This is a genomic window from Autumnicola psychrophila (assembly GCF_031846645.1).
GTDB classification, from domain to species: domain Bacteria; phylum Bacteroidota; class Bacteroidia; order Flavobacteriales; family Flavobacteriaceae; genus Autumnicola; species Autumnicola psychrophila.
In genome coordinates, this window is record NZ_JAVRHN010000007.1 from 1 (window position 1) to 57,671 (window position 57,671).

The window sequence follows — 57,671 nt, forward strand, 5'->3', positions numbered from 1 at the left end:
ATGGCTCCTATAAGTAATTGCTTGTTCTCGCCTACTTCTGAAAATCCTCTCGAATTTTCAGTTCGGTGTGTACTTGCAAAATTAAGTGCTAACCCACGCAACTACTCATAGCCGAACCTTTGGCAACAATATTTTAATGAAACGAAAAATTCATATAGACACAATCAAAGCATTACTTTCAAAGACAGGGAATAAATGTGCCTTTGATGGCTGCGATCACCCCATTTTCGATCAAAACAACCTCTATATTGCTAATTTGTGTCACCTTGAGGGAGTTTCTGAGAACGGTCCTAGGCATAACAGAAATCATGCAATTATTCAAAACAACTCCTTTGATAATTTGATGTTCCTCTGTTACAGGCACCATAAAGAAATTGATAGTAATCCACAAAAATTTTCTGTTGAAATACTGAAACAATTTAAGTCAAATCATGAAGCTAAATTTGACGAGACTTAATTACGAATAGACAAAAATCAAATTGACCAAATCCTATCTGAAAACGAAATTTACTGGTCTTATTTTCAAAAAGACTATAAAACCGATCATGAAATTCCAGAACTAAGATTTGATGTCGAAGCGAATGCTAAGTTTGAGGATTTATATAATGCGGTTCATGAGACGTTGGATTCACTTGAAAGTATATTAGGAATTATTGATTTTAAAAAGCTAGAACATTTTGAGCTCTGCATTGGATTACCAAATCATATGATGCAAATTCATTTTCTAATAGACCAAATGAGGATAAAAAACATAGAATTAGAACTATCACTCAGCCCTCATGATATTGAGTTAAAATATAAATTAGCTGAGGTAAGAAAAGACTTTAAAGAGCTATCAAAAATTGCATGTAGAATAGATTGAAAAGCTGTCCTAACAAATGGGGGTACTTCAAAATTACCCCCCAAAAGCGAAACTGATTTTACTTGTTGCACCCGATGCTATTTCTTATTATCCAAAAATTGGAATGACACGACATGAATTTTGCTATTTCCTGGAAGAAATAAAAGTGCTACGCGACAGTGTGTAAACCAGTTCTCAAACTATAAGAGCTTATTTAGATCCTGACTTCCTATAATTGCCATTATTTCAACAATATCGTCCATTATCCTGTAGTAAACAAGTGCAAATTCCTATAATTCCAATGGAATTGGAATCGGGTTTTAAATAATATTGTTTTATTCGAAAAATAGCGAGGGTCGAAAATTGTCAATTTTCGACCCTCGCTATTTTTACTTTGGTTCAATCCTATGTTTCTACTTCGCTTCTCTGTTACTCCATCGTATCCAGGATCTTATCGATATCTTCTTCTGTCGTATCAGGATTAATAAAACAGAAGCGGGCAACGCTCTCTTTCTTCCATTTTGTGGGTGTTACCAGCGCAAAACCATTACGATGATTCCTATACGTCCACTCCTTATATTCTTCCGGAGACCAATTTTTTCTTCGGAATAAAACTACAGAAAGACTTGTTGGTCTTACCATTTCCAGGTTTTCCCGTGCTTCTATTTTTCTGGCGGCTATTTGCGCGAGTTCTATTCCGCGTTCAATTGCCCAACGATATTTTTCTGTTCCGTGCATGGCAAGCGAAAACCACAAAGGCATTCCCCTAACCCTTCGGGTAAGCTGAATTTGATAATCTGCCGGGTTAAAGCCCTGTGCCCCTTCATCCTGAAATATTTCCAGGTAAGAGCCTTCCTGTTGGTGCGCATTTTTTGCCAGCTCGAGGTTTTTGTAAATCACCGCGCCACAGTCATAGGGCGAAAACAGCCATTTATGAGGATCTATCGTAATACTGTCTGCTCTTTCAATACCGTTGAACAGATGCCGGACAGAGTTTGCCGCAAGGGCTCCTCCCCCATAAGCGCAATCCACATGAAACCACACATCTTCCTTTTCACAAACATCAGCAATTGTATTTAGCTCATCTATAATCCCGGCGTTTGTGGTACCGCCTGTTGCCACTACGGCAAAAAGTCGTTTCCTGTCCTTCTCTTCAAGTTCATCAATGGCATTCTGCAGCTCCCTGCCTGTAAGCTTTTCCTCTTCAATATCGATCATCACCACATCGGCATCTATCACCTTTGCCATTGCCTGGATAGAGCTATGGGCACCGTGGGAAGTAAGCATCAAAGCTTTTACTCCTATATTTTTTGAATTGCGGGCGCGCCATTCTTCTCTTGCAGCCACCATAGCCGAAAGGTTAGCGGCAGTTCCCCCGCTCGTAAAAACTCCAAAAGCGCCATCGGGCAATCCGGTAAGGGAAACCAACCATTTCATCGCCTGGTTTTCACAAAAAATTCCGCCGGCACCTTCCATCCAATAAGCTCCATGAATACTGGAAGCCGAAGTCACCAAATCGAACATAATTGCTGCCCTTGTAGGTGCTGCCGGCACAAAAGCCAGGTGGCGTGGATGGTCAATAGGCACAGTGGCTTTTACCAGTACATCTCTAAAAAGCTTAAAGGCATTTTCGCCTCCAATTCCTTCAGGAGTAATAGTTTTACCCACCAGCCTGAACAATTCTTCTTCTTTTTTAGGCGCTCCCATAGTGGGAGTAATATTTGAGATACGGTCTATAGTGTACTTCATAACGTCCAGCGTCATTTCCACCAGGTCCATATCTATGGTATGCATTTTATTTGTATTCTCAGCTTTATTCAAAAGTCAAAATTTTAAAATTTTCGTCTAGAGGATTAAGATGCTCGATAAGCGCAGGAATAAGCGCTTGGCCATATTCAGCATAAAATTCAGAGAAATTCGCCTGGCGTTCCTGTAAGGCGCCATTGGGAAAAAGTGCATTCTGAAGATTGGCAATCCTGGCTACCTCATCCTTTAATTTACGTTTCTGCGCTTTCAGAAGTCGCTTTTCCAGGTGATCCAGCCCTTTTAACTGCTTTACTTCCTGAGCTTTTACGGCTCCAAGGAAGGTTTTATCAGTCTTTTCAGCTAAATCATACATCTGCTGAAACTGTTGTACAAGCTGCTCTTTTTGTGATGAAAAATCGATGTCGATATTTGAGATTTTTCGCACCTTTCTATTAATAAGTTCGTGCTGCTTCAGAAAAAGCTCTTTATTGGAAATATCCAACTTCTCCCGCTTCTTCTGCTGTTTTTCAGTCTGGATTAAAGCTGAATTCCTCAAAAGCAACATCGGAAAAGGCACATTTTCGGCCTTGAAATATTCTTTTAATTCCAGCCAGTATGCAAGTTCACCACCACCGCCAATATAGCAGAGGTTTGGCAAAATCACCTCCTCATACAAAGGCCGCATCACAACATTCGGACTAAAACGCTCCGGATTTTCTTCCAGTTCCCGAATCATTTCCTCCCGGCTCCACTTAATATCCTCTCTTTCGTGCACAAAATAATTCCCTTCCCGTTCTATAATTCTTTCCCGGTAATCTTCCGTCAAATAAAAAAGGTTGATTTCCCGCGGATTAACCTGAACAGTATATCCTGATTTATTTAGCTCATCAAGAGTTTTAGAAGTGTTCTTATGGGAAAGCTGGTCCAGAAGTTCATTTTTTGCGTAAGGAATAAATTCCTTTTTCAATTCCTTCTCCTGTGCATCCAGGATTACGAGTCCATAGTCTTTAAAAAGCTCATTTGCTAAATAACGTGTTGCGTCGGTTAAATTATTATGCTGCAGATAAGCTTTTTCAAATAATTCCTTCAGAAAAGCTGCATCTTTCCCGACTCCTATTTCTGCAGAAAAAAGATTAAAAACTTCCTGAAGACCTTCGGTACTTAAAAATCCAACGGCTGTTTTTCCGGCTTTCTTATCAGCATAATTCCATTTGAACTTTTTACCCTTCAGATTAAAAAAGTTGATTTCCTCAAAATCGTGATCTTCTGTAGCCATCCAGTAAACCGGCACAAAATTATATTCCGGATGCTTTTCTTTCAGAATTTTTGTAAGATTAATAGCGGAAACGATCTTGTAAAGAAAATATAAAGGTCCGGTAAATAAATTCAACTGGTGACCGGTTGTGACGGTAAAGGTATTGTCTTCTCCCAGCGACTTTATATTTTCTGCGGTGGCATCTGAAATTTCCACATTATCGTACTGCTTTTGCAACGCCTTCACTAGAACCTGTCTTTTTTCCGAAGAAAAAGAAGCCTTCTTCTCCTCTATCTGATCCCGAAAATTGCCAATTTCAGGGTACCGGTTATAATATTTGTGCACATCTGTTTTCTGAGACAGATAATCCAAAATTAAGCTGGTAAAATAATTTGTTTCGGAATAGGAAATACAATCTGATGGCATGCGCTGAGATCAATTTTTTGTAAAGATAAGGTGTTTTGCACACTAATGTAAATTCTTCCTTTTTTAGGATTTTATTAACACCAGAAAGCTCTTCAACTTCCAATTTTTCATTTTTAATACTGAACAGATTCCGTCATTTTCATCGCCTGCAGTATCTTTACCCAAATTTTAACCAGATCTTCTTTTAAATGAAGCAGCTATTTTTACTATTCGTTTTTCTACTAATAAACTTTCAGTTTTCCAATGCGCAGCAATCGCCTGCAGAATTTCTCGGCTATGAGTTGGGCGAAGAATTTTCCCGACATAACGATGTGGTAAATTACTTTGAACACGTTGCTGAAAATTCCCCGCTGGTGCAATACCATACTTATGGTAAAACTTACGAGCGCCGCGCATTGACCTATGCGATAATTTCTTCCGAAGAAAATCTTCAGAACCTGGAAAATATCAGAAAAAGTCACTTGGAAAACGCCGGACTTTTAAATGCAGAAAATAATCCAGGTCAAAAAATGGCAATTATCTGGCTAAGTTATAATGTGCATGGCAACGAAGCTTCCAGTACAGAAGCGGCCATGGCTACGCTTTATTCTTTAATTACAGAAAAACAGGAATTGCTGGAAAATACTGTGGTTATTATTGATCCCGCTGTTAATCCTGATGGACGGGACCGTTATGTAAACTGGTACAACCAGGTAAAAGCTGAACCTTTTAACACCGCCCAGGCTGCTACAGAACATCACGAACCATGGCCGGGAGGACGACCTAATCATTATTTATTTGACCTTAACCGCGATTGGGCATGGGCAACACAGATAGAAACCAAACAGCGACTTAAAATTTATAATCAGTGGATGCCGCATATTCATGTAGATTTTCATGAACAGGGAATAAATGATCCATACTACTTTGCGCCTGCTGCAGAGCCTTTTCACGAAGTAATCACTCCTTTTCAGCGGGAATTTCAGACGAAAATTGGCAAAAATAACGCTGCATATTTTGATGAAGAAGGCTGGCTATTTTTTACCAAAGAACGTTTCGATCTTCTCTACCCTAGCTACGGCGACACTTATCCCACTTATCTCGGCGCCATCGGGATGACCTTTGAGCAGGCGGGACATAGCCGCGCCGGACTGGGAATAGAAACAGATGAAGGAGAAATCCTGACTTTAAAGGACAGAATTGCCCACCACTTCACCACCGGACTTTCTACTATTGAAGTGGCTTCACAAAACGCTCAGGAACTAAATGCGGAATTCAATAAGTTCTTCAGCAATCAAGAAGAATTTGAATATAACAGCTATGCCCTTAGCGGAAATCCGGATAAAATCGCAGCTGTTAAGCAGCTCCTGGACAGGCATGAGATAAAATATCAAAATGCGGAAAATCAGAAAATCAGAGGATTTAATTTCAGTAGTGGCCAAAGCAGCACTACTAATGCAACAGAAGAAACGCTTGTGGTAAGCAGCGACCAGCCAAAAGGCAAAATGGTAAAAGTGCTTTTTGAACCGGCCACCAAACTGGTCGATTCGCTTACTTATGATATCACTGCCTGGAGCATTCCTTATGCCTATGGACTGGAAGCAATTGCAAGCCCGCGCAGTATTTCTACTGCCATTACTACTCCGGAAAAGAACATTGAAAACACTGCAAATCCTTCGGGAGCAGGGTATATTTCCAAATGGAACAGTATGCAGGATGCACGTTTTCTGGCTGCACTTTTAAAAGAGGATATCAGGGTGAGATTTTCAGAAGTTCCTTTTGAAAGTCAGGGTCAGCAGTTTGACCACGGAAGCCTTATCATCACAAAAAGCGATAACCGCTCCACTGAAAATTTTGATCAAAAAGTAGTGGAAATTGCCAACCAATATAACCGACAACTTCTTACCGCTAAAAGCAGCTTTGCCACCGGCGGCCCCGATTTTGGATCACCGGACGTGAAACTGGTAAACCCACAACGAATTGCGGTTCTTAAAGGAGAAAATACCTCTTCCCTTAATTACGGTGAGATCTGGTATTTCTTTGAGCAGGACCTGAATTATCCAATTACGCGAATTGATACAGATTACTTTGATGAAATTAATCTTGCCCAATTTGATGTATTGGTACTACCTGAAGGCTATTATGAAGAAGTCTTTACAGAAACCGTTTTGGAAGATATTACAGAGTGGATCCGTAATGGTGGAAAACTAATCGCGATTGGCGAAGCTGTAGGTTATTTTAGCGGAAAGGAAAATTTTCAGTTGAAGGAAAATGAAGCCCAAAAGCCGAAAGATTCTACAGCATCAGGAAATCTTATTCCTTATAATCAGCGGGAAAGGGAAAGCATCAAAAATTTGATCACCGGAAGCATTGTAAAAACAAAAGTGGACAATACCCATCCTATGGCCTTTGGATATAGTGACAGCTATTTCAGCTTAAAACTGAGTAGTGACAGTTACAGTTTATTGAATGACGGGTATAACGTTGCTTACATTCAGGATCCGGAAATAGTTTCGGGATTTGCCGGAATTGAAGCTCAGCAAAACCTGAAAGATTCTGTTGTTTTTGGAGAAGAGAGCCTGGGCAACGGAAGCATAATTTACCTGGTAGATAATCCGCTTTTCAGATCCTTCTGGGAAAACGGAAAACTTTTCTTTGTGAACTCCCTCTTTTTTGTAAATAATTAGTCAGCATAAATGATTCTTCTTCCGCTGAAACCATGCTTAAAATAAAAGACTAAAATTCATTTCTGAATGATATATTTACACCAGAAATTCATATAATGTTTATAGACATCATCCTTTTGGTTTGTGGCTTTGCAGCCCTCATTTTTGGTGCAACAAAGCTTGTAGATGCAGCCTCCAGTGTAGCCGTAAAAATGGGTATTCCCAATATTGTTATCGGGTTAACCATTGTTGCCTTCGGGACTTCTGCTCCGGAACTGGTGGTGAACCTTTTTGCTGCGGTTAGCGGTAGTACCGAAATGGTTTTGGGTAACGTGCTGGGTAGTAATATTTTTAATATCCTGGGAATCCTGGGAATTGCTTCTATTATTTATCCATTGACGGTTAAAACCAACACCACCTGGTTAGAAATACCCTTAAGCCTCCTTGCAGCTGTGTGTGTCCTTGTAATATCAGCCGATGTTTTACTCGATGGCACTCCAGATAATATTATTTCCAGGTCTGAAGGGATTGTTTTACTTCTGTTCTTTGCAATTTTTCTTGTGTACAATTTAACCATGGCAAAAGCAGGTGGAGAAGAGGAAGAAATGGAGACCAAAGATTATACTACCGGAAAGGCTGTTGTCTTTATGATCCTTGGCCTGGCCGGTCTTATACTTGGCGGCAGGTTAATAGTTGACAGTGCAGTAGGCATTGCAGAGGTTATAGGACTTTCAGAAAGAGTGATTGGTCTTACCGTGGTTTCTATTGGAACTTCGCTGCCGGAACTTGCCACATCTATTATTGCTGTAAGAAAGAAGAACGTGGATATTGCAATAGGAAATGTAGTAGGATCTAATATTTTTAATATTTTCCTGATTCTGGGCATTTCTACCACCGTTGCTCCGCTCTATCTGAATGATGGTGCGTTTTTTGATATTTTCGTCAATATCGCAGCAGGTTTGCTCCTTTTCATTTTTATTTTCACCGGAAAAGGAAGAAAACTGGAACGCTGGGAAGGAATTTTATTATTGGGATTATATATTGCTTACGTTAGCTACCTCGTGGTAGCATAAAATCTGCTAAAACAAAAGATTAAAACCACATGAATATCAGAAATTTATTCTTTACTCTTTTTATAGCCTTGATCTTCGGAAATGTTTCCGCTCAGGATCAGCAAAATGTATCAACCAGATTTAATGTCGATTTTGAAACATTTACTTTAAGAAACGGATTGAATGTTATTTTGCACGTAGATGAATCTGATCCTGTAGTTGCCGTCGCATTAACTGCTCATGTAGGTTCTGCAAGGGAAAAAGAAGGCCGCACAGGATTTGCACATCTCTTTGAACATTTGCTCTTCCTTGAATCTGAAAATCTTGGAAAAGGCGGACTCGATAAAATGAGTGCGCGTATTGGAGGAAGCGGGGCAAATGGTTCTACCAGCAGGGACAGGACGAACTATTTCCAGACCATACCCAATGATGCCCTGGAAAAAATGATCTGGGCAGAAGCAGATAAACTCGGTTTTTTTATCAATACGGTAACTGAACCCGTACTCGCGAAGGAAAAAGAGGTTGTGAAAAATGAAAAAAGACAACGTGTAGACAATGCTCCTTACGGCCACACGATGTATGTAATCGATAAAAATCTATATCCAGAAAGCCATCCTTATAACTGGCAGGTAATTGGTTCTCTGGAAGACCTTCAGAACGCTACTCTGCAGGATGTAAAAGATTTCTACAACAAATGGTATGTTCCCAATAATGTAACGCTGACTATTGCCGGCGATTTTGACAAAGCACAAGCTAAAGAATGGGTTCATAAATATTTTGATGAAATTCCACGTGGTGACGAGATGCAAAGGCAGGAAAAACAACCTGGGACTCTGGCTGAAACAAAGAAGTTATATTACGAAGATAATTTCGCTAATTTGCCGGAACTAACACTTGCATGGCCGTCGGTCTATTCTTACCACGAAGATTCTTATGCCCTGGAATTGCTCGCCAGTTATCTTTCTGACGGAAAAAATGCGCCGCTTTATCAGAATCTTGTAGCAGACAAACAGCTAACGGGAAGAGTGAATATGTTCAATTACACTTCAGAACTGACCGGGCAGCTGATGCTTCAGGTAAGAGCTTATGATGGTAAAGATTTGGATGCTGTAAAGGCAGCCATTGAAGAAACCTTCAGAAAATTTGAAGAAGAAGGTATTCCGCAGAAGGATTTAAAAAGAATAAAAGCAGGGCAGGAAAGCAATTTCTACAATAGTATTTCCAGCGTTTTAGGGAAAGGCTTTCAGCTCGCTCAGTATGAAATCTTCGCCAACGACCCCAATTACATCAACAAGGAAGTCGAAAAAATACTTTCGGTAACTGCGGAAGATGTGATGCGGGTTTATGAGAAATACATTAAGAACAAACCTTATGTCGCGACTAGTTTTGTTCCGAAGGGACAGGTCCAACTTGCTTTAGAAGGCTCTGAAGAAGCTGAAATTGTGGAAGAGCAAATCGTGGAAGGAGCTGAAGGCGATATCGATTTAAATGAAGATGTCGCTTACGAAAAGACGCCGACAACTTTCGACAGAAGTACTGAACCTCCCTACAGCTCAAAACCAGAGCTAATTGAGCCGGAAGTCTGGGAAGCTAATTTACCTTCCGGATTAAGCCTTTCCGGGATTAAAAATACAGAAGTTCCTCTTGTGAAATTCGCTTTGCAAATGAAGGGCGGCCTGATGCTGGAAGATCCTGATAAAGTGGGAGTCTCTAACCTTTTAGCAGAATTAATGACAAAAGGAACAAAGGATAAAACTCCGCAGGAGCTGGAAGAAGCCATAGAACTTTTGGGATCTGATATTGACGTTAACACCAGTGACGAAAGAATTACCTTAAGCGGAAGTACCCTGGCCAAGAATTATGAGGAAACGATGGAACTCGTAAAAGAAATCCTCCTAGAGCCGCGTTGGGATGAAGAAGAGTTTCAGCTGGCAAAACAGGAAGTGCTAAGCAGGATTCAGCAAATGGAAGCTGACCCAAACAGCATTGCGAGCAATGAATTTAAGAAATTGGTGTACGGTCCGGAAAATATCCTTTCCCATAACATTCTCGGCACAAAAGCTTCCGTGGAAAGTATTACTATGGAAGACCTGAAAAGTTACTATAATACCTACCTCTCCCCTTTAAGTTCTGACTTTATGGTTGTGGGTGCACTGGATAAAAAAGAGGCTGTGGATCCGCTAAAAGGAATTGGAGCTAACTGGCCGGTTAAAAATTTCCGTTTTCCGGAAATACCGGAACCTCAAAAACCGGAAGAAGCCCAGGTATATTTTTATGACGTCCCGGGTGCAAAACAGTCGGTTTTCAGGTTCGGGACTCCGGCATTAGCTGCAACAGATGAAGACTTTTATCCTGCAGAAGTAATGAATTACCGACTTGGTGGCGGAAGTTTTGCTTCCCTGCTTACACAGGAATTAAGGGAAGGAAAAGGTTATACCTACGGAATTCGTTCCGGGTTTTACGGTGATGAAAATACCGGTCCTTTTATGATCTCCACAGGAGTGCGCTCCAATATTACCAACGAAGCTGCTTTACTGATAAAAGAAATCCTGGAAAAGTATCCGGAAAATTTTGACCGGAATGATCTGGAAGTTACTAAAGGTTATATGATAAAAAGTAATGCCAGAAAGTTCGAAACTTTAAATTCTAAGCTGGACATGCTAAGTGATATCAACAATTACAATCTGGATAAGAATTACGTAAAACAACGGGAAAAACTGGTGGAAGAAATGACTGTTGAAGGAATTCAGAACTTAGCTAAAAGATATATTGATCCCGATAAAATGTACTACCTGATTGTTGGCGACGCTGAAACTCAGCTTGACCAACTTGAGGTACTTGGCTATGGAAAACCTGTTTTATTAGATCCATCTGCTAAATAAATTATTTTCTATTATAAATTTTTTTTATTTAATGTCATTTCTTGATGACACGGAAGAACAGGAAAATATAAAAACCGGCTTCTAAAAGTCATACCTCATAAATGGCAAATATTGTATTTTAATTTAAAGCTGGTCGATAATTGGCATTTTTTGCGGCACACTTTTTCTCAAATTTCTATAAGAAATATTTTACCTGAACTGTTAAGAATTTCCTGTATAAGTTCTCTACATAAGAAGTTTTATTATTTTTATGAAGACAACTTAGAATGTTCAGATTATAGATTGAAGAAATTCTCAAAATATTCCTCTTTTGCCCTTTCCGGATTTATTCTCGCCTGTCTCGTAGCTGCATATTTTGTATTCCCGGCTTTTAAGGATTTTATAGATGAGACTGTAGCTGTGATCCTTAGCGGTAATACTGAAGAAACACAGGCATATTTTGAAAAATTTGGAGTTTGGGGTCCTTTAGCCATTATTGTATTTATCATTTTACAAATGTTCCTAATTGTTTTTCCTTCCTGGTTACCTGTAATTGTTGCAGTAATGGCATATGGTCTTTGGCTGGGAGTCCTTATTTCTTTAACCGGTGTTATGTTAGCTTCTGCAATTGGATATTATATCGGCATAAAATTACAGGGACCTTTACAAGGAGTAGTTGGAGAAGACAAACTGGAAAAAATGGATTTCTGGATTAATAATTACGCTTTTGGATCTGTCATCCTTTTTAGAATTTCTCCGTTACTCTCCAACGATTCCATAAGTTTTATTGCAGGAATGCTTAGAATGAAATTCAAGAAATTTATGTTGGCTACTTTCTGCGGAATGCTTCCCCTATCTATAGCCATTGGTTATTTTTCCGAAGATATTTCAACTTTGGAAAACGGCATGTACTGGATTGGCGGCGTGGGGATTATCGCTTACGTAATTTATATCCTTATTGACTACAAGAAACGTAGGAAAAATAAAGCAAATGATTAACTTGAAGGCAACGGATGTCAGTTGCCGTTGGTGAAAATTAATATCCGTTCTATGAAGAAGTTGTTACGCTACCTCCGGAATGGCATTTTTATCTTTTTACTCCCATTCTTCATCTACCTGATATTGGCAGTAACTGGAAGTCTCATTCCGGTGAATAATCAGAAGACAAATACAGAAAAGGAAATACCAGTCTATCTTATTTCCAACGGCGCACATACAGATTTGGCAGTTCCTATTCAATCTGATCTTTGGGATTGGAACAAAATAATAAAAGAAGAACATTTTGGCACTTCTCCCAAAGATTACCAGTACATTGGGTTTGGTTGGGGCGATCTCGAATTTTACAGGACTACCCCGCAGTGGGAAGATCTTACTTTAAAGACCGCCTTTAATTCCCTTTTTCTGGATACACCGGCAGCACTACACGTGGAATTACATAAAGTAATTCTTCAAAATGAAAATACAGTTGCATTGTCCATTAGCAAAGAACAATATGCTGAACTTGTCGAATATTTCCACAATAGCTTTGAGCTGGATGAAAACGGAATATTCGGCCTGTACCAAATCTTCATTACAACTCCCGCGATGCATTTTACTATGCCAAAGGTTCTTTAAATCCATTTAAGACCTGTAACACCTGGATAAATAGCGGACTGAAAAATTCCAAAATGAAAGCCTGTCTTTGGACTCCCTTTACCCAAGGCATTTTTTACCATTACCCTTAGACTTTTTATCATTTTTTTATAACTCCTCATTTCAATAGTCCTTTTTAAAATACTTAACTTCAGGAAGTAACCTAAAGATGAAGTGAGATGATTTCTGTGAAGACTGATGATACCGAATTAAAAAAATATTACCACAAACTTGAAAATTCCGAAGATCTGGATCCTCTTCTGGACAGGATCGGGAACTCTAAATATGTACTTTTAGGTGAAGCCAGCCATGGCACCCATGAATACTACACCTGGCGGGCGCAGATTTCGAAAAGACTTATAGAAGAAAAAGGTTTTTCATTTATCGCTGTTGAAGGTGATTGGCCAGATTGCTATAAGATTAATAAATGGATTAAAGATTATCTCAATTCCGGAGAAAATATCCAGGATGTATTGAAGGAGTTTAACCGTTGGCCCACCTGGATGTGGGCAAACTGGGAAATTGCCGCTTTTGCAACCTGGCTCAAAAACCATAATAGCAAAATTATTGACGAAAAGAAAATTGGATTTTATGGACTGGACGTTTACAGCCTCTGGGATTCTATGGAGATCCTTGTTGATTACCTGGAGAAAGAAGATCCTGAAACTGCGAAAATTGCCAAAAATGCCTTTCAATGTTTTGAGCCGTATAAAGAAAAAGATTCTTACGCATCTGTATTTAAGTCCGCAAAAGAAGGCTGTAAAGCAGAAGTCGTAAAGCTTTTGAAAGAAGTGCGGCATAACGCTCATAATTATAACACCGAAGAGGAAGCCGATTTAAATGCGGAAATAAATGCGCTTGTAATGGCCAATGCCGAAAAATATTATGAGTCTATGGCAGGTTTTGGGGAGGACTCATGGAACGTGCGCGACCGGCATATGGTGGAAACACTAAATACTTTAATGGATTACCATGATCCTGATGCAAAAGTGATTGTTTGGGAACACAACACCCATGTTGGTGACGCACGTGCTACACGAATGGCCGCCAGCGGACTCCTTAACGTAGGGCAACTTGTGCGGGAACAGCATAGCGATGAAGGTGTGGTGCTGGTAGGTTTTGGATCGTATTCAGGATCGGTGATGGCGGGCAGTAGCTGGGGTGCTCCCATGCAGAAAATGAAAGTGCCAAAAGGAATTGAGGGAAGTCTGGAACGACAGCTCCATAAATTTGATCCTGCCGATAAACTTATAATTTTTGATGAAAATCCCGAACTAAAAGAAGCTTTTTCAGAAAAAATAGGCCATCGCGCAATAGGTGTCGTTTACCATCCCGATTGGGAAAGAGGCAATTATGTCCCCTCCCGGATGTCTGATCGTTACGACGCTTTCCTGTTTATTGATGAAACCGAAGCTTTGCACCCTTTAAAAATTAAACCGAAAGGCGATCTCACACCAGAGACTTATCCATTTGGAATATAAACAACAACTAAAAGAATTTACGACAATAAACCAGAACAGCTATGAAAGAATTAAATGAAATAACAGAAATTTTAGGAGACGATGCTTCTTATTATCTTGACCACGTCAGCAAAAAAATTCCGAAGGAGCGGCTACAAATTCCGGGACCGGAAAGCGTAGACAATTTTAGAGAAAGCGACAGGAGTCCGCAAGTATTGAAAAATCTCGCTCAGCTCTACAACCACGGAAATCTTGGCGGAACGGGTTACATTAATATTCTACCTATCGATCAGGGAATCGAGCATTCAGCCGCATTTTCCTTTTATAAGAATCAGGATTATTTTGATCCCGAGAATATCATTAAACTGGCGTTGGAGGCCGGGTGTAACGGCGTTGCATCTACTTTTGGTGCACTTGCCCTTCACTCCAGGAAGTACGCTCATAAAATTCCGTTTGTAGTGAAGATCAATCATAACGAGTTGCTTACTTACCCAAATAAATACGACCAGATTTCCTACGGAACCGTAAAAGAAGCATGGAACCTGGGAGCAACGGCCATAGGAGCCACTATTTACTTTGGATCAGAACAGAGCAACCGACAAATTCAGGAAATTGCCGAAGCTTTTGAAGAAGCACACCAGCTGGGAATGGCTACCATCTTGTGGTGTTATACCCGTAACAGCAAATTTAAAACTAATAGCGATGATTATCACAGCGCAGCAGATCTTACCGGACAGGCTAATCACATTGGCGTCACCATAAAAGCCGATATTATTAAGCAGAAACTACCGACCAACAACTTCGGTTTCCGGGAAGTTGATTTCGCCAAGTATGATGAAGAAATGTACGAAAGCCTTACCACAGATCATCCAATTGATCTTTGCCGACTTCAGGTTGCTAACTGCTATATGGGAAAAATTGGCTTGATAAACTCCGGAGGCGGGTCCAAAGGGGAATCAGATTATAAGGAAGCCGTAAGAACTGCAATTATCAACAAACGTGCAGGTGGCAGCGGACTCATTATGGGAAGAAAAGCTTTTCAGCGTCCTTTAAAAGAAGGTGTGGATATTCTGGAAAGCGTACAAAGTGTGTATCTGAATGATAAAATTACGGTAGCTTAAACTCATGTGAATAGTGAGTAGTGAGTAGTGAGTAGTGAGTAGTGAAAAGTGAAGAGTCTTAAAAAATATTTATCCCGACCTGCAAGGTTTTAAAAACCTTGTAGGTCTTTTTTTATTCAAGATCTAATCCTACAAGGTCAAAAAAAGACCTTGCAGGAGAAATGTATCAGAATGTTCTTTTCAGAGGAAGTCTAAACCGACCTTACCTTAAGTACCTTTCTGGCCGGTTTTTCAGCTTTTACGTTTACCGCTTCCCCGTATAAATCAAAGTCGGCAGCTTCAGTAATTTTAACTTCGTAGTATTCTGCAGTTTTCAGATAAACTGAAGTAGCATCAATTAGAACTTCGTTATCAACATCTGGAGAATCAGATTCTGTACGACCTACATAGTAATTTCCCTCTTTTCGATCTATGACAACTTTAAAGACCTGTCCGATTTTCTGCTGATTCAGTTCCCAGGAAATCTGGGATTGAATTTCCATAATTTCATTGGCACGCTGCTGCTTTACTTCCTGCGGCACGTTGTCTTCAAGATTATAAGCGTGCGTATTTTCTTCATGAGAATAGGTAAAACAACCAAGCCGCTCAAACCGCATCTCCTTTACCCATTCTTTCAACTCCTGAAAATGAGCTTCAGTTTCACCGGGATATCCTACAATAAGTGTAGTTCTAATAGCCATTTCCGGAACCCTGCTTCTGAATTCCTTCAGAAGATTGGTCGTTTTCTCATGAGTTGTACCACGACGCATCGACTTCAGCAAATCATCCGAAATATGTTGCAAAGGAATATCGAGATAATTGCAAATTTTAGGCTCCCGCTTCATAACATCCAAAACATCCATCGGGAAACCAGTTGGGAATGCATAATGAAGACGAATCCATTCGATTCCTTCCACCTTCACAAGGTTTTCAAGAAGTTCAGCTAAATTCCGTTTTTTATAAAGATCTAGTCCGTAATAAGTAAGATCCTGTGCGATTAGAATAAGCTCTTTTACTCCCTGGGCTGCGAGATTTTTAGCTTCGGTTACTAAATTTTCTATTGGAGTAGATTTGTGGCCACCCCGCATAAGCGGAATTGCACAAAAAGAACATGGACGGTCGCAACCTTCAGCAATTTTAAGGTAAGCGTAATTTTTTGGTGTTGTAGTCAATCTTTCACCAATAAGCTCATGCTTATAATCGGCTTCCAGGGCTTTTAAAAGCCCGGGCAATTCTGTTGTTCCGAAGTATTGGTCAACATTTGGAATTTCCTTTTGAAGATCTGGCTTATAACGCTCACTCAAACATCCTGTAACGAAGACTTTATCAACCTCACCCTGATCCTTTTTCTCTACAAATTCAAGAATGGTATTCACCGATTGCTCTTTGGCATTATCAATAAAACCACAGGTATTAATCACCACAATATTTCCCTCTTCCTCGTGCACTACATCCTTTTTATTGGCACGTAGTTGCCCCATCAAAACTTCACTGTCGTAAACATTTTTACTACAGCCAAGAGTTACTACATTAATCCTGTTCTTCTTGATCGACTTCGTCCTCATACTCAAATTTTCTATTTATCTGCTTTTCTTAATTATCACGAATTCTGTGATTACTAACCTTTTAAAAGCGGGTGCAAAGATACAACCTATTATTAAAACTCTTTAACTCTCGCAAAGGAATTAAGAATGTTGTGCTGCAAGAAAAAAGAACAAAGAAAAGTCTTTTTATAAGATGCAGTTGTTTGAAAATCAGTAATTAAAACCCAGCAGAAAAAATTGATGTTAATTGAAGTATTGCTGAAGTGCCACCATCCACTCCATTTCGTAATAACGTACTATGGATATTACAATCACACCAGCAATTACATACGCCCAGCTATATTTTTCAGTTTTCATCATATAGGCACCAACGGCTACAAATAATACATAAGGAATACTTAGCACAAGATTTGGCAAAACCCATGCACCTCCAAAAAGGGCAATTATCTTCATGATAATATAGAAGACGCTATAGAAGAATATGATTTTAGAAATTAGAACGAGGTTTCGTCTGGACATTAATAGTTGTAATTTTCCGGAGAGATCCGGCGTTGGGAAACTGTTTCAAATTCTCCAGCCCATTTGAGCAGCTGCTGTTCTTCAAACGGTTTAGCGAAAATTGTGAGCCCGCGGGGAGCGCCATCTTCGCCATAGCCCATGGGAACGGTGATACCTGGATACTGTGCAACCGCCGCATAGCCCGCGTGATAATTATTGATCGAGATTATCGCATCCAGATTGTGCTCCTGCATAGGAACATCAAAAAATTCCCTTCCATTAAGTCTGAGTGTATCTTTAACGGCTGTAAATTCCTGTTCTGTGGCAGAATCCTTCATAATTCCTTCAAACAAAGATTGCCCGTATGGCGCTCTTGTGAGTGAATCCTGAGTATTATAACGGTAAACATCCTCTACACTGGAAACCTCCAACTCCCCTCCATAATTCTGAAAATAAGCCGGAAGATCCTTCTTCATATCTAAATTGAGCAGTCGTAAAAAATTTGGCAGTTCAATTTCTTCAGCTTTATAGACAATTACTTCTGCCCCTGCATTTTTGAGATCGTTTACAGCACGCACATAAAGCGAATCTTCCATTAAGCCTTCAATAGCACCAAATCGTTTTCCGTCTAAAGAAGAATTTTCCAGAGAAGTATAATAATCAGAAACCACAGTAGTATTTTTTGTAGTGGGATCCTCTGGATCATTTCCCGCCATTGCTGAAAGTAAAATAGCATTATCTATTACAGATTTTGTAATAGGTCCCGGAGTATCCAGCGTGCTCGAAATTGGAATAATTCCGCTACGGCTTAAAACACCAATTGTGGGTTTTAAACCTACCACTGAATTTTGACTGGAAGGTGATAAGATAGATCCTGAAGTTTCAGAACCTACTGCCACAGGAGCAAGATTTGCCGCCACAGCCACTGCACTCCCCGAACTTGATCCTCCTGTGTCCAGAATTTTCCTTCCGTAGGGATTAAGAGTTTGCCCTCCAACTGCCGAATAACCACTGGGACATTCTCCGCAGAAAAAATACGCCCATTCGCTAAGATTTGCCTTTCCAAGGATTAAAGCACCGTTTTCCTTCAGTTTTTCGACAATAAAAGCATCATCTGTCTGATTATTCTGAAGTGCCACCGCACCAGCTGTCGTAGGCATGTTTTCGGTATTGATATTGTCTTTTAGAAGCACCGGAATACCGAAAATTGGATGTTTTTGACCTTCATTACTAGCCTGATCCTTTGCCCTGGCTTCTTTCAAAAGATTCGGGTTTAGAAAAATGACCGAATTTAACGACCGACTATTATTTCTATCAAATTTCTGAATCCGTTTTAGGTAAAAAAGTGCCAGTTCTTCGTAAGTAAGTGCTCCGGACTGTATTGCGTTCTGAATTTCAGGAATATTCTGATCAAAAATCAGTGGTTTTACTTCGGAATAACGCTCTTCAGAGAAATTTGCCAATTCTTCAGCAAAAGGAGCCATAAGAGAATCCTTATTGATAAATTTTGAGTCTAAAACTAAGTATTCTGGCTCTTCAGAAGCATTAATGGTATCCTGAACAGGCTGTTCAGCTTCATTTTTCTTATTATCTGCACAGGAAAGTACAAGAAAAGCCAAAAAAACTAAAATGATCTTTTTCATTAATTTCTGTGTAAAAGCAAATTTAGCGGTACCTCAAAAATGGCAATTATCGACCTACTGTATTTATCTATTTAAAGAAAGAATCTACAAATTCGTACTTATTGAAAACCTGCAAATCTTCTACTCCCTCTCCTACTCCAATATATTTTACCGGAATTTGAAACTGATCGCTGATTCCTATAACCACACCGCCTTTGGCAGTTCCATCTAATTTAGTGACCGCAAGTGAGGTAACTTCTGTAGCCGCCGTAAATTGCTTAGCCTGTTCAAAAGCATTTTGACCTGTAGAACCATCTAAAACGAGCAAAACCTCGTGCGGAGCATCTGGGATAACCTTTTGCATTACACGTTTTACTTTGGAAAGCTCCTTCATAAGGTTAACTTTATTGTGTAACCTCCCGGCGGTATCGATTAGAACAACATCTGCATTCTGTTTAACACCTTCCTGAACCGAATCGAACGCTACCGAAGCCGGATCGCTGCCCATATTTTGTTTTACAATAGGAACGCCCGTCCTGTCTGCCCAAATTTGAAGCTGGTCTATCGCTGCCGCCCTAAAAGTATCGGCCGCACCAAGGACCACTTTTTTCCCGGCACCCTTGAACTGATGCGCCAGTTTCCCGATAGTTGTCGTTTTTCCTACTCCGTTAACTCCCACGACCATTATTACGTAAGGCTTAGTATTTTCAGGCACATGAATTTCTGAAGCTTCACCGCTATTGGTTTCAGAAAGAAGTCCGGCGATTTCTTCGCGCAGGATCTGGTTAAGTTCATCTGTCCCCAGGTACCTGTCGCGGGCCACGCGCTCTTCTATTCTTTTTATAATTTTAATGGTCGTTGCCACACCAACATCGCTGCTCACCAAAACATCTTCCAGATCATCCAGCACCTCTTCATCTACCTTTGCTTTACCGGCTACGGCCTTACTCATTTTTGAGAAGAAATTACTTTTGGACTTTTCCAGTCCTTTATCCAGCGTTTCTTTCTTTTCTTTGGAAAAAATCTTCTTAAATAAACTCATTTCTTGATAGGTTTAGAATCACGAAATTCCGGAAGAAATTTCCAGAACATGAAGTGTAAATATAAACAAAAAGAAAAAGCCGTCCAGATGATATCGGGACGGCTTTTATTCTATACAATGGGAAAGTTTCCGATTATTTTTTATTCAAAAAATCGTTTACGTCCTCAGGAGCCATTATCGATTCAACAAATGTATAGGCACCTGTCTTTGGAGATTTAACCATTTTAATTGCTTTGGTTAATCTTTTTGTCCCTGTTTGGATTGATCCTACTGATTTCTTTGCCATGACTCAATTATTTAATTTCTTTATGAACAGTCATTTTCTTCAAGATAGGATTGAATTTCTTCAACTCTAATCTATCAGGGCTGTTCTTTTTATTTTTGGTTGTGATATATCTTGAGGTTCCAGGTTTTCCTGTTCCCTTGTGCTCTGTGCACTCTAATATAACCTGTACTCTATTACCTTTCTTTGCCATTTCGTTCTGTTTTTTTGCTTAGGACTTATTTCTTCATGAATCCTTTTTCTCTTGCCTCTTTAATTACAGCAGAGATGCCTTTTTTATTGATATTTTTAAGCGCAGATGTTGAAACTTTCAAAGTAACCCATCTATCCTCTTCAGGAATAAAAAAACGTTTTTTAACCAAATTGGCATTAAATTTACGCTTGGTCTTATTCATTGCATGAGAAACATTGTTCCCGACCATCGCCTTTTTACCTGTAAGTTCACAAACTCTTGACATTGCTCTATTCTTTAAACTCGTTATTTCAAAACAGGCTGCAAATTAACGATTTTTTTATATAACAGGCAACCTAAAATAAAAATTATTTAAAGGAATTATATCAGAAAAAATACTGCTAAAAAACTTCCTTTTAAATGCAATTCCTGCTTAAATTTGGGTTAATTCCCTTAAAATCAACTCGAAAGATTTATTTACGGTTTTCTGAACCACCTGCTCCCTGCTGTTTCCAAAAACAAATTTTTTAGAATATACACCAGTTGGGGTAGCGAGACCTATAAATACAGTACCCACATCGGCATCACTTTCACCTTTTGTGGGACCGGCATTTCCTGTTGTTCCTATGGCATAATCAGATTTAAACATCTCTTTTGTATTCATTGCCATCTTCTCTGCAACTTCAGCGCTTACCACACTATACTTTTCAATTAATTCTGAAGGCACATTCAGAATTTCTTTTTTTGCCTGGGTAGCATAAGAAACGATACTGCCCTTAAAGCAGGAAGAAGCTCCGGGATTAAGGGTAAACTGGGCTGCCAAAGCCCCGCCGGTACAACTCTCTGCAGCCGAAAGGAACTGATTTCTGGAAGAAAGCAATTTGCTTATTGTCTCCTCAATATTATCATCTTCCGAAACTGAATCAGCTATAATATCTTCCAATAAAGGATAAAGTTGCTCAAACTCCTTTTCTATAGAAAGTTTTAATTCCTCTTCATTCTCACCCTTTCCGGAAAGTCGTAACCGCACATTTCCAAGATCTGGCAAGTAAGCAAGTTTTAGGTCTTTAGGAAGGTTATTCTCCCATTCTTCAATGCGCTCTGCCAGCGCACTTTCTCCCAATCCATAAGTGCGTATCGTTTTGTGGTAAATAAACGGCCTATTAAACTCCTCCTTTAACCTGGGAATGATTTCCCGTTCCATTAGTGTCTTCATTTCAAAGGGAACTCCCGGAACAGCTATAAAAACTGTTTTATCCTTTTTTAGCCACAAGCCTGGTGCGGTGCCATATTTGTTATGTAATACGGTAGCTTTCGAAGGGACCATTGCCTGTTCACGATTTAAATCGGAAACCTGGGCATTTTCAATTTTTTCAAAAATTTTCTCGATGTTCTTCAGAACATCTTCATTAAGCTCCAGGACATCATCAAAATATTCAGAAAGGCAATATTTTGTTAGATCGTCTTTAGTTGGACCAAGTCCTCCAGTGATAATTACCACCTCTGCCCTTGCTGCTGAATCCCTGAGGGTTTGAAGGATATGTTCTTTTTCATCCTGAATTGAAATTATCTGATGAACAGCTATTCCTATCTTATTCAGTTCCTGTGCAATATGTGCAGAGTTGGTATCTACGATTTGCCCGATAAGGATCTCGTCACCAATGGTTATTATTTCAGCAGTCATCAGAGGTCAAAATCTTGTTTTAAGGCGTTACTCGCAACATTTACTTTTTCAGAAATTGTTGTAGCCGCTTCAGGAACTTCATCTTTCATTTTCCCTTCCTTGGACCAGGCTTCGATTATGCGAATCTGGTTCATCAAATTAAGACCAAAAAGCTGAAGGTTAGGTTTCATTTTATGGGCGAATTGATAAGCAAGACCTGCATTACCATTAGCAATGGCCTCCTTCATTGCTTCTACATCTGGTGGGATTTCTTCCAGAAAAGTTTGCACCACCACTTTCATAAAATCTTCGTCCCCACCGGCCATTTCTTTAACTTCTTCCAGGTTATAGCTACTCATAGGTTATTTGATTTGGATTGAAAATATCTGTTCTTGTTCGATAAAACCTACTAATCTATCATTGGTCTCCACTTTACCCACGCCTGCAGGGGTACCTGTAAAAAGGACATCCCCGATTTTAAGTGTAAAAAATGTGGAAACGTAGGCAATTAACTGATCAATCTTCCATAACATTAGAGAAGTATTGCCATTTTGAACAGTTTTTTCGTTTTTTAAAAGACTAAAGTTAAGATTATTTATATCTTTTATCTCTTTTTTTGGCAACCATTTCTCACCTATTACGGCTGCTCCATCAAAGGCTTTTGCTTTTTCCCAGGGCAATCCTTTATCTTTGAGTTTCTTCTGAAGATCCCTTGCGGTAAAGTCTATCCCGAGGCCAATTTCATCATAGTATTTATGCGCAAATTTTTCCTGAATATGCTTACCCACTTTTTTGATTTTCACCAAAACCTCAACTTCGTAATGGACATCATTAGAGAAATCTGGGATAAAAAATGGCTGTTTCTTAAGTAAAATAGCAGTATCCGGCTTCTGAAAAATTACAGGGTCTTCCGGCTTTTCATTTTTCAATTCTGAAATATGATCGGTATAATTTCTTCCAATACAGATGATCTTCATATAATGACAATTATTGTATTTTCTTCAGTTTCAAAAAAAAATTTTTTTTCTAAATTGAAGAGCTTAGAGCTTGTTATTCAGCTTTCTTAACTTAATTGCGGTAAGTACTTTTTTAGTGTACAGTGGAAAATCGGCATTTTGAATCCATCCAAAATATCCAGGTTCTTCTTCCAGCACTTTTTCTACTCCTTTTCCCTTGTACTTTCCAAAAGCAAAAATTTCCTGGCCTTTCTTATCGTAGGTAATAAACCCGGCAAAATCGGCAAATCGCCTTCTTGCGCTAAAGCCTGCCAACCACTTAATATCATTGGTTAAATCGTCATACTTATCGAGCTGGGATTTTAAAACCTCATAGGTCGCATTGGTATCTGCCTGAGCGCTATGGGCATCTTCCAAATTTTTTCCGCAGTAAAACTGGTAAGCTGCAGAAAGGGTACGCTGCTCTTTTTTATGAAAAATCGTCTGTACATCTACCGCCAGCATATTTTTCATTTCAAAATCTACACCTACCCGCAGCAACTCTTCAGCTAAAAGCGGAATATCAAACCTATTGGAATTGTATCCTCCCAGGTCGCAGCCTTTAATCATATCGTAAACCTGGTTTGCCAGCTCTTTAAAAGTAGGTTCATTCGCTACTTTTTCGTTAGAAATTCCGTGGATAGCGATTACTTCCTCGGGAATTTTCATCTCGGGATTTACCAGCCAGGTTTTACTTTCTTTGTTTCCGTTAGGAAAAATTTTGAGAATAGCAATCTCTACAATTCTATCCTTAACCAGATTAGTTCCTGTTGTTTCAAGATCAAAAAAACAAATAGGCTTGGTCAGATTTAATTCCATGAAAATATTTTTTTCAAAGATACTATAAAATGATTTTCTGGAAATAATTTATGGAAAAAGGGATAATGGTAAAATTTCTCCGGAGCAAGCCCACGGAGCATTTTAATGGAACCGTTTTTAAATTTCAAAACATTTGCTAACGAGACAAGTCTCAGGGTAATTGCCCTTATATAATAAAAATAACAAAAGCCATGAAAAAATTCATGGCCTTTGTTATTTCTGCTTATAAATTCCAGATACTAATCGTTAAAAACATCTCTCGTAGGTTCTACAACTGAATTTACAACATGAATTATACCGTTAGCGGCATTAACATCTGATTTAATTACCTCGGCTCCTCCTATATAAATCACACCTCCGTTCATATCGGTTTCAACAGTAATTTCTTGTTCTGAAGCCGTCTCTATAGCCTGTGAGCTATTAAATTCTATCGCACTAACTTCGCTCGGCAATACATGTCTCTGAATAAATCTACCCAGTTGTGCCCTGTTACCTGGATCTGTTAACATATTAAACTTTTCTAGTGGCATTTCCTGAAAAGCCTGATTGGTGGGAATAAACATTGTCACGGGACCAGTATAATCTAACTTTAGATCCATATTTGCCATTTTAGCCAATGCTGCGAAAGTTGATAAATTTTGATCCATCCCTACAAGCGTCATGATATCATGATCCTCGGTATCTACGTTTCCAAACATATTGTCGTTATCCATATCGGTAGCTGGATAAGGTAGTGTTCCCAAGGTATTGGTTGTTCTACCCTGCTCATAATTGCCATCAGACATACCTCCTGTACCCGAAGCACCTCCACATCCATAAAAGGATGCACTAAGGACTGTAACGAAAGCCATTAATAAAGTTTTTAAATAAAAAGTTTTCATATTTTGTAGTTTTAAAGTTCAACCTTCTCCAAGCTTTTTAGAGAATAATTTTTTGGTTCGTTTTATCAATTTACACAATATGTATCACGCTAACCACCTATAAAACATAAGTTTAACATCAAAATCAAAACTTTATTATTTCTTTAAAACCTATGGATTTTTATCAAAAATATCTCACAAAAAAAGAGCCACAGAAAAAATCTGCAGCTCACTTAATATTAATTTATAGTTTCTATATTTCCCTATCCTTATCGTAATCTTCCAGGTACTGTGCAACCCGTTGGACAAACTGCCCTCCAAGAGCGCCATTTACAACCCGATGGTCATAACTGTGAGATAAAATCATTTTATGACGTATCCCTATAAAATCCCCATCTGGTGTTTCTATAACGGCAGGAACTTTTCTAATCGCCCCCAACGCCAGGATTGCAACCTGCGGCTGATTTATAATTGGAGTACCCATAATACTACCAAAAGTCCCAACATTGGTAACTGTATAAGTTCCTCCCTGAATTTCATCAGGTTTTAATTTATTCATTTTTGCCCGGGATGCAAGATCATTAACTGCTTTGGCCATGCCAACCAGATTGAGCCTGTCGGCATTCTTTATAACGGGAACAATAAGATTACCATCGGGAAGTGCTGCGGCCATCCCGAGGTTAATATTCTTCTTCTTAATTACATTATCGCCGTCTAAAGAAATATTTATCAGCGGAAAATCACGAATAGCTTTAGCCACAGCCTCCATGAAAATTGGTGTAAACGTGAGCTTTTCGCCTTCTCTTTTCAGAAATTCTTCTTTATGTTTATTTCTCCAGTTCCAGATATTTGTTACATCAACTTCAATAAAAGATTGTACATGAGCCGACTTTTGTACACTTTCTATCATATGGTGGGCAATCATTTTACCCATACGCGTCATTTCGATTATTTCGTCTTCTCCAGATCGCACCGCCGAATCCTGTTTTGCTACCGCAGATTCCAATCCGGAAGTTTCTACTCTTTGTCCATTAGAGGTTGGTTTAGATGCCGCCGTCTTATTTGAACGATTTTTTAAATAGTCAAGAATATCATTTTTAGTTACCCTTTCGTCCTTACCAGTTCCTTTTATTTGTTCCAGTTCCTCAAAATTTATTCCTTCTTCTTTCGCTATGTTTCTTACGAGCGGCGAATAGAAACGAGAAGAATCAGAAAAATTACTTGCTGAAGTTACTTCCTTTGCCTGTTCAACACTGGCTTCAACCTCATTTATGGAAACCTCTTCGTCCCGAACATAATCCTCATCATCATCATTGTCGTCGAATAGATCCTCATCACTACTTATTTCTCCTTCCGTTTCAATAATGGCTATGGTTTGGCCGACCTGCACCACATCATCAACTTCAAATAGTTTTTCCACAAGCTTCCCTTCTACTTCACTGGGAATCTCACTATCTACTTTATCTGTCGCAATTTCGATTACCGGTTCATCTGCTTCAATGGTATCACCAACTTCCTTTAACCAGCCGGTAATAGTAGCTTCCGCAACACTTTCGCCCATTTGAGGTAATTTAAGTTCGAATTTTGCCATATTTATATCTAAAAGATCGTTTTTATTGTTTCGTTTGCGAAATTAGTCAAATTTAAGCTCTGCAAATATTAAAAAATCAATAAAATTGAAATGTACTGAAATTCTTCTTTTGAAAGAGAGTTTAACCTCTTCTGTAAATTTACGATTTCAAAGGCTGAATCTAAAATGTACTGCCGGTTTTCCGGAGGAGCTCTCGCTATTAAAAATCTTTTAAAAGTCAGCTTAACTTTTCATCGAGCTTTCAAAAGGCACTCTGTTGGTGATACTTCTCCCCAGGGTAACTTCATCTGCATATTCCAGTTCATCCCCTACAGAAATTCCCCGTGCAATGGTAGAAGTTTTTATAGGTGTTTCTTCCAGCTGCCTGAAAATGTAAAAATTCGTGGTGTCACCTTCCAGCGTGCTACTAAGCGCAAAAATTATTTCTTCAACCTTCCCTGCTTTTACCTTTTCTATCAAGGGCTTGATGGATAATTGTGAAGGCCCTATTCCGTCCATCGGACTAATTTTTCCTCCCAAAACGTGATATTGTCCGCGGTACTGCCCGGTGTTCTCTATAGCCATCACGTCCCGGATATCTTCTACCACACAAACAATTTCACTTATACGATTGGGATTCGCACAAATTTCACAAAGCTCAGTATCACTTATGTTGAAGCAATTTCTACAGAGCTTTATGTCTGAGCGCAGTTTCTTTAAAGCGGCAGCCAATTGTTCAGTTTGCGATTCAGGTTGTTTTAGAAGGTGTAGCACCAAACGCAACGCAGTGCGCTTTCCTATACCAGGTAGCTGTGACATTTCGTCTACAGCCTGTTCCAGTAATTTTGAAGAAAAATCCATACTGCAAATTTATCATTTTTCTATCAACTATTTATTTGATGCATTATTTGGTTTAAAAAGCATTCTCTCTTAAATGGACCTAAGACGAAGATCCTTTCTGCACAGGTGCACTTTTTAATTTTCGCACAGTTGGTCTACCTCCAATCATCGGTTATTTCTAACATCTAAATTTGTAAATTCGTCGCCATAACATCTTTTCTATGCAGCCATACCAGATTTTGCTCCTTATAGCCGGTTATTTTGGCGTTCTGATTTTAATATCTTATTTAACCGGTCGTGGAGGTACAAACGCAGAATTTTTTAAGGCTAACCGCCAGTCTCCCTGGTACCTCGTAGCTTTTGGAATGATAGGAGCTTCACTTAGCGGAGTTACCTTTATCTCTATTCCCGGTACTGTAGAAACTCAGGCCTTCAGTTATTTTCAGGTGGTTTTGGGATATACAGTGGGTTATGCTGTAATTGGGCTTGTTCTCCTGCCTTTATACTATAAGATGAACCTGACTTCAATTTACACCTATCTGGAGAGTAGATTTGGCCGGTATTCTTACAAAACAGGAGCTTCTTTTTTCCTCCTGTCCCGGGTTGTAGGTTCCAGTTTCAGGCTTTTCCTGGTAGCAAACGTGCTACAGCTTATCGTTTTTGATGCTATGGGAGTTCCGTTTTATATTACCGTATCAATAACCATTTTACTCATTTGGCTCTATACTTTTAAAAGCGGAATAAACACAATCGTATGGACAGATACCCTACAGACTTTGTTTATGCTGCTTGCCCTGGGTATTACCATTGTTTTTATTTCTGAAGATCTTGGCTTTTCACCATCAAATATTCTTGGTTACCTCTCTGAAAGTGAATACTCCAAGATGTTTTTCTTTGAGGATTGGAGGAGCAGGGATTTCTTCTTTAAACAATTTATTTCGGGAGCATTTATTGCTATTGTCATGACAGGTCTGGATCAGGATATGATGCAAAAAAACCTCACCTGTCGCAATTTAAAAGATGCCCAAAAAAATATGTTCTGGTTTACCTTAGTGCTCACTGTGGTAAATTTCTTCTTCCTTGCCCTGGGAGTATTATTAACAGATTATGCCGGGATTCATGGCATCACTGAAGTAAAAGATGATCTTTTTCCTGCCATTGCCACAAGCGGAGAATTAGGGCTGGGTGTTGCCATTTTATTTATCCTTGGGCTCATCGCAGCAGCCTATTCCAGTGCCGACAGCGCGTTAACTGCTCTAACCACTTCTTTTAGTATTGATATCCTGGATATTGAGAAAAAATATTCCGAAGAAAAACAGGTAAAGATCAGAAAGCTGATTCACGTTCTTATCTCAGTTTTGCTAATCCTTGTAATGCTCATCTTTAAATATGCTATTGCAGACAAAAGTGTGATCAACAAACTATTTGAATTCGCAGGATATACCTATGGTCCATTATTAGGTTTATATACCTATGGACTTTTTACAAAATGGAATATAAAAGATAAGCTTGTCCCTGTAGTTGCAATCCTTTCCCCCATCCTGTCCTATATTATAAGTATAAACAGCCTTGTTTGGTTTGGATTCGAGTTCGGATTTTTTATTCTGATCCTCAACGGATTGCTAACCTTTCTCGGGTTAATATTGATTCGATCCAAGCATCACTAAAGTACAGCCAACTTCTACTTCTATATTATTTTTCCGAAGGAGATCGTACAATTCCCGATTTTCTGTTCCGGGGTTAAAAATCACCCTTTCCGGATTAAGAGAAAGTATATAGTCGTAGTATTCAGGTTGTCTCTTTGAATTAATATACATGGTTATCGTGTCTATGTCTTCAAAAGGCAGCATCTCCTTTTCTATCTTTACTCCGGCTACTTCACCTTCCCGCAAACCAATAGCTACTGTTGGCTGGTTATAACCTACCAATCGATTAATGGCTATATTAGAATATCTGCCGGGATTTGTAGAAGCTCCTATTACTAGTGTTTTTTTCTTCATATTCTAAATTTAATATTTCCTATAAACTGTAACAAGTTTTAAATTATAAAGTCTTTATAAATAGAACCGGTTCAAAGTTTCTGGTCAGCTCTTTTTGATGGTTAGTGTTTGCACCAGGAATTTGTAAATAGCCCACATTCTTTTATCAGGAATGTGGGTTTTTTAAAAAATATTGTAACAAAAGAATTTTTGCATCGTCTTTATAGTATAGAAGGTTCTTTTTTCGCAGAAGCTCTCATCAAGCTAATATGTAATACAAGGTATTTTCTATAACATCATTAATCATCAAATCAATCAAAAAATGAAACAGTTATTTTTAATCATCACACTTTTTACTACAGTCGGAACGCTGGCTTTTAATGAGCCGCTGGGAAAAATTTCAGGTTCTGTAATAGACAGAGACCTGCAGGAACCTGTTCCTTATGCCACTGTAATCATCAATGATATGGAAGGCAACCTCGTCTCCGGGATTACCACCGGGGACGATGGTAGCTTTACTGTAGAAAAAATTAAGGAAGGCAATTACCTGCTTAAAGTACAGTTTATAGGTTATAAAACTTTCTCCCGGGAAATTACCATTTCCAGGGATCAAAGAATACTGGAGGTAGGAATAATTTCTCTTGAAGCTGAAGTTGCCCAACTGGACAATGTCACTGTAGTTGCTGAAAGAACCACCATAGAGCAACGCATAGACAGGAAAGTTATTAATGTTGGCAAAGATCTTATTACCACCGGTGCGAGCGCTTCAGAAATAATGAATAATATTCCTTCTGTAAATGTAGATCAGGATGGGAATATCGCACTTCGCGGAAATTCCAACGTACGAATCCTGGTCGATGGGAAACCAACAAATATGGATCCCGCCCAACTCCTGAAGCAAATTCCATCAACGTCCATCAAAAGTATAGAGCTTATCACCAATCCTTCAGCAAAGTACAATCCTGAAGGCATGAGTGGAATTATAAATATCGTGCTTCACAAAAATGCAAATAACGGCTTCAACGGAAACCTGAACACCGGTGTAACTGCGGGCCAAAATGTGCGTTTTAATGGCTCGCTTGATATGAATTACCGAAAAGGGAAACTTAACGTGTATGGAAATGTCGGAACTAATTTTGGTCCAAGAGCCAATTCAGGACGTATTTACCTGCCACAGGAAAATCTTCTACAGGCTTTTGATATTGAAAATAAGCGGGAATCGTTTCTCTATAAAATAGGTATGGACTTTTACCTGAACGACCAGAACACTTTGTCTTTCTATACCAATCAAAATTACTTTAACGGAGGTCCTGAAGGTGCTTTCAGGTTAATCTACAATGACGATCCGCAGCCAAGCCTCGTGCAGAATCTGGATCTTAACTTCGACAATCTAAACGCAACCTACAACTTTGTATATGATCGAAAATTTGAAAAAGAAGGCCACGACCTTCAGGTAGAAATTAATTACAACGAATTTGATGAAGAGGAAAATTCCTTTTTTAACTATGAGGGAAACACTGATGGTTTCGTGGCCTATGAGGAACTTGTGGAAGAAAAAAGAAACAATATTATTGGGAATATAGATTATGTTAATCCTCTAAGTGAGCATTCAAAACTGGAGATGGGCGTTGAAGCAAGAATTCTGGATACAGATAATGACTACCAAACCACAAATTCCAATTTCAGCAACTCCACTTATCAATACAACCGGAATATCTATTCCTTTTATACAACGTATGGTCAAAATCATGATAAATGGTCGTATCAGTTAGGTGCGAGGCTTGAAAGTTTTCAGGTAGATGCAGTTTATAATGGAGAAAAAGTTTTTGAAGATGTTTATTTTACGCTTTATCCTTCAGGGTTTTTAAATTACACTCCGGATGAGAAAAACACCTACCAGATTAGTTACAGCAGGCGTGTGGATCGTCCCGGATTTAACCAGGTAAACCCCATTAGAGAAGTGAGCAGCCCAAGGCTTACTGTTTCAGGTAATCCTGAGTTGGAACCGCAGTTCACCAATTCAGTTGAATTTAATTACACCCGAAAATTGACAAATAAAGGCAGCCTCTCTGGCGGAGTTTTCTTCAGAAATATTAATGATGAAATCAACCAGGTGCTGCTTGAGGATCCTAACGATCCTGGTTCTTTACTGATCCAATTTGATAATTTTGAAGACAATAATTCCTACGGACTTGAACTTTCAGCCAATTATAAATTTACCAGCTGGTGGAGTACAAACACAAGTTTTGAAGCCTACAGCCAGGAGTTAAAAGGAGTGGTTGGAACCGAGTATCTGGAAACGGACAACACCACCTTCAATTTCAGAACAAGTCATTCTTTTAAAGCTAGCGAAGCCTTAACCTTTCAACTATTCGGATTTTACCGCGGAAGAAATGAAAGCCTTCAAATGCTTATGAAACCAATGTACTTTATGAATCTTGGGGGGAGGTATTCTTTTCTTGACAACAAAGCAACAATCAGCCTGAATGTTAATGATGTATTTGATACGCAGGAATTCCAATTTACTGACGGGAGACCTTTTCCGCAGGAAGGAAGATTTAAGGGGGAGACACAAACCGTTTACCTTGGCTTCTCCTATAGATTTGGAGGCGGTAAAAACAGTGCTTTAAAACGTAAATCACGCGATGATAATGAAGCCGGCGGCGGCGGAATGTTCTAATATTTTTATTATTTATTTGTTTAATGAGCCAACGAAAAAGCCCGGATCAAACGATTCGGGCTTTTTCAATTCTCATCAATTATTAAAATAATTTAAGCTTTTACTCCATACATCTTTTCACGTTGTTCCTTAATCTTCTTATCACCCATATATTCATCAAAAGTAAGATAACGATCAATGGCTCCGCCTGGAGTTAGCTCTATTATTCTATTAGCCACTGTTTGCGCAAACTCGTGATCATGAGTAGTGAACATCATGGTTCCTTTAAAATTCTTCAGGGAATTGTTAAAGGCTGTAATAGATTCCAGGTCCAGGTGGTTTGTAGGTTCATCAAGCATAAGGACGTTAGCCCTCATCATCATCATTCGGCTTAACATACACCTTACTTTTTCCCCTCCGGATAATACACGACAGGTTTTTAATGCTTCTTCGCCACTAAAAAGCATTTTACCCAGGAAACCACGAATGTAAACTTCTTCTCTTTCTTCTTCAGTTTTTGCCCATTGCCTTAGCCAGTCAACGAGCGTAAGATCATTATCAAAATACTCAGAGTTGTCCAGTGGCAAGTAAGATTGATTGGTAGTAACACCCCAAGAATATTTTCCCTGAACCGCGTTCTGATTTCCGTTGATGATTTCATAAAATGCCGTTGTTGCTCTTGAGTCTCTTGAAAAAACAACAATTTTATCTCCTTTAGCCAAATTTACGTTTACATCTTTAAAGATAACTTCACCTTCTATAGACGCCTCAAGACCTTCGATATTTAAAATCTGATCCCCTGCTTCGCGTTCCCTTTCAAAAATTATTGCAGGATACCTTCTGCTGGAAGGTTTAATTTCTTCAATATTCAATTTATCAATCATCTTTTTACGCGAAGTGGCTTGTTTTGATTTTGCCACGTTTGCACTAAAGCGCTGAATAAATTCCTGAAGTTCCTTTTTCTTCTCTTCTGCTTTTTTATTCTGCTGAGAGCGCTGTCTTGCTGCAAGCTGTGAAGATTCGTACCAGAAAGTATAATTCCCGCTGAAGTGATTTATTTTTCCGAAATCGATATCTGAGATGTGCGTACAAACAGAATCCAGGAAGTGACGGTCGTGAGAAACTACAATTACAGTGTTATCATAATTCGCCAGAAAATTTTCCAACCAGGTTATCGCTTCGTAATCCAGGTCGTTTGTAGGCTCATCCATAATAAGGACATCGGGATTACCAAACAGGGCCTGTGCCAAAAGCACTCTTACTTTTTGCTGCCCCTCAAGGTCCTGCATTAGCGTATAATGCGAATCTGTTTTTATTCCAAGACTGGAAAGCAGGGAAGCGGCTTCACTTTCGGCATTCCAGCCATTCATCTCTTCAAATTCTGCCTGAAGCAAACCTACCTTCTCACCATCTGCATCATTAAAATCCTCTTTAGCATAGATTTCTTCCATTTCTGTTTTGATCTTGTAAAGAGGCTTATTTCCCCTCATTACCGTTTCCAAAACGGGATACTCATCGTATAAATTGTGATTCTGCTCCAGTACAGACATACGTTTTCCTGGTTCCAGATGTACATGACCTGAAGTAGGATCTGATTTTCCTGCAAGTATTTTTAGAAATGTGGATTTTCCGGCACCATTGGCACCAATAATTCCGTAGCAGTTCCCCTGTGTAAAAGTTGTATTTACCTCATCAAAGAGAATACGTTTACCAAACTGAACTGAAAGATTTGAAACTGAGAGCATAAGAATTTATTTGATCTAATTTTTTGCAAAAGTAGCCATTTATGTAATCTTCTGGAAACATTAACGTTTATATAAATCCTTTTAACTAGTGATTAACATTCGCAGCAGGAGTCTGCATCTATATTTGTTTACTGTTTTAGTATCTACAATCCGAAGTCTTAGAGTCTTAGATGAAGTATCCCCTATCGCTAATTATATTTTCTGTGTTTCTTCTGTATGCCTGTAATCATTCTCAAGATTCTGGAGATAATATTTACATTGGCGGACAAATTGTGAATCCACATACTCATTATGTAATTCTGTCTCAAAATGAAAGGAACCTCGATACGTTGTTCCTGAATCAAAAGAACCAGTTTGGAAAGAAATATGAAAATCTGGAAGAAGGAATTTACACACTTAGACATAACCCGGAAGATCAGGTAATGTATGTTGAACCTGGGGATAGTTTACTCGTTTGGTTAAATACTTTACAGTTCGACAAATCTATGAACTTTAGTGGCGTAGGCTCTGCAAAGAGCAGCTTTCTCCTCGACATGCTCCTTAATAACCAGGAAAACAACAAATTAATATTATCCTACTATAAATTTAATCCCGAAAAATTTTCGCGGGTAACAGACTCTATTAGAGAACAGAGAAGGGAATTACTAGCTAATCTAAAAGACAAACACAATTTCTCTGAAAATTTTATTGATATTGCAAATACTGTAATTGATTATGAGTACTACGACCTGAGAGAGCGATACACGTTTTTAATTAAAAAGTACAACACTCGATTTTCTGATGAGATTCCTGAAAACTTCCACAATTATAGAAGTAAAATTGACTTCAACAACGAAGCCTTACAGGATTATAAAGTCTACACTAATTTAATAGACAACTATCTACGCAGCAAGTCTATAGAGAACTGCAGAACAAGCGAAGGCCTGGACAGAAGTTGTTTTGAACTTGGAGACTACACTAATATAAGGCGAAGAATTGTTCTAATTGATTCCCTCACCTCTCTTCCGTACATGAAAAATGATTTTCTGGACCGGCTCGTAACCCGTGGTATTATAATGTCGAAAAACCAGGATCGGGTAGATTCAATCCTAAATGTTCTGGACAACATAGATTACAGGAAAGAGAACGAGGCAAAAGATCTTGCAGAAATCCACACAAATTATTTCGAAGGAACATCGGTACAAAACAAAAAATTAATAAACACAGCGAGGGAGCAGGTGACTTATGATGACATCATTACCAAACCTACGGTGGTTTTTATCTGGTCCATGTATGCACCTTCCCATTACAAATGGCAACACAACAATATTAAAACCCTCAGAAAAAAATATCCTGAGCTAAATTTTATTGGAGTTAATATCGACCAGAATGAAACGGAGAACTGGCTTCGGGTGATTTCCAACAATAACTATAATAAAGAATATGAATATCAAATTAGTAGCCGCGAAGTAAGTAAGGAAGTTTTCAGGAAATACATTCACAAAATCTTCTTTATTAATTCAAGAGGCATTATTGTGGATGGGGATGCAAAACTTTACAATCCAGATTTTGAAACAGAGCTTCTTGAATTTCTAAATCAATAAAAAAACATAAATTAATTAATAACAGAAAAGGCTGCCGATTGGCAGCCTTTTCTGTTCTATAAAAACTCTTCAGTTCTATTGAACTCCTTTGTTATAATCAGCAAGGAATTTCTCCAGTCCGCTGTCTGTAAGAGGATGTTTTAGTAATCCTTCAATAGAAGAAAGAGGACCTGTCATCACATCTGCACCAAGCTTGGCACAATCAATAACGTGCATGGTATGTCTTACTGATGCAGCAAGTATTTCAGTTTCAAATCCATAGTTATCATAGATCAGTCTTATTTCAGCAATAAGATTAAGACCATTGGTAGAAATATCATCAAGTCTTCCAATAAAAGGAGAAACATAAGTTGCACCCGCTTTAGCAGCCAGCAAAGCCTGTCCTGCAGAAAATACGAGGGTACAGTTTGTTTTAATACCTTTATCACTAAAGTATTTAATTGCTTTAACACCTTCCTTTATCATAGGAACTTTCACAATAATTTGATCGTGAAGAGCAGCAAGTTCTTCTCCTTCTTTTACTATTTCGTCAAAAGTTGTTGCGATAACCTCAGCACTAACATCACCCGTAACAATATCGCAAATCTTTTTGTAGTGCTCTATTATGTTTTGTTTACCTGTAATTCCCTCTTTCGCCATTAAAGAAGGATTGGTGGTAACCCCGTCCAAAACTCCTAATTCCTGAGCCTCTCTAATCTGATCAAGATTAGCTGTATCAATAAAAAACTTCATTTTCTTTTACTTTTTGGTTATTAATGATTTAGTCCGCCTCTCAAAGAATAATCAGCGGTTATTCCTTAGTTTTCACAAATTTACAATTTATAAAATTTAAGAAGCATTTTCTCATAAACTTTATCTGGTAAAATTCTTTTTAATCCAATAGATAATTTCTGAACAGCTTCCCCTACCTTATAATGCGCTCTAGGATTTTTGGTCTGGATAACACGGTAAATAGCTTTTGCCATTAACTGCGGATCTTTTCCAGCATCTACATGTTCATTCATCAATTTTAGAGTATTCCCATACGGCTCCTTATATGGACTATCATCCCGAACCGGCGCGTGATATCTTCCTGCAGCAATATTAGTGGCAAAATCACCAGGAGCAACATTGGTCATATTTACATTAAAATCTTTAAGCTCCATTCTAAAAGCTTCGGTGGTTAACTCAAGTGCTCCCTTTGTAGCCGAATAGATTCCGCGGTAAGGCAAACCCATATAACCCGCAATAGAAGTAATATTAATAATAAGTCCACTCCTTTTCTTCCTCATATGTGGCAGCACCTCTTTAATTAAATTAAGAGGGCCAAAATAATTGGTATCAAAAGCCTTTCTTATTTCTTCATCCGGAGTTTCTTCTATTGGTCCTGTAATACCCACCCCGGCATTATTAATGAGAATATCTATTTTACCAGATTTTGAAATTACTTCTTTTACAGCGGCAATAATTGTTTCCCTTTTAGTAACATCTAAGGCCACAAGCGGTATCTTCGTATTCTGGCATTTTCCAGGATTTCTACTGGTACCGTAAACTGTAAAATTTTTATCCTGAAGATATTCGGCAATAGACTTTCCAATCCCTGAGGATCCACCGGTAATAAGAACTACTTTTTGTGGGAGAGCATCTGTTTTCATAGGTCACAAAGATGCGATATTTATAGAAACTTGAAGATACAAAAAATGGCAAGTTACCCACATCACACCGCTACGACCGCCTACCCTTGCTGCGTTCCCGCCCTGGGGGATTCAGCAGGAGCTGGTTGTGTGGGACTTGCCGGTGCAAATATACAATCTTTAGTATTTCTGGCAAGGTTTTTTCAAGTAGAAATAGTTAATTTAGACCAATATTTTACAGCTTATAGACATGAACAATTTTAAATTACTGACAATCTTAATTTTAAGCATTTCATTTTTTTCCTGCGGAAGCAATTCTGACAAAAAATCTTCTGATTTTTCTCTAAGAACTTCAGAAAATAAGAAAGAATTTCAGCTTGGGGAGGAAGTACAGGTATCTGTTTTAAACCCTAAACACAAGAATATAGATTCGGTCAGCTTTTATTTTGAAGGTGAAAAACTACAGACCGAAAATGGCAATTTTAGCACTACCATTAAACTGAACAACTACAAACTTGGGAATATACCTATAGAAGCTCATATTTTTACTGAAGGCGAAAAGCAGGAAATAAGCAGTACCATCAAACTCTTTAATGACACAGCACCTGTTTCCTATACCTATGAAATTGTGAATTCTTACCCGCATGATCCCGAAGCTTACACCCAGGGCCTCGAATTTTACAACGACACATTATACGAAAGCATCGGCCAGTATGGGAAATCCAAATTAAGAAAAATAGATCTTGAAACAGGAAAAGTTTACTACCAGATTGACCTGGATGACCAGTATTTTGGAGAAGGAATCACTATTTTAAATGGAAATATTTATCAGCTTACCTGGAAGGAAGGAGAAGGAATTGTTTATGACCTTAACAAATTTGAGGAAACAGGAACCTTTGCCTATAATGAAAGTAAAGAAGGATGGGGTCTGACCAACGATGGTGAAAAATTGTACAAAAGCGACGGAACAGAAAAAATCTGGATTCTTGATCCTGAAACTTTAGCCGAAACAGATTTTATCCAGCCTGCCCATCACCGCGGATTATCTTCTAAACTGAATGAACTGGAATGGGTAGAAGGCAAAATTTATGCTAACACTTATCAGAAAGATGGCGTAGCCATTATCAATCCTGAAAATGGTGCTATTGAAGGTCTCATAGATTTCCGCGGACTAAGAGATAAAGTCACACAACACGATAAGCTTGATGTCCTTAACGGAATCGCCTATAATCCCAATTCTCAGAAACTTTATGTAACAGGAAAAAACTGGGATAAGATTTTTGAAGTTAATATTATAGAAAAATAGATGAGCCATAATCCGGATATTTTCGAGCTAAGAATAAAAGTAAAACCAGAACACCTGGATGAGCAACAGCATGTAAACAATGTGCAATATGTGCAATGGGTGCAGGATGTGGCAAAGGCACATTGGCTAAAAAAAGCTACGAAAGAACAACAGGAAAAAGTCTTTTGGGTGGTTATAGAACACCAAATCAAATATAAACGTCAGGCTTTTCTTGATGAAGAATTAATACTGCACACTTTTGTTACAGAAACCACTCACGTAACTACCTTACGGCACGTTTTAATCAAGAATGCAGAAACCGGAAAAACACTTGTTGAAGCAAAAACCACCTGGTGCCTTATGAAGAATGACACCAAGAAACCGGTGAAAATTTCTGATGAACTAAAAAGGTTGTTTTCCGTAGAAGAATAAATCGTAATCCGCACTTCGACATACTTTGTGCTACTGAGGTCGATAATTGCCATTTTAGAGGCACTCCCTTATGAGTCAGAGAAAAATTGGCCGGAAAAAAGTCAAAGCGAAAAATGTCTATTTCGGACCTACAATGTTTCAGCAAAAAAAGCCTCAAAGACAAAATTAGATTTGTAAAATTTGAGCGGAGTCGGGGATTTATTGTACTATAAACAGAACACTTCGGCAAGCTCAGTGTGACCAGAGGACGGAAATTGCAATTTTAGAGGCACCTCTTTATTCTCAGTCAAACAATTCAGCAGGAAAAAAGTCATAGGCTAAAAATGCCAATTTTCGACCTGCGGTATTCCTGAAAAAAGGTTGCCAAAGAAAAATTTACTTTGTCAATTCGACCGGAGTCGAGAATTATCAGGAGCTCGGCGTACACACCATCTCGACGCCGCTCGATGTGACATCTGAGGTACAAATTAAGATCGATATTCTTCATTTTAAACACATCTCATAAGTCTATTCGGAAATAAATTGAGCAGAATAAATTTCATGGGGTAAAAATGGCAATTTTCGTACTTCCAAGTTTCATCATTAATTCAGGAATAAGTTCTAACAGTGTAAATTATTAAATTAGATGCTTTTAAAATATTCGCGCATTAGTGGCAGCTTCTTCTTCTCGATCTAAACATCGCTCCAAATTGCCAATTTTCGACCTGTAGTATTTTCTAATAAATAAGGTTGCCCTCTCAGGACAACCTTTTTATAATTTATTTATTAGTAATTTTTATTGAAAAAGCGGTCTGCCATGCATAAGAGCGTTCACTTCAGATTTCACTTTAGCCAGTTCGGCATCATTTTCAATGTTGTTTACAACCCGATCGACTAAATCTACAATTTTCGGCATATCTTCCTCTACCAGTCCGCGGGTTGTGATTGCTGCGGTTCCAATTCTGATTCCGGAAGTGACAAATGGAGATCTGTCATCGAAAGGAACCATATTTTTATTCACAGTAATATCTGCTTTTGTTAAAGCTTCTTCAGCTTCTTTACCACTAACATCTTTATTTCTTAAGTCGATAAGCATGCAGTGATTATCAGTTCCGCCAGAAATAATTTTATAGTCTTTTTCAACAAAAGCTTCAGCCATTTTCTTTGCATTCTTCTTCACCTGCACCGCGTAATGCAAAAATTCATCGGTCAAAGCTTCTCCAAAAGCCACTGCTTTAGCAGCAATAATATGCTCCAAAGGTCCTCCCTGATTTCCGGGGAAGATTCCGCTGTTAAGCATTGCAGACATTTTTTTTAGATTTCCGTTTTTAAGCTTTTCGCCAAATGGATTATCAAAGTCTTTACCCATCATAATAATACCACCTCGTGGTCCACGAAGAGTTTTATGAGTAGTAGAAGTTACTATGTGGCAATGTGGAATAGGATCGCTTAAAAGACCTTTTGCAATTAGCCCCGCCGGATGAGCGATATCAGCGAAAAGAATAGCACCAACACTATCTGCAATTTCCCTGAATCTTTTATAATCTATCTCACGTGAGTATGCTGAAGCACCGGCAATAATCATTTTCGGCTTCTCTTTTTCAGCAATTTCAGCAACTTTATCATAATCTATAAGACCGGTTTCTTTATCTACCCCGTAAAAAACAGGGTTATAAAGTCTTCCGGAGAAATTTACAGGAGAACCGTGCGTCAAATGCCCGCCGTGAGAAAGGTCAAAACCTAAAAATTTATCTCCCGGTTTCATACAGGTAGCGAAAACTGCTGTATTTGCCTGGGAACCGGAATGTGGCTGCACATTGGCATATTCGGCTCCAAAAAGTTCTTTTAATCGATCAATAGCTAATTGCTCAACCTTATCTACCACTTCACATCCTCCGTAATATCTCTTCCCGGGATAACCTTCTGCATATTTATTTGTAAGAACAGATCCTGCTGCTTCCAGCACCTGCTCACTCACAAAATTTTCACTGGCAATAAGCTCTAAACCATTTAGTTGACGTTCTTTTTCCTCTTGTATTAAATTAAAAATCTGGCTGTCTCGTTGCATTTCGAATTTTTTCGTTAAATATTCATCAAAAGTAATAAATACATTCCGTTAATTACAGGAAAATAATATATTTGAGTACATTAGATTTTAACAAAAAACCAAAAAATTCTATGCCAATTACTGCTAATGACCCGGGGCGAAAAACCTGGCTTGATATTCCTGAGGATACCGATTTTCCTATCCAGAATATCCCCTTTGGAGTTTTCCTTACAAGGGATGATATTATTACAATCGGTACCAGAATTGGAGATTATGCCATAGACTTGGGAGCTTTGCACCAACTTGGTTATTTTGACGGAATTCCATTAACCGATGATATCTTTTTACAGGATACATTAAATGATTTTATTTCTGATGGAAAGAAAACATGGCGTCTTGTAAGAAATCGTATTGCCAACATTTTTGATGCTAAAAATTTTAAATTAAAAGATAACCAGGACCACAGAAATACAGTTCTCTTTACCCTTGACGAGATTGAGATGCAAATGCCGGTGCAGGTTGGAGATTATACTGATTTCTATTCCAGTAAAGAACATGCTACCAACGTGGGTTCTATGTTTCGTGATGCTGAAAATGCACTTCTACCTAATTGGCTCCATATTCCTGTAGGTTACCACGGTAGGAGTTCCTCTATAATTCCTAGCGGAATCCCAGTCCATCGCCCGAAAGGTCAAACAATGCCTGAAGGTGCAGATAGTCCGGTTTTTGGCCCATCACAAAAGGTTGATTTTGAATTAGAGATGGCTTTTATCACCACAGATGCCAATCCTTTGGGAGAACCTATTCCGGTGGATGAAGCTGAAGATTATATATTTGGAATGGTCGTATTTAACGACTGGAGTGCGAGAGATATTCAAAAATGGGAATATGTGCCGCTTGGACCATTCCTGGCGAAGAATTTCGCCTCTTCTATCTCGCCATGGATCGTAACTATGGACGCACTCGAACCTTTCAGAACAAAAAGCCCGGAACCGGAAAAGGAACTGCTTCCTTATCTCCAGTACAAAGGCAAAAAGACATTCGACATTAATCTTGAAATTTCCATACAACCAGATAATGCTGAAGAAACGGTTGTGTCCAAAGCAAATTTTAAAGACCTTTACTGGAATATGAGTCAGCAACTAGCGCACCATACCGTAAATGGTTGCCCTGTAAATTCCGGGGATATGATGGCTTCAGGAACAATTTCAGGAACAGATAAAAATTCTTACGGATCTATGCTGGAACTTACCTGGAGCGGTAAAGAACCACTTAAGCTAAACGGAGGTAGCGAGAGAAAATTTATTGAAGATAATGATACTGTTATTATGCGCGGATATTGCCAGAGTGAGGGTCGCAGAATAGGGTTTGGTGAAGTAAAAACAAAGTTACTACCCGTTTTTGAGCCTAAAAAGAAATAATCTTTTTTAGTTCTTAAGTGAGATGAGAATAAAAAAAGCTGCCGGAATCCGGCAGCTTTTTTTATAATCTATTTTTTCTCTTCCCCTTTTTTCAGATCCTGAAAGTCAGTGTCACTTTCTCTTTCAGAATGCACTTCCGGAGTTTTATCTTCAGGATTTGACTCCAGCTCCTCTTCCTTTTTCTGGGTAGCGTCCTGGAATTCTTTCCGTGGACGATCCTTATCAGCTTTCTTTATTGCATCAAACCTCTTTTCGAGTTCTTTTATATCAATCTCTTTATCAACCATAATTTTATTATTGTTTATAAGATGAATTTACAAATGATGAAAAACTATTCCCATGAGATTAATAATGTTTAACAATAGATATTAAAATATTGAAAAAGTTTTTCTGATTTACCCTCTAGCTTTAGTAATTTGCAAGTGTTTTAGCATCAATATCCTGGTGAGACGCATGATGAACTACTTTTCCATCTCTTAAAATGATTAGCTGCGGACTTTCATGATGTACTGCAAAACGTGTAGCTATTTCGTTGGATACATCTCTATGATTCAAAAGATCCAAAAAGTAAAGCTTCACATTTTCATACTCATCCTTATAATCTGTTTCAAATTGCTTTAAAACCATCCTGCTAATTCCACAGCGGGTAGAATGCTTTAAAATAGCAACAGCATGATCTGCGGATTCTTTCTCTATCTCCTCCAGCTGTTCAATTGTGGTAAGTTGATGCCACGAAATTTTTTTTAATTCATCCTTGGCTATATCACGTTCACTTTTAAATACTTTATCAAAAATTCCCATTACTTTCTCTTTTGTGTAAATTTAAATCTTAATAACTCTAATAGCAATCTTAGAGAAGGCTTTTAATTAAACTTAACTAAAAAAATGTCGATTTGTCGCTAAATTTAAGTTTATACATGTCATTTTGTCGCGTTATCCGTTAGGTACATATATTGCTATTTCTAGAAAAAACCAGACGATGAATTTTAACAATTATACAATAAAATCACAGGAGGCCATTCAGCAGGCTCAGCAGCTTGCTCAGGAAATGGGCCATCAGCAAATAGAGAACGAGCACATTTTTAAGGCAATTACAAAAGTAGATGAAAATGTTACTCCGTTCCTGCTGAAAAAACTGAATATTAACGTGAATCTTTTTAACCAGATTTTGGACAACACTCTGGAAAGTTTTCCAAAGGTTAGTGGGGGCGATATTATGCTTTCCAGAGAAGCAGGAAAAACGGTTAATGAGGCATCTATAGTCGCTAAAAAGATGAACGATGAGTATGTTTCTGTCGAGCACCTAATATTGGCAATTTTCAGGTCTTCCAGTAAAGTTGCCCAAATTTTAAAAGATCAGGGCGCAACAGAAAAAGGACTAAAAGCGGCAATTGAAGAATTGCGCAAAGGCGACCGTGTAACTTCTCAAAGTGCCGAAGAAACGTACAATTCTTTGGATAAATATGCTAAAAACCTGAATCAGCTTGCGGAAGAAGGTAAACTGGATCCCGTGATTGGCAGAGATGAAGAGATACGCCGAATTTTGCAAATATTGTCCCGAAGAACAAAAAATAACCCAATGTTAGTGGGAGAACCGGGAACAGGAAAAACAGCAATAGCTGAAGGTCTTGCACATAGAATTGTAGACGGGGACATTCCTGAAAACCTTAAGGACAAGCGAATATATTCCCTTGACATGGGTGCTTTAATAGCCGGTGCAAAATATAAAGGTGAATTTGAAGAAAGACTAAAAGCGGTTATTAAGGAAGTCACAAGCAGCGATGGAAATATCGTGCTGTTCATAGACGAAATCCATACGCTGGTGGGCGCCGGTGGTGGGCAGGGAGCAATGGATGCAGCAAACATTCTTAAACCTGCACTTGCCCGTGGAGAATTACGCGCAATTGGAGCTACAACTTTGGACGAATATCAAAAATACTTTGAGAAAGACAAGGCACTGGAGCGACGTTTCCAAAAGGTGATCGTGGAAGAGCCGGATGTAGAAAGTGCTATTTCCATACTACGTGGAATAAAGGAAAAATATGAAACTCATCATAAAGTAAGAATAAAAGATGAGGCCATTATTGCAGCTGTAGAACTATCCCAGCGATATATTACCAATAGGTTTTTACCCGATAAGGCCATTGACCTTATGGATGAAGCAGCTTCTAAACTGAGAATGGAAATCAACTCCAAACCGGAAGAACTGGATGTATTGGATCGCAAGATCATGCAGTTGGAGATTGAAATTGAAGCTATCAAGCGCGAAAAAGATGAATCGAAACTGAAAATTTTACGTTCAGATCTGGCAAACCTGAAAGAGGACCGGAATGAGCTAAATGCACAGTGGAAAAATGAAAAAGAGCTGGTAGATAATATTCAGAATACAAAGTCTGACATCGAAAACTTCCGGCTGGAAGCTGAACGGGCAGAACGTGATGGGGATTACGGTAAAGTAGCCGAGATCCGCTATGGAAAAATTAAAGAAGCCCAGGAAAAACTGGAGAAGCTTCAGCAAAGTGTAGCCGAAAAACAGGATGGAAAGTCTTTGATTCAGGAGGAAGTTACCAATGACGATATTGCTGAAGTTGTGGCTAAATGGACCGGAATTCCTGTGACTAAAATGTTGCAAAGTGAAAGGGAGAAACTTCTTAAACTCGAAGATGAACTCCATAAGAGAGTCGTGGGACAGGAAGAAGCCATTCAGGCAGTTAGTGATGCGGTAAGACGAAGCAGAGCCGGATTGCAGGATCAAAACAGACCAATTGGTTCCTTCCTATTCCTTGGTACAACAGGTGTTGGTAAAACGGAGCTTGCAAAAGCGCTGGCAGAATACCTGTTCGATGACGAAGCTGCAATGACGCGTATCGACATGAGCGAATATCAGGAACGCCATTCGGTGAGCCGTCTGGTAGGTGCACCTCCGGGATATGTAGGTTATGATGAAGGCGGGCAGTTAACCGAGGCGGTTAGGAGGAAACCTTACTCTGTAATATTGTTGGATGAGATCGAAAAAGCGCATCCCGATACCTTCAATATCCTGCTCCAGGTTCTGGACGAAGGAAGGTTGACAGATAATAAAGGACGCCTTGCAGATTTCAAGAATACGATTATCATCATGACCTCCAACATGGGCAGCCATATTATTCAGGAGAAATTTGAAACAGTAAAAGATCCTGATACTGCAATGGAATCTGCAAAAATTGAAGTTTTGGGGTTACTGAAGCAAACGGTTCGACCTGAATTTATAAACAGGATTGATGATATTGTAATGTTTACGCCACTTACGCAGAAGGATATCCGGAAGATCGTTGATTTCCAGTTACGTGGAGTCAAAAAGATGCTGGCAAAGCAAAATATTGTGCTGGATGCGACAGAGGATGCAATTAGTTATCTCGCCTCCCGGGGATTTGATCCGCAGTTTGGAGCAAGGCCGGTTAAACGTGTGGTACAACGCGAAGTTTTAAATAAGCTTTCTAAAGAAATTTTAGCAGGCAAAGTAAACGCAGATAGCATCATTCTTCTGGATGAATTCGACGGTATTCTTGTATTCAGAAATCAGGAGCAATTAACGGAAAGTGAGTAATCTTCAATTAGATTTCATCATACAAAAGGCTGCAAAAATTTGCAGCCTTTTTCGATAATGGCCAAAATCAGATTACCACTTATCAATTTCTTTTCGCAATTCTTCTTTGCTTTTACCGGTTCGTTCTTGAAGACGACCTAACATTTCGTCAAATTTTCCTTCAGTATACGTGGTGTCATCATCAGTCACTTTACCGTATTTCTGTTTAAATGCTCCACGAATCTGCTTCCATTTTCCTTCAACTGTGTCATTATTCATAATCTATATATTTTGATTAATACTTTACTAAAATTATTCTAATAAACATTTCAACTCTCTCAAGGAATAGCCATTCTTCTCTTAATGATTTGTTATTTTTATTCCAAAAAGAAGAGCCATGAATAGATTAGCCGGCCTGGCCTTTGCCCTGCTGTTCATTAGTTGCGCAACGACCAAAAAAATTAATACGGAAAGGGCAAGATTTACTTTTTTAGATGACTTTGTTTTGGATTCAGATTTAAAGTTTGAAGACACTAAAGTAGGTGGTCTCTCCGGAATAGACTTCAGCAATGGTAAGTACTACATCATCTGTGATCAACCCTCTAATCCCAGATTTTATATTGCAGACATAAGAGTGAATGGCTTCTCAATAGATACCGTAGCTATTGAAAAAGTGGTGAAGATGAAAAAATCTCCAGGTTTAAAAGATCACTATCTGGACCCGGAATCCATAAGGTTTCAGCCAGAAGAGAATTCGGTAATTATCAGTAGCGAAGGACGTATAGCTGAGGGCAAAGATCCGGGAATCTTCAGGTTTTCAACAGATGGTGAGTTTATAGAAGGATACACGATTCCGGACTACTTCTTAGCTTCAGGAGAACAAAAACCACGTGATAATGGTGTTTTTGAAGGCATGGCTAAAAGCACTGATTCTCAAGGCTATTGGATCGCGACAGAATTACCGTTGGAACAAGATGGTCCCAAGCCTAAACTTTTTTCTACTACCTCCCCTGTACGGTTTACGTTGTTTAATTCCGAAGAAAATAAAGCGGTAAAACAATTTGCATACAAGCTGGATGGCATTACGAAAATCCCTTTCCTCTATTTTGCTGTAAATGGTGTTACGGAAATTCTGGAATACGAAAAGGAAAAGTTTCTTGTGCTGGAACGGTCCTTTTCTGCAGGACACGGCACTAATAGTAATACCGTAAAAATTTTTACCGCAGATGCCCAAAACGCCACAAATACAATGGATATAAACCGACTTCGAAAATCTGACTATCGATTTGCGGATAAAGAACTGGTCTTTAACTTTAAATCTGTAAAAAAGAAACTTTCTGAAGAAATAATAGATAATATTGAAGGGATGTGCTTCGGCCCGATCTTACCCAACGGAAATCGTTCTCTCGTTTTAATTTCTGACAATAACTTTAATAGCTTTGGAAAACAGCTCTCACAAATCATTCTTCTTGAAATAGAACATCTAAATTAGATCAAATTAAACCTGAAGATAATTTTCAACTTCAATCCATATCTTATGAAATATCTACTTTTAATTTCAGTCCTTCTCTTTGCCTCTTGTGCAGGAATAAAAAATGATGATTCGGTGACGACATATTACTTTATTCGTCATGCTGAAAAAGATATTACAGATGCAAAAGACGAAGATCCCGAGCTTACTGACGCAGGAAAAAGACGTGCTGAAAAATGGGCGGAAACTTTCAGAGAAGTAGATTTTGACCTTATTTACAGTTCCCAATATAAACGAACTGTAAATACCGCCACGCCAGTTGCTGAGTCGCAGGACAAGGAAATCCGGTATTTTAATACGCGAAAATTAAATGACCAGGCATTTCAGAAAGACACTAAAGGGAAAATTGTTCTGGTGGTGGGCCATAGTAATCTTAATCCGGAATGGGTGAACTATATTCTGAAAGATGAAAAATATTCTGATATTAATGAGAAAGAATATGGCAGCCTTTTTATTGTTACCATTCATCCTGACGACACCAGAACATCCCAGGTGCTTTATATAAATTGATTTTATAGCTTACGGAAGCTACAGGCTTTACTAACTTTTAAACTCCCTGAAGAAGACATCCCGGGAATGGTTCCGGCAGTGGGCTTTATCGCCTTTGGGATTTAAGACCTTTATAAAAATTACAATCGCACCTAAACTGAATAAGTCCTACAGAATTAGAAAAAAAACTGCAGGACCTTACTTCTTCTTACCATTGTATTACTGCACTTGCCCATGTGAACCCACTCCCAAAAGCAGCGAGTACCACAACATCACCTTCTTTTACTTTCCCTTCTTCCCAGGCTTCAGTTAAAGCTATTGGAATCGAAGCCGCCGTTGTATTGCCATACTTCTGAATGTTATTAAATACCTGGTCATCTTTTAATTTAAATTTTTGCTGAATAAATTGCGAAATTCTAAGGTTTGCCTGGTGCGGAATGAGCATATCGATATCTTTTACCTCCAGTCCATTTGCTGTTAGTCCTTCCATGATTACTTCCGAAAAACGGACTACGGCATTTTTAAAAACAAACTGCCCATTCATATAAGGATAATAATGAATATCATCTCCCTGCGGATTTTCAGCAATGATCTCTGGCACCCAGTGGTTCGTACTGGGGCCCTGTAAAGAAAGTTCCAGCGCATGCTTCCCTTCAGAATGTAGATGAGTGGATAAAATTCCCTGGCTGTTATGGTCACTTCTTGTAAGAACGGCAGCTCCTGCCCCGTCTCCAAAAATTACAGAAACAGAACGACCACGGGTAGTCATATCTAATCCCCCGCTATGATTTTCACTACCGATAACCAGAACGTTTTTGTACATTCCTGTTTTAATAAACTGATCTGCTACCGAAATCGCATAGATAAAGCCACTACATTGATTTCTGACATCCAAAGCAGGACAGGTTTTTATATCAAGCATTTCCTGTACCTGCACACCACAACCAGGAAAATAATAGTCTGGACTTAGCGTGGCAAAAACAATAAGATCTATATCATCTTTTGAAATTTTGGCTCTTTCTAAAGCAATTTTAGCAGCTTTCACGCCCATTATTGCAGTGGAGTTGCCATCTCCTTTTTTAATGTGTCGCCGCTCCTTTATTCCTGTTCTTTCCTGGATCCACTCATCATTGGTATCCATGATTTCTGCAAGATCTTCATTTGTAACAACATTCTCTGGAACATAACTTCCTAAACCTGCAATTTTAGATTGATACATATTTTACAATTTGAATTTTCTTTATTCTTCCCCATCAATTTAAGCAATTCAGCAAAAATTATGGTCGCAATATAATAAAGATTAACACTTTCTAAAACATCATTCATTGATTAAAGGACCTACTTAAAATTAAAATGCCCTCAAATAGAAAATCTATTTGAAAATTTTCACTAACATAAAAAGCCCGCTATGCGAGCTTTTATAATTCGTCTTAAGTAGACAAAGTTTCTACATATCACCAGCAGTGTTGTAGTAGGAACCATAGGCATCGTACTCATTTTGGTCTAGAGAGCCATCCCTGTTACGGTCCATATAACTGTAAACTCCTGTGTTAAATTCATCCTGATTTACATTTCCATCACGGTTTGTGTCGTAGCTACTATAAAAGTCTGAGTCTCTAAAACTCTCCTGATATTCCTCACTACTCAGGTTTCCATCCCGATTGGTGTCGTAGTCATCATAGGTCCTGGAATCTATATAGTCACCGTACATGTTGTCATAACCTTCATTCCACTCATCTTCAGAAATTTGGTTATCCCTGTCTCGATCCACATTTCTGTACGTGTTTTCATAGAATTCACGTTCATCAACATTATCATCATTGTTTTGGTCCCAGTTGGCGTTTGTGTTGTTGTACTGATCGTCAAACTCAGTCCGATCTATAGTTCCATCCATGTTGCCATCGTAATCATCATACCCGGTATTTTGTCCAACGACTATTGAGCTTAGGAACAAGAATGCACCAAGTACAATTAAAGTTTGCATTTTCATAATATATTTTTTTAATGGTTAAACTTAGAATGAATATAAAAATACAAGCTTCTGTCCTAAAGAGATTTCTCTAAATTTAACAAGCGAAACTTCCTTTTTTACCACTATAATAACAAATAGGGACGAGCAGCAAAAGCTAAGACATAGAAAAGCGCATTCTTAATAAAAAGAACACGCTTTTCACAACCTAACCAATAAACCAATTCTTACAAATATTTCTTGTACCTATTCACATCTACCTTTGCTTCCAGATCATGAAGCAGATTATATAATCCAAAGAAAGTCCTGCTCATATATAAAAAGTGGCGGCTGCCCCTGTTTCCATTCATTTTTCGAAGTTCTGGATCTTTAGAATATCTTTCACTAAGTGCTGTAAGGTGCTTCCAGAAGGCTTCATCTGTAAAATCGAATACTTCAGATTGATATGGAGTAGAAAACATAATAAACATCTCATAGAACATTTCAGAAAAAAAAGAAACCTCCTTTGCACTGTCAGCCTCAGTGATGATCTCGAGCTTTTGCAACTGCTCGGTAAAATATTCAGGGTTTTCCAGGTTCTTCCTATCAGTTAAAGAAAAATATGGTTCATAGAAATCAGCAGGGATTTTTTTAATACAACCAAAATCTATGGCTATCAAATTATCTTCTTTATCTACTAAAAAATTACCAGGATGTGGATCTGCATGCACTTCTTTCAAACCATGTATTTGGAACATATAAAAATCCCAAAGTGCCTGTCCTATTTTGTTTGCTTTTTCCTGATCATTATTCAGTTTGGCAAAATCATTGAGATGCTTTCCTTCCATCCAGTCCATTGTAATAATTTTTTCGCTGGACAAATCTTTATAATACTTAGGAAATCTAAGGTTGGGAATATGAGCACAAGCTTCAGAAATATGTATGCTCTGCTCCACTTCCAAAACATAATTTGTTTCTTCCAGCAGCTTCCCCTCTACCTCCTTAAAATATTTTTCTGAATCCTTCGCCTGAAGGTTAAACATCTTTAATGCTATAGGTTTTACCATTGCAAGATCTGAACTGATACTGTCTGCAACCCCTGGATATTGGATTTTCACAGCAAGTTTCTTCCCATCTTTAGTGGCCTGGTGCACCTGTCCGATGCTGGCCGCATTTACAGATTGGGTTGCAAACGTATCATATAGATCTTCTGGAAATGTTCCATGGTATTTTTTAAAGGTTTTTCGAACTAAAGGCGCCGATAATGGAGGAACACTAAACTGTGCAAGACTAAATTTCTCCACATACGCACTTGGCAACAAATTTTTCTCCATAGAAAGCATTTGGGCCACTTTAAGCGCGCTTCCTTTCAAGCTTTTAAGGCCGTCGTAAATGTCACTGGCATTACTTTCGTCCAGTTCATCCCTTGTTAACTGATTATTGAAGGCTTTTTTACTATAATACTTAATGTAATTCCCTCCTATTTTTACACCGGTACGCACCATTTTGGAGCTACGACCTAACTTTCCTGTGGGTATTTTGTCTATTGTTTTCATCTTATATACGGCTTATGCCATTTTTTCTTTCCATAGAAATTTGCCAAAATCCACTATACGATCCAAAGGTGTACTGTCAAAAACGTCAAATATCGTATTTACAGATTTTTCTATGGCTACATCTGTACGTTCAAATCCTGGAGAATTATCATCTTTCCAGAATCTCAAAAGGAACAGCAATTGTATCCAAGCACCTTCTGAAAACACAGCTTCAGATTGTCTTATTACGTTTACGGACTTTTCCTGGTTACCCTCTCTCACTAAATTTGCAGCAAAAGATTTCACTTTTTTCCGAAGACCTTTTAACTGCTCCAGATTTTTAAGTGACATTTCACCCTTTTTCAGCGTAAATAATACATAACTTCTATTGGCCGTAAGGATTTCAAAAAAAGTATAAAAGAACGTGAGCATCTTTTCCCTGTTAGAGAACGATTCATATTCCGGACTCTTGCCGATTACATTTAAAGCATGATCATAAAAACGGCTCCAAATTCCTTTTTCAAGACCCTCAAAACTTCCAAAAAACTGGTAGAATTCCTGCTCGTCAATTTTATTCTCTTTACAAAATTTATATACAGTTCCCGGAGTCTTTTCCTCCTCCAGAACATAATCCATATATAAACTTATAAGACGATCCTCATCAAGTTTTTTCTTAGTGGTACCTGTTTTAGCTGTCATAACTCTTAATTTTTCTATTCAAATATAGTTACTTGTTCAACATTTATAAGTGAATGTTAAACAAAATGTTTGTTAAATATTTCCTTTTCAGTAGTATTCCATAATTTAGACGCCGAAACTGGCAAAACCTTACATCTTGCTATGTCAGTTTGTCAGCGGCAGTTCAATGGTACTTTTTTTGACCTTAATGAGCCGAATGATTAACAAATAAAAAATTATATATGGCAACCGGAAATATTAATGTGTCTGTAGAGAACATTTTTCCTCTTATTAAGAAGTTCTTATACAGTGATCATGAGATCTTCCTAAGGGAGTTGATTTCTAACGCAACCGATGCAACCCTTAAACTGAAACATCTTACCAGCATTGGGGAAGTATCTGTAGAATACGGAAATCCTGTTATAGAAGTAAAAGTTGATAAAGAAGGTAAAAAACTTCACGTTATCGACCAGGGAATTGGGATGACCAAAGAGGAAGTTGAGAAGTATATTAATGAAGTAGCTTTTTCAGGAGCTGAAGAATTTCTTGAAAAATATAAAGATTCTGCTAAAGACAGCGGAATCATAGGACACTTTGGTCTTGGTTTTTATTCTGCATTTATGGTGGCTCATAAGGTGGAAATAATCACAAAATCTTTTAAAGACGAACCAGCTGCTCATTGGACTTGTGAAGGAACTACAAAATTCACTTTAGAAGAAGGAGATAAGCAGGAGCGCGGTACAGAAATTATTCTTCATATTAATGAAGATGAAGAAGAATTCCTGGAAGAAAACAGAATTCAGGAGTTATTGGTGAAGTATAACAAGTTTATGCCAATCCCAATTAAATTTGGAACTACAGAAGAAACTCTTCCGTTACCTGAAGATGCTCCCGAAGACGCTGAGCCGGAAACAAAGACCGTAGACAATATTATTAATAATCCCGAGCCGGCCTGGACAAAGCAGCCAACCGAGCTTGAAGAAAAGGATTATAATAATTTCTACCGCGAATTGTACCCCATGCAGTTCGAGGAGCCGTTATTCCACATCCATTTAAATGTAGATTATCCTTTTAATCTTACAGGAATTTTATATTTCCCTAAGATGAATCAGGATATGAACATCCAGAAAGATAAAATCCAGCTTTATCAAAATCAGGTATATGTTACCGATAATGTTGAAGGGATTGTACCGGAATTTTTAACAATGTTACGCGGAGTAATAGATTCTCCTGATATTCCTTTGAACGTTTCACGATCTTACCTTCAGGCAGATTCTTCAGTTAAGAAAATCTCCAGTTATATTACCCGTAAGGTTGCAGATAAGTTGAAAACGCTTTTCAACAATAATCGTGAAGATTTCGAAAAGAAATGGAACGACATTAAAATCGTTATTGAGTACGGAATGCTTTCAGAAGAAAAATTCTTTGACAAAGCACAAAGTTTCGCACTTTATCCCACGGTAGACAATAAATACTACACTTTTGAAGAACTTGAGGAAAAGATAAAGGAAAACCAGACCGACAAGGACGGAAATATGGTTGTACTTTATGTTTCCAACCAGGATGAGCAACACAGCTACATCCAGGCGGCCAAAGACAAAGGTTACCAGGTACTACTTTTAGATTCACCAATCATTTCTCATTTGCTACAGAAACTGGAATCTTCTAAAGAAAAACTTTCTTTTGTACGTGTAGATTCTGATCACGTGAACAACCTCATCAAAAAAGATGATGAAAATATCTCTAAACTTTCAGATGAAGAAAAGGAGAAATTGAAATCTGATTTTGAAAAAGTTGTTCCGAAGGAAAAGTATACTGTACAATTAGAAGCTATGGATAGCGATGCTGCACCGCTCATTATTACTCAACCGGAGTTTATGCGTCGTATGAAGGAAATGCAACAAACCGGCGGCGGTGGAATGTTTGGAATGGGCAATATGCCAGAGATGTACAATCTTGTGGTAAATACCAACCACGATTTAATTTCTGAAATTCTAAACACGAAAACTGACAAAAAACAGGAGCGCCTTATAAAGCAATCCCTGGATTTAGCCAGGTTATCTCAGAATTTACTTAAAGGAGAAGAATTAACTGCTTTTATAAAGCGTAGCTTCGATATGGTGAAGTAATTGAACACATTATAAATGACAAAACCGCTTTGCTGCAATTACAGTAAAGCGGTTTTTTAATTCTATATTGGCCAAATATAAGCAACCAGTGCTACATAATCTAAAAGAAAATAAACTGAAATCCAGACAACAGGTAATTGGATTCTTTTGCGCATTCCGCTTAAAAGAAATAGATTTTATACCTCGGTTGCAATTTTTCTCCCGGAAATATTTCTGTAAATAATTTGATAGAATTGCTGAACATCATAAGGTTTAACAATAATGTCATCCATCCCGGCCTTGAATATTTTCTCACGCATCTCCTCTACTTCTACAGCCGTTAACGCCACAATCGACACCGTAGAATTAAATTTCCGAATATTTATTGTAGCTTCCAAGCCACCCATCCCGGGCATATTAAGATCCATAAGAACAAGGTTATAATCATTTGCTTTTACCTTATTAACAGCCTCCTCACCATCACCGGCAACTTCGCAAATAAATTTTTTCTTCTCAAGGATCCTGCTGGTAACTACCTGATTAATTCGATTATCATCTACAATAAGAACCCGTTGCGGAATAGGATTTTCCATCACAGATTCTTCATTTTCCACTTTTTTAGCAGATCCTTCTTTTTTAGAAATATCCTTTTTAAAGCCTATTGTAAAGTTAAATTTAGATCCTTTACCTTTTTCGCTTTCTAAAATTATTTTGGAGTCGAAAAGTTCAAGTAGTTTTTTGACAATTGGAAGCCCCAAACCTGTACCCTGATAGTTGTAGTTGGAAGTATTTAACTGCGAGAACTCCTCAAATATATGATTTTGCTTATTCTCAGGGATACCAATACCGTTGTCTTTTACTTCAAATAAAATAAAGTACATCTCGTCTTCATTCTTCTTTTTAAGCTTAGCAGAAAGGTGAATATCACCCCTTTCTGTAAATTTCACGGCATTCCCCACCAGGTTCATTAAAACCTGTGAAAGTCGTACAGGATCTCCCATTAAGTAAGATGGGATATCATCATCAATATGAATATGAATACGATTGTCGTTTTGGATACGGGCAAACTCAAAAGTATTTAAGATACTGCTCATTAAATCTTTAAGATGAAATGATACCTTCTCAAGTTTTACCAGGTTTGATTCCATTTTGTTCATCTGCAGTACGTCATTAATAAGAGCTAAAAGATAATCTGCAGAAAATTTCAAAGACTTTAAATCGCTTTGGTGCTTTGTTAGACTTTTATCTTCTAATAAAAGAGAAGTCAATCCAACAACTCCATACAATGGAGTTCTTATCTCATGGCTGACTGTTGAAAAAAATTGTGTTTTCAACCTGGAAAGATGTTCCGCCTGATTTTTAGATTCATATAGCTCATTATTCTTAATTTTTAACTCATCAATCAGCTTCTTTCTATCACGGTTAATTTTATTAAGTACAATAAGAATAATTATTAAAACAATGGAAGATACCACCATTATATAAATTTTCTCATTAGATTTTTCTATAATTTCGGCCTGAAACTGCTGCTCTTTTTCTGCTAAATTGAGGTTATTCTGATAGTCATTATTATCAAACTTTGCGTTAGCTATATTGATTTGCCGCAGTCGTTCCTGTTCAAAAATTTTAGAATTATAATCTTTAAATTTTTCCAGAGCCAGATAAGCTTCCTCATACTTTTCCAGTTTAAAAAGTAATTTAGAATATTCTTTATATGCCAGCGATGCCTCCAGCAGGTATAAATCCTTTTCGGCCTTAGAAATGGCATTTTTAAAATAGGGTTCTGCCATTTCAAGCTGCCCCATACCTACAAAATACCGTCCGGTGAGGTAATTAATTGATGAGAGCAAATAGCTGTCTTCTTCATCAGAACCTTTCACGAGATCCCATACTTCCCAAAGGTAAGGACCAGCTTTATCATATTTTCCATTATCAATATAGGTCCAGGCAATATTATTAGTAGGATAAAGAACTTCCCTCTCAATTCCCATTTTTCTTGCAATGGCAATCGCTTCGTTATAATAATCAATTCCCAATTGCCGGATTTCTATATCTTTATCTTCAGAAAAGATGTTCCCCAAATTATTATTTGCCCAAAGAACAAGAGTATCATTGTTTGATTTTATAGCATAACGCAGAGCCTCCTCGTAGTTCTTCTGGGCACGTAATGTATCCTTTAAATCGGTATAGCTGCCACCAAGAATATTATAGGCATGATAAAGGTACTCGTTGTTATCCCGTAACTTAGCTTCCTTAATTAATTTTCTTGCCTCGGTTATGGCATCGTAATAATTGTAATCGTAAGAATAATTTGCAGAAATATCATATAGGGAATCCAGGAAAGGATCAGAATATGGATTCTCCTGGGCAAAAGCCTGTATGGAAAATAGAAAAAGAAGAAGCCTGTAGTAGCCTTTTTTCAATTAGTAATGGGTTAAGTTAGAGATTCTAGGGACACGAAAATTACTGCATTTCAATGAACTACACAAGAATTTTTAGGATTAAGGTTCCCCGCTGTTTCCCATAACGATTGGGTTTAGGAGATTTTTTCCTTTATATTTAAACAAAAACCAATATGAACCTCCCGTGGCATCTTTATTTTATGGCTGGAATTTACATAGTTGCCGGTATCATGCATTTTCTAAGGTCCAGAATGTACATGCGAATAATGCCACGTTATTTACCTGCACATAAAGCCCTGGTTTATTTGAGTGGTATTGCAGAAATAATTTTAGGAGCAGCTTTGCTATTTGAAACTTGGAGGAATAAAGCTGTTTACGGGATTATCTTCATGCTAACAGTTTTTTTGCTTGTTCATTTTTATATGTTATCTTCAGAAAAAGCCGCTGCAGGAATTCCGAGGTGGGTTCTGATCCTTAGGATTCCTCTTCAGTTTTTTCTTATGTGGTGGGCGTGGCAATATCTTCAATATTAAAATAATGGATTCAGAAATAATTGATCTTCCTGACGCAGAACTTCTTTATTTTCCTCACTTTTTTCCTGAAACTGAAGCGGATACTTATTTCGAAAATTTGCTTAGTGATATTGAATGGAGACAGGAAAAAATTAGATTATTCGGCAAAGAAGTTCTACAACCCAGACTTACGGCCCTATATGCAAATAATAACAAAACCTACACCTACTCTGGCTTAATATTACAACCCGAAAATTTTTCTAAAGAATTACATCAGATAAAAACTGCTGTAGAAAAAGTCTGTACTATAAATTTCAGCACCTGTCTGTTAAATTTATACCGAAGCGGACAGGATAGCATGGGCTGGCATGCTGATGATGAAAAGGAACTGGGAGTAAACCCCGAAATTGCTTCAGTAAGTTTTGGAGCAGAAAGGATCTTTCATTTCAAACATAAAACAAAAAACACAAAGCACAAGCTTATCCTGAAGCATGGAAGTTTACTCATTATGAGAGGCAGCACCCAACACTTCTGGAAACATCAACTTCCAAAGTCAAGAAAGGACATAGGAAGCAGGATCAATCTTACCTTCAGAAGAATAATCTGATCATTTGTAAATCTCATTCAGCACCTCTGCCAAACGAAGTCCGCCTTTTTGTAACTGCTCCAACACCAAAGGAAATCTCTTGTACATATAATCATAGCCGAGTTTTTCGCCACTGTCCACAGAAGCATAAAGTTCATCTGCAAGATCCCGGGACTCATACACCCAGTCCAGAAGATTGCCAGATGTAATTTGAGCCCTCTCTTCTTTTGAAAGTTCATTGGTATTCTCCGCAAGTTCAGTATAGCTCATCTGGAAAGAGTTAATCATTTTGCTATCCCACACACTGTGAATGTTGGTACCATCTCCAAACCATCTCACCTGGATGTCATTACCTCCTTTATCTTCACTCCTGCCGGCGTGAAAAGGCTGATGAAGATCACCCATGAAATGAATTAACATTTTTAAAAAAAACTGCTTGTCCTCTTTAGAAGCATTTTCATCTTTTAAAACAGCAGTACATTTTTCTATAGCTTGTACCAGGTCTCCACGTGGATTTGCTTCTTCCCGATTATACTCCTCTTCTTCAGGATCAATATTCACATAATGCCATGGCCCGTATTGCCTGAATTTAGGATCGCTCTTAATATCATCGGCATAATTTGCCACAAAAGCCAGGCTTCTTCCGTT

52 protein-coding genes and 1 other RNA gene (1 of these 53 running past the window's edge) are annotated in these 57,671 nt (G+C 38.3%); 22 read left to right on the plus strand and 31 right to left on the minus strand.

Translation table 11 applies throughout. The annotated features are described in order from the left end of the window. The first annotated feature begins 136 nt into the window (after positions 1-136). Complete coding sequence (locus RM541_RS10135; RefSeq protein ID WP_311500052.1) at positions 137-457, plus strand: hypothetical protein; 321 nt, start codon at positions 137-139, stop codon at positions 455-457. A gap of 421 nt (positions 458-878) precedes the next feature. Continuing rightward, positions 879-1,028, plus strand: a complete 150-nt coding sequence (locus RM541_RS10140; RefSeq protein ID WP_311500053.1) for a hypothetical protein — start codon at positions 879-881, stop codon at positions 1,026-1,028. Between the two features lie 242 nt (positions 1,029-1,270). On the opposite strand, the gene RM541_RS10145 is transcribed toward RM541_RS10140, so the two are convergent. Beyond that, complete coding sequence (locus RM541_RS10145) at positions 1,271-2,635, minus strand: pyridoxal phosphate-dependent decarboxylase family protein (protein WP_311500262.1); 1,365 nt, start codon at positions 2,633-2,635, stop codon at positions 1,271-1,273. Positions 2,636-2,654: 19 nt separating this feature from the next. Further along, positions 2,655-4,268 carry a bacillithiol biosynthesis cysteine-adding enzyme BshC gene (bshC, locus tag RM541_RS10150; protein WP_311500054.1) on the minus strand — a complete coding sequence of 538 codons (1,614 nt, stop codon included), beginning with the start codon at positions 4,266-4,268 and terminating at the stop codon, positions 2,655-2,657. Between the two features lie 188 nt (positions 4,269-4,456). Between bshC and RM541_RS10155 the strand changes: the two genes are divergently transcribed. The 8 genes from RM541_RS10155 (at position 4,457) to RM541_RS10185 (ending at position 15,039) form a co-directional block, all read left to right on the plus strand. Next, positions 4,457-6,934 carry a M14 family metallopeptidase gene (locus tag RM541_RS10155; protein ID WP_311500055.1) on the plus strand — a complete coding sequence of 826 codons (2,478 nt, stop codon included), beginning with the start codon at positions 4,457-4,459 and terminating at the stop codon, positions 6,932-6,934. Between the two features lie 95 nt (positions 6,935-7,029). Beyond that, on the plus strand, positions 7,030-7,986 hold the full coding sequence (locus tag RM541_RS10160) for a calcium/sodium antiporter (protein ID WP_311500056.1): 957 nt from the start codon (positions 7,030-7,032) through the stop codon (positions 7,984-7,986). 29 nt (positions 7,987-8,015) lie between these two features. Next, on the plus strand, positions 8,016-10,847 hold the full coding sequence (locus RM541_RS10165; protein ID WP_311500057.1) for a M16 family metallopeptidase: 2,832 nt from the start codon (positions 8,016-8,018) through the stop codon (positions 10,845-10,847). 282 nt (positions 10,848-11,129) lie between these two features. Continuing rightward, the gene (locus RM541_RS10170) at positions 11,130-11,825 is read left to right on the plus strand and encodes a TVP38/TMEM64 family protein (protein WP_311500058.1); all 696 of its coding nucleotides are present in this window, start codon (positions 11,130-11,132) and stop codon (positions 11,823-11,825) included. A gap of 51 nt (positions 11,826-11,876) precedes the next feature. Continuing rightward, positions 11,877-12,440 carry a DUF2459 domain-containing protein gene (locus RM541_RS10175; RefSeq protein WP_311500059.1) on the plus strand — a complete coding sequence of 188 codons (564 nt, stop codon included), beginning with the start codon at positions 11,877-11,879 and terminating at the stop codon, positions 12,438-12,440. Further along, the gene (locus tag RM541_RS17500; RefSeq protein WP_432264675.1) at positions 12,374-12,550 is read left to right on the plus strand and encodes a DUF2459 domain-containing protein; all 177 of its coding nucleotides are present in this window, start codon (positions 12,374-12,376) and stop codon (positions 12,548-12,550) included. Before RM541_RS10175 ends, RM541_RS17500 begins: the two co-directional genes overlap by 67 nt. Before the next feature lie 87 nt (positions 12,551-12,637). After that, complete coding sequence (locus RM541_RS10180) at positions 12,638-13,939, plus strand: erythromycin esterase family protein (protein WP_311500060.1); 1,302 nt, start codon at positions 12,638-12,640, stop codon at positions 13,937-13,939. A gap of 41 nt (positions 13,940-13,980) precedes the next feature. Then, positions 13,981-15,039, plus strand: coding sequence for a class I fructose-bisphosphate aldolase (locus RM541_RS10185; protein ID WP_311500061.1), 1,059 nt, complete (start codon positions 13,981-13,983; stop codon positions 15,037-15,039). A gap of 191 nt (positions 15,040-15,230) precedes the next feature. Here the strand turns inward: RM541_RS10185 and rimO are convergent, their stop codons facing one another. From rimO to recR, 14 genes are all read right to left on the minus strand, one after another. Then, positions 15,231-16,583 carry a 30S ribosomal protein S12 methylthiotransferase RimO gene (rimO, locus tag RM541_RS10190; RefSeq protein ID WP_311500062.1) on the minus strand — a complete coding sequence of 451 codons (1,353 nt, stop codon included), beginning with the start codon at positions 16,581-16,583 and terminating at the stop codon, positions 15,231-15,233. A gap of 222 nt (positions 16,584-16,805) precedes the next feature. After that, positions 16,806-17,081, minus strand: a complete 276-nt coding sequence (locus RM541_RS10195) for a hypothetical protein (protein ID WP_311500063.1) — start codon at positions 17,079-17,081, stop codon at positions 16,806-16,808. Next, positions 17,081-18,703 carry an amidase family protein gene (locus RM541_RS10200; RefSeq protein ID WP_311500064.1) on the minus strand — a complete coding sequence of 541 codons (1,623 nt, stop codon included), beginning with the start codon at positions 18,701-18,703 and terminating at the stop codon, positions 17,081-17,083. The genes RM541_RS10195 and RM541_RS10200 overlap by 1 nt, the downstream gene beginning before the upstream one ends. Before the next feature lie 67 nt (positions 18,704-18,770). Then, positions 18,771-19,724 (minus strand): signal recognition particle-docking protein FtsY, encoded by a 954-nt coding sequence (ftsY, locus tag RM541_RS10205; protein WP_311500065.1) that lies wholly within the window; start codon positions 19,722-19,724, stop codon positions 18,771-18,773. Positions 19,725-19,857: 133 nt separating this feature from the next. Next, positions 19,858-20,010, minus strand: coding sequence for a DUF4295 domain-containing protein (locus tag RM541_RS10210; RefSeq protein WP_311493427.1), 153 nt, complete (start codon positions 20,008-20,010; stop codon positions 19,858-19,860). 7 nt (positions 20,011-20,017) lie between these two features. Beyond that, entirely contained in the window at positions 20,018-20,200 is a 183-nt protein-coding gene (rpmG, locus tag RM541_RS10215; protein WP_311484496.1) for a 50S ribosomal protein L33, read from the minus strand. A gap of 25 nt (positions 20,201-20,225) precedes the next feature. Then, complete coding sequence (rpmB, locus tag RM541_RS10220; protein ID WP_311484497.1) at positions 20,226-20,465, minus strand: 50S ribosomal protein L28; 240 nt, start codon at positions 20,463-20,465, stop codon at positions 20,226-20,228. Positions 20,466-20,612: 147 nt separating this feature from the next. Further along, entirely contained in the window at positions 20,613-21,863 is a 1,251-nt protein-coding gene (locus RM541_RS10225; RefSeq protein ID WP_311500066.1) for a competence/damage-inducible protein A, read from the minus strand. Beyond that, positions 21,863-22,201: an Hpt domain-containing protein gene (locus RM541_RS10230; protein WP_311500067.1), complete on the minus strand. Its 339-nt coding sequence runs from the start codon at positions 22,199-22,201 to the stop codon at positions 21,863-21,865. The genes RM541_RS10225 and RM541_RS10230 overlap by 1 nt, the downstream gene beginning before the upstream one ends. Before the next feature lie 3 nt (positions 22,202-22,204). Further along, positions 22,205-22,819, minus strand: a complete 615-nt coding sequence (locus tag RM541_RS10235) for a fumarylacetoacetate hydrolase family protein (protein WP_311500068.1) — start codon at positions 22,817-22,819, stop codon at positions 22,205-22,207. A 63-nt stretch (positions 22,820-22,882) separates the two neighbouring features. Further along, the gene (locus RM541_RS10240; protein ID WP_311500069.1) at positions 22,883-23,656 is read right to left on the minus strand and encodes an exonuclease domain-containing protein; all 774 of its coding nucleotides are present in this window, start codon (positions 23,654-23,656) and stop codon (positions 22,883-22,885) included. A 239-nt stretch (positions 23,657-23,895) separates the two neighbouring features. Continuing rightward, positions 23,896-24,537 carry a fasciclin domain-containing protein gene (locus RM541_RS10245; RefSeq protein ID WP_311500070.1) on the minus strand — a complete coding sequence of 214 codons (642 nt, stop codon included), beginning with the start codon at positions 24,535-24,537 and terminating at the stop codon, positions 23,896-23,898. Between the two features lie 232 nt (positions 24,538-24,769). Continuing rightward, entirely contained in the window at positions 24,770-26,107 is a 1,338-nt protein-coding gene (locus RM541_RS10250) for a dihydrolipoamide acetyltransferase family protein (protein ID WP_311500071.1), read from the minus strand. A 222-nt stretch (positions 26,108-26,329) separates the two neighbouring features. Beyond that, positions 26,330-26,947 carry a recombination mediator RecR gene (gene recR / locus RM541_RS10255; protein ID WP_311500072.1) on the minus strand — a complete coding sequence of 206 codons (618 nt, stop codon included), beginning with the start codon at positions 26,945-26,947 and terminating at the stop codon, positions 26,330-26,332. Positions 26,948-27,147: 200 nt separating this feature from the next. Between recR and RM541_RS10260 the strand changes: the two genes are divergently transcribed. Then, positions 27,148-28,593 carry a sodium:solute symporter gene (locus RM541_RS10260; protein WP_311500073.1) on the plus strand — a complete coding sequence of 482 codons (1,446 nt, stop codon included), beginning with the start codon at positions 27,148-27,150 and terminating at the stop codon, positions 28,591-28,593. On the opposite strand, the gene RM541_RS10265 is transcribed toward RM541_RS10260, so the two are convergent. Beyond that, positions 28,564-28,926: a CoA-binding protein gene (locus RM541_RS10265; RefSeq protein WP_311500074.1), complete on the minus strand. Its 363-nt coding sequence runs from the start codon at positions 28,924-28,926 to the stop codon at positions 28,564-28,566. The two genes, RM541_RS10260 and RM541_RS10265, sit on opposite strands and share 30 nt — an antisense overlap. Positions 28,927-29,227: 301 nt before the next feature. Here RM541_RS10265 and RM541_RS10270 point away from each other — a divergent pair, with 301 nt between their 5' ends. Next, entirely contained in the window at positions 29,228-31,585 is a 2,358-nt protein-coding gene (locus RM541_RS10270; RefSeq protein ID WP_311500075.1) for a TonB-dependent receptor, read from the plus strand. Positions 31,586-31,677: 92 nt separating this feature from the next. Here RM541_RS10270 and RM541_RS10275 read toward each other — a convergent pair whose 3' ends face one another. Continuing rightward, complete coding sequence (locus RM541_RS10275) at positions 31,678-33,309, minus strand: ABC-F family ATP-binding cassette domain-containing protein (RefSeq protein WP_311500076.1); 1,632 nt, start codon at positions 33,307-33,309, stop codon at positions 31,678-31,680. Between the two features lie 203 nt (positions 33,310-33,512). Here RM541_RS10275 and RM541_RS10280 point away from each other — a divergent pair, with 203 nt between their 5' ends. Continuing rightward, complete coding sequence (locus RM541_RS10280; protein ID WP_311500077.1) at positions 33,513-34,892, plus strand: TlpA family protein disulfide reductase; 1,380 nt, start codon at positions 33,513-33,515, stop codon at positions 34,890-34,892. A 75-nt stretch (positions 34,893-34,967) separates the two neighbouring features. Here the strand turns inward: RM541_RS10280 and fsa are convergent, their stop codons facing one another. The 3 genes from fsa to ffs all read right to left on the minus strand — a co-directional run bounded on the left by fsa (position 34,968) and on the right by ffs (position 36,668). Beyond that, entirely contained in the window at positions 34,968-35,624 is a 657-nt protein-coding gene (gene fsa / locus RM541_RS10285; protein ID WP_311493441.1) for a fructose-6-phosphate aldolase, read from the minus strand. A gap of 80 nt (positions 35,625-35,704) precedes the next feature. Then, positions 35,705-36,526 (minus strand): SDR family oxidoreductase, encoded by an 822-nt coding sequence (locus RM541_RS10290; RefSeq protein ID WP_311500078.1) that lies wholly within the window; start codon positions 36,524-36,526, stop codon positions 35,705-35,707. A gap of 43 nt (positions 36,527-36,569) precedes the next feature. Continuing rightward, an RNA gene (gene ffs / locus RM541_RS10295) (signal recognition particle sRNA small type) lies at positions 36,570-36,668 on the minus strand. A gap of 87 nt (positions 36,669-36,755) precedes the next feature. Between ffs and RM541_RS10300 the strand changes: the two genes are divergently transcribed. Then, positions 36,756-37,811, plus strand: coding sequence for a glutaminyl-peptide cyclotransferase (locus RM541_RS10300; protein ID WP_311500079.1), 1,056 nt, complete (start codon positions 36,756-36,758; stop codon positions 37,809-37,811). After that, positions 37,812-38,222: an acyl-CoA thioesterase gene (locus RM541_RS10305; protein ID WP_311500080.1), complete on the plus strand. Its 411-nt coding sequence runs from the start codon at positions 37,812-37,814 to the stop codon at positions 38,220-38,222. A 775-nt stretch (positions 38,223-38,997) separates the two neighbouring features. Here RM541_RS10305 and glyA read toward each other — a convergent pair. Continuing rightward, entirely contained in the window at positions 38,998-40,269 is a 1,272-nt protein-coding gene (glyA, locus tag RM541_RS10310; protein ID WP_311500081.1) for a serine hydroxymethyltransferase, read from the minus strand. Positions 40,270-40,379: 110 nt separating this feature from the next. Here glyA and fahA point away from each other — a divergent pair, with 110 nt between their 5' ends. Next, positions 40,380-41,669 (plus strand): fumarylacetoacetase, encoded by a 1,290-nt coding sequence (gene fahA, locus RM541_RS10315; RefSeq protein ID WP_311500263.1) that lies wholly within the window; start codon positions 40,380-40,382, stop codon positions 41,667-41,669. 68 nt (positions 41,670-41,737) lie between these two features. On the opposite strand, the gene RM541_RS10320 is transcribed toward fahA, so the two are convergent. Then, positions 41,738-41,956 carry a hypothetical protein gene (locus RM541_RS10320; protein ID WP_311500082.1) on the minus strand — a complete coding sequence of 73 codons (219 nt, stop codon included), beginning with the start codon at positions 41,954-41,956 and terminating at the stop codon, positions 41,738-41,740. Positions 41,957-42,077: 121 nt separating this feature from the next. Continuing rightward, positions 42,078-42,470, minus strand: coding sequence for a bacillithiol system redox-active protein YtxJ (gene ytxJ, locus RM541_RS10325; RefSeq protein ID WP_311500083.1), 393 nt, complete (start codon positions 42,468-42,470; stop codon positions 42,078-42,080). 178 nt (positions 42,471-42,648) lie between these two features. On the opposite strand from ytxJ, the gene clpB reads away from it, so the two are divergent. After that, positions 42,649-45,255, plus strand: a complete 2,607-nt coding sequence (gene clpB, locus RM541_RS10330) for an ATP-dependent chaperone ClpB (protein ID WP_311500084.1) — start codon at positions 42,649-42,651, stop codon at positions 45,253-45,255. A 72-nt stretch (positions 45,256-45,327) separates the two neighbouring features. Here clpB and RM541_RS10335 read toward each other — a convergent pair whose 3' ends face one another. Then, positions 45,328-45,513, minus strand: coding sequence for a CsbD family protein (locus RM541_RS10335; RefSeq protein WP_311500085.1), 186 nt, complete (start codon positions 45,511-45,513; stop codon positions 45,328-45,330). Between the two features lie 118 nt (positions 45,514-45,631). On the opposite strand from RM541_RS10335, the gene RM541_RS10340 reads away from it, so the two are divergent. Next, positions 45,632-46,726 (plus strand): esterase-like activity of phytase family protein, encoded by a 1,095-nt coding sequence (locus RM541_RS10340; protein ID WP_311500086.1) that lies wholly within the window; start codon positions 45,632-45,634, stop codon positions 46,724-46,726. Between the two features lie 45 nt (positions 46,727-46,771). Then, on the plus strand, positions 46,772-47,275 hold the full coding sequence (locus RM541_RS10345) for a phosphoglycerate mutase family protein (protein ID WP_311500087.1): 504 nt from the start codon (positions 46,772-46,774) through the stop codon (positions 47,273-47,275). A 187-nt stretch (positions 47,276-47,462) separates the two neighbouring features. On the opposite strand, the gene RM541_RS10350 is transcribed toward RM541_RS10345, so the two are convergent. From RM541_RS10350 to RM541_RS10365, 4 genes are all read right to left on the minus strand, one after another. Further along, the gene (locus RM541_RS10350; protein ID WP_311500088.1) at positions 47,463-48,473 is read right to left on the minus strand and encodes a 3-oxoacyl-ACP synthase III family protein; all 1,011 of its coding nucleotides are present in this window, start codon (positions 48,471-48,473) and stop codon (positions 47,463-47,465) included. 228 nt (positions 48,474-48,701) lie between these two features. After that, a complete protein-coding gene (locus RM541_RS10355; protein WP_311500089.1) occupies positions 48,702-49,244 on the minus strand; it encodes an EF-hand domain-containing protein in 543 nt (180 codons plus the stop codon). A 206-nt stretch (positions 49,245-49,450) separates the two neighbouring features. Further along, positions 49,451-50,758 (minus strand): ABC1 kinase family protein, encoded by a 1,308-nt coding sequence (locus RM541_RS10360; protein ID WP_311500090.1) that lies wholly within the window; start codon positions 50,756-50,758, stop codon positions 49,451-49,453. 12 nt (positions 50,759-50,770) lie between these two features. After that, positions 50,771-51,436, minus strand: coding sequence for a TetR family transcriptional regulator C-terminal domain-containing protein (locus RM541_RS10365; protein ID WP_311500091.1), 666 nt, complete (start codon positions 51,434-51,436; stop codon positions 50,771-50,773). A 221-nt stretch (positions 51,437-51,657) separates the two neighbouring features. Here RM541_RS10365 and htpG point away from each other — a divergent pair, with 221 nt between their 5' ends. Next, entirely contained in the window at positions 51,658-53,544 is a 1,887-nt protein-coding gene (gene htpG / locus RM541_RS10370; RefSeq protein WP_311500092.1) for a molecular chaperone HtpG, read from the plus strand. 176 nt (positions 53,545-53,720) lie between these two features. Here htpG and RM541_RS10375 read toward each other — a convergent pair whose 3' ends face one another. Beyond that, positions 53,721-55,946 (minus strand): hybrid sensor histidine kinase/response regulator, encoded by a 2,226-nt coding sequence (locus RM541_RS10375; RefSeq protein WP_311500093.1) that lies wholly within the window; start codon positions 55,944-55,946, stop codon positions 53,721-53,723. Positions 55,947-56,098: 152 nt separating this feature from the next. On the opposite strand from RM541_RS10375, the gene RM541_RS10380 reads away from it, so the two are divergent. Further along, positions 56,099-56,458: a DoxX family protein gene (locus RM541_RS10380; protein WP_311500094.1), complete on the plus strand. Its 360-nt coding sequence runs from the start codon at positions 56,099-56,101 to the stop codon at positions 56,456-56,458. A 4-nt stretch (positions 56,459-56,462) separates the two neighbouring features. After that, entirely contained in the window at positions 56,463-57,044 is a 582-nt protein-coding gene (locus RM541_RS10385) for an alpha-ketoglutarate-dependent dioxygenase AlkB family protein (protein WP_311500095.1), read from the plus strand. Here RM541_RS10385 and RM541_RS10390 read toward each other — a convergent pair whose 3' ends face one another. After that, a protein-coding gene (locus tag RM541_RS10390; protein ID WP_311500096.1) for a S1/P1 nuclease crosses the window boundary here: on the minus strand, positions 57,045-57,671 show its 3' portion. The gene runs 156 nt beyond the window's last position; 627 of the gene's 783 nt are visible here — the last part of the coding sequence; the start codon falls outside the window, past its right edge; it ends in the stop codon at positions 57,045-57,047.

Coding starts and splice junctions, on each gene's coding strand:
- RM541_RS10135 (WP_311500052.1), top strand. CDS start 137: ATGAAACGAAAAATTCATATAGACACAATCAAAGCATTACTTTCAAAG.
- RM541_RS10140 (WP_311500053.1), top strand. CDS start 879: ATGGGGGTACTTCAAAATTACCCCCCAAAAGCGAAACTGATTTTACTT.
- RM541_RS10145 (WP_311500262.1), bottom strand. CDS start 2,635: ATGCATACCATAGATATGGACCTGGTGGAAATGACGCTGGACGTTATG.
- bshC (WP_311500054.1), bottom strand. CDS start 4,268: ATGCCATCAGATTGTATTTCCTATTCCGAAACAAATTATTTTACCAGC.
- RM541_RS10155 (WP_311500055.1), top strand. CDS start 4,457: ATGAAGCAGCTATTTTTACTATTCGTTTTTCTACTAATAAACTTTCAG.
- RM541_RS10160 (WP_311500056.1), top strand. CDS start 7,030: ATGTTTATAGACATCATCCTTTTGGTTTGTGGCTTTGCAGCCCTCATT.
- RM541_RS10165 (WP_311500057.1), top strand. CDS start 8,016: ATGAATATCAGAAATTTATTCTTTACTCTTTTTATAGCCTTGATCTTC.
- RM541_RS10175 (WP_311500059.1), top strand. CDS start 11,877: ATGAAGAAGTTGTTACGCTACCTCCGGAATGGCATTTTTATCTTTTTA.
- RM541_RS10180 (WP_311500060.1), top strand. CDS start 12,638: ATGATTTCTGTGAAGACTGATGATACCGAATTAAAAAAATATTACCAC.
- RM541_RS10185 (WP_311500061.1), top strand. CDS start 13,981: ATGAAAGAATTAAATGAAATAACAGAAATTTTAGGAGACGATGCTTCT.
- rimO (WP_311500062.1), bottom strand. CDS start 16,583: ATGAGGACGAAGTCGATCAAGAAGAACAGGATTAATGTAGTAACTCTT.
- RM541_RS10195 (WP_311500063.1), bottom strand. CDS start 17,081: ATGTCCAGACGAAACCTCGTTCTAATTTCTAAAATCATATTCTTCTAT.
- RM541_RS10200 (WP_311500064.1), bottom strand. CDS start 18,703: ATGAAAAAGATCATTTTAGTTTTTTTGGCTTTTCTTGTACTTTCCTGT.
- ftsY (WP_311500065.1), bottom strand. CDS start 19,724: ATGAGTTTATTTAAGAAGATTTTTTCCAAAGAAAAGAAAGAAACGCTG.
- RM541_RS10210 (WP_311493427.1), bottom strand. CDS start 20,010: ATGGCAAAGAAATCAGTAGGATCAATCCAAACAGGGACAAAAAGATTA.
- rpmG (WP_311484496.1), bottom strand. CDS start 20,200: ATGGCAAAGAAAGGTAATAGAGTACAGGTTATATTAGAGTGCACAGAG.
- rpmB (WP_311484497.1), bottom strand. CDS start 20,465: ATGTCAAGAGTTTGTGAACTTACAGGTAAAAAGGCGATGGTCGGGAAC.
- RM541_RS10225 (WP_311500066.1), bottom strand. CDS start 21,863: ATGACTGCTGAAATAATAACCATTGGTGACGAGATCCTTATCGGGCAA.
- RM541_RS10230 (WP_311500067.1), bottom strand. CDS start 22,201: ATGAGTAGCTATAACCTGGAAGAAGTTAAAGAAATGGCCGGTGGGGAC.
- RM541_RS10235 (WP_311500068.1), bottom strand. CDS start 22,819: ATGAAGATCATCTGTATTGGAAGAAATTATACCGATCATATTTCAGAA.
- RM541_RS10240 (WP_311500069.1), bottom strand. CDS start 23,656: ATGGAATTAAATCTGACCAAGCCTATTTGTTTTTTTGATCTTGAAACA.
- RM541_RS10245 (WP_311500070.1), bottom strand. CDS start 24,537: ATGAAAACTTTTTATTTAAAAACTTTATTAATGGCTTTCGTTACAGTC.
- RM541_RS10250 (WP_311500071.1), bottom strand. CDS start 26,107: ATGGCAAAATTCGAACTTAAATTACCTCAAATGGGCGAAAGTGTTGCG.
- recR (WP_311500072.1), bottom strand. CDS start 26,947: ATGGATTTTTCTTCAAAATTACTGGAACAGGCTGTAGACGAAATGTCA.
- RM541_RS10260 (WP_311500073.1), top strand. CDS start 27,148: ATGCAGCCATACCAGATTTTGCTCCTTATAGCCGGTTATTTTGGCGTT.
- RM541_RS10265 (WP_311500074.1), bottom strand. CDS start 28,926: ATGAAGAAAAAAACACTAGTAATAGGAGCTTCTACAAATCCCGGCAGA.
- RM541_RS10270 (WP_311500075.1), top strand. CDS start 29,228: ATGAAACAGTTATTTTTAATCATCACACTTTTTACTACAGTCGGAACG.
- RM541_RS10275 (WP_311500076.1), bottom strand. CDS start 33,309: ATGCTCTCAGTTTCAAATCTTTCAGTTCAGTTTGGTAAACGTATTCTC.
- fsa (WP_311493441.1), bottom strand. CDS start 35,624: ATGAAGTTTTTTATTGATACAGCTAATCTTGATCAGATTAGAGAGGCT.
- RM541_RS10290 (WP_311500078.1), bottom strand. CDS start 36,526: ATGAAAACAGATGCTCTCCCACAAAAAGTAGTTCTTATTACCGGTGGA.
- RM541_RS10300 (WP_311500079.1), top strand. CDS start 36,756: ATGAACAATTTTAAATTACTGACAATCTTAATTTTAAGCATTTCATTT.
- RM541_RS10305 (WP_311500080.1), top strand. CDS start 37,812: ATGAGCCATAATCCGGATATTTTCGAGCTAAGAATAAAAGTAAAACCA.
- glyA (WP_311500081.1), bottom strand. CDS start 40,269: ATGCAACGAGACAGCCAGATTTTTAATTTAATACAAGAGGAAAAAGAA.
- fahA (WP_311500263.1), top strand. CDS start 40,380: ATGCCAATTACTGCTAATGACCCGGGGCGAAAAACCTGGCTTGATATT.
- RM541_RS10320 (WP_311500082.1), bottom strand. CDS start 41,956: ATGGTTGATAAAGAGATTGATATAAAAGAACTCGAAAAGAGGTTTGAT.
- ytxJ (WP_311500083.1), bottom strand. CDS start 42,470: ATGGGAATTTTTGATAAAGTATTTAAAAGTGAACGTGATATAGCCAAG.
- clpB (WP_311500084.1), top strand. CDS start 42,649: ATGAATTTTAACAATTATACAATAAAATCACAGGAGGCCATTCAGCAG.
- RM541_RS10335 (WP_311500085.1), bottom strand. CDS start 45,513: ATGAATAATGACACAGTTGAAGGAAAATGGAAGCAGATTCGTGGAGCA.
- RM541_RS10340 (WP_311500086.1), top strand. CDS start 45,632: ATGAATAGATTAGCCGGCCTGGCCTTTGCCCTGCTGTTCATTAGTTGC.
- RM541_RS10345 (WP_311500087.1), top strand. CDS start 46,772: ATGAAATATCTACTTTTAATTTCAGTCCTTCTCTTTGCCTCTTGTGCA.
- RM541_RS10350 (WP_311500088.1), bottom strand. CDS start 48,473: ATGTATCAATCTAAAATTGCAGGTTTAGGAAGTTATGTTCCAGAGAAT.
- RM541_RS10355 (WP_311500089.1), bottom strand. CDS start 49,244: ATGAAAATGCAAACTTTAATTGTACTTGGTGCATTCTTGTTCCTAAGC.
- RM541_RS10360 (WP_311500090.1), bottom strand. CDS start 50,758: ATGAAAACAATAGACAAAATACCCACAGGAAAGTTAGGTCGTAGCTCC.
- RM541_RS10365 (WP_311500091.1), bottom strand. CDS start 51,436: ATGACAGCTAAAACAGGTACCACTAAGAAAAAACTTGATGAGGATCGT.
- htpG (WP_311500092.1), top strand. CDS start 51,658: ATGGCAACCGGAAATATTAATGTGTCTGTAGAGAACATTTTTCCTCTT.
- RM541_RS10380 (WP_311500094.1), top strand. CDS start 56,099: ATGAACCTCCCGTGGCATCTTTATTTTATGGCTGGAATTTACATAGTT.
- RM541_RS10385 (WP_311500095.1), top strand. CDS start 56,463: ATGGATTCAGAAATAATTGATCTTCCTGACGCAGAACTTCTTTATTTT.